The sequence below is a fragment of the Bacillus sp. REN10 genome (assembly GCF_016820555.1).
Taxonomy (GTDB): Bacteria; Bacillota; Bacilli; order Bacillales; family Domibacillaceae; genus Bacillus_CE.
On the sequence record NZ_JADHDW010000004.1, the window covers coordinates 285,667 to 341,517 of the forward strand.

The window sequence follows — 55,851 nt, forward strand, 5'->3', positions numbered from 1 at the left end:
GGGAAATATTTAGCTAGTCTTGTAGAGAAATCGAATTTGGATATCGCTTTTCTGCCATTCATTTTGTTCTTAGTGGCCGGTGCAATGGCCTTTTCAACGGGGACGTCATGGGGGTCTTTCGGGATCTTGCTTCCGATTGCTGGAGATATCGCAGCGGCAACGGATGTGTCCTTAATTTTACCAGCGATGGCTGCTGTATTAGCTGGAGCGGTATTCGGCGACCATTGTTCACCAATTTCTGATACAACGATTTTGTCAGCAACAGGTGCCGGATGTAACCACATCGATCACGTGATTACACAAATTCCATATGCGCTTCTATCAGCGGTTCTTGCTGCTATCGGTTATTTAGTGTTAGGCTTCACTGGAAGCGCTTGGATATCATTAGCGATTTCTATGGGATTACTACTTGTCGTCAGCTTCATTTTAAAAAATAAAACAAAGGCGAGTGCCGACGTTTAAAAATATGTGCTAAAAGGGTTGTGATAGAAAGTCAGTGAGAACTGACTTTCTATCGCAGCCCTTGTTTTTTGTGAACGAGTACTGATATTTATCGGAAGTGCATACAAATATAGCGAAAGCAGGTAGTTAGAAATAGATGTTAGTACCTGGAAATAAGTTATGTTCAGAAAATTTTTAAAAATATATTTACTAAATGAATGTAACTGTATATAATAAAAAATAGTTAAATAAATTATCTGAAAATAAAAATTATTCAAAATGGAAAAATAATTCAAGGAGGGGTTTTTATGGATCAACAACGTCCGATGTGGGGATCAAGAGCAGGATTTATTTTTGCAGCGGTAGGTTCGGCGATTGGTCTAGGAAATATTTGGCGCTTTCCTGCAGTGGCGTATGAAAATGGAGGCGGCGCGTTTTTCCTGCCCTATTTATTTGCCCTATTAACAGCGGGGATTCCATTGCTAATTTTAGAGTTTACCATTGGTCATAAGTATCGTGGCTCGAGTCCATTGTCATTTGCTCGTTTGAACAGGAAGATGGAGTGGCTTGGCTGGTGGCAAGTAGCGATTTCATTTGTTATTGCAACATATTATTCTGTTATTATCGGATGGGCCTTATCTTATGCCGTTTTTTCTTTTAATTTATCTTGGGGAGAAGATCCAAAAACGTTTTTACTAACAGATTATTTACAAGTGGGTGAAGCGGGAGCTTTTGGCGGATTCGTCCCACAAATTCTCATTTCATTAGTCGTTATATGGGTCATTACTCTCGGGGTATTAATAGCCGGGGTGAAGAAAGGGATTGAAAAAGCAACAAAAGTTATGATCCCGTTACTTGTTGTGCTGTTTTTAATGGTTGTTGTTCGAGCGATCACGTTAGATGGAGCAGCTGAAGGGTTAAACGCATTCTTTAAACCGGACTGGGCGAAATTGACAGACGGAAAAGTATGGATTGCCGCTTACGGACAAATCTTCTTCAGTTTGTCGATCGGATTTGCCATTATGGTGACTTACTCCAGTTACCTGCCAAAAAAATCAGATATTACAAACAATGCCTTTATTACGGGGTTCAGTAACTCAGCCTTTGAATTACTTGCGGGCTTTGGAGTATTCTCGGCACTAGGTTTCATGGCTGCTCAGCAAGGGGTTCCGGTTCAAGAAGTGGTAAGCAGCGGAGTGATTCTTGCGTTTGCTGTGTTCCCGCAAATTATTAATCAATTCCCATTTGCTAACGAGTTATTTGGGGTATTATTCTTCGGTTCACTTCTGTTAGCTGGATTCACTTCTTTAATCTCGATTGTTGAGACATTTGTTGCTGGGATACAAGAAAAGTTTAAAGTGTCACGTACAGCTTCCGTATTAATCGGAGGAGGAGCCGCTTCATTAGTTTCCTTAATTTATGCGACAAGAGGAGGATTAAACTTCCTTGATGTGGTCGACTACTTTATTAATAACTTTGGAGTGGCACTAGCCGGATTAGTGGAAGTGGTCTTAGTAGCATGGGTATTTAAACAGCTTGATTCATTGAAAAAGCATGCCGATGAAGTATCTGATATTCAATTAGGCGCTTGGTGGAAAATTTGTTTAAGCATTGTTACACCAGTGGTACTAGGCTATATGATGTTTGATAATCTTCGTCAAAACTTTACCGCTCCTTATGGCGACTATCCGCAAAACTTCATCAACTCTTACGGCTGGACTGTGGCGGTAGGAGCCATTCTGATCGGTGTTGTCTTCATGTATATGAAGCCGTGGAAAAAGGAGCTGCTGCATTCGCCAACTTCTGATAAGGAGGTTTCATGATTATGGATGGAAGCGCAATCGCAATGATGATTATTGGTGTCGTAATTATATGGGGAGGCATGGGAGCAAGCATTGCTCATGCAGTTAAAAAAGCAAAGCAAGCAAAATAAAGTAAAGAAGCTGGCTCTTTTCCTAAGAGCCAGCTTCTTTACTTTGTCTTTCCCAATTTCTCAAATGAGGATATGGATCAAATGACCATTCCGTTCGACCGTTGTCTTTATACATACCGAAATGCAGATGAGGAGGAAACTTTCCAGATGTTCCAGGAGGGCCGTATCCAGTACTGCCAACACCGCCAATGAGCATCCCGGGCTCAACAATTTGGCCAAGCTTCAGCCCTTTAGCAAATCCATTTAAATGAGCATAATAATGATACGTATTGTTGATATCGCGAATGCCAATTCTCCAGCCGCCGTAACGATTCCAGCCTTTCATTTCAATAATGCCGTAGCTAGTCGACCGAACGGGTACGCCATAATCAGCAAAGATGTCCGTTCCTTCATGGATGCGCCGTCCACCCCAGCCGCGAGCCGCTCCCCATGTATTTTTGTACGTGTAGTTGTAGTTTGTCGGAAGAGGGAATTCTTTCTTTTGTAAATCCAGTGTTTTATATTTTTTATACATGCGGGCATTTCCGATAATGACGCTGACCGCTTTATCGCGGCCATAATAGCGCCATAAAGCAATTTTGAGGCTATCGTGATCCGTTCCATACGTTAAAAAATAATTCCCTATCGCAGCGAGAATATCTTCATTGTTCGTTCGGTCTGCATGCCCATCCCCATTGCCGTCTGCCCCCATTCCGGAAAAAGCAGCGATCGAATAAGGGTTGGTATCTTTTTTGTTTGGATTCAGTAGTCCGCTCCATTTCTCCTCAGGGATATAGATTGAAACGCCGTTGGTTGGTTTCGGCAAGTCCTTCCGAGCAAAACGTAAGTTGCGCTCATATTGGTCCATCCCGGCGTAGTAATACCATGGAATGGATGTCACTGCCTCCATTTTTCGAAATAGCTTCATGCGCCGCTCATAATGCAGTTGATCATTATTGGATTTTTCTGCTTGTGCGGACGTAATCGGTAATAGGAACAAGCATAAGCAAACAATGCTAATGATTCGCAAAACAACTCCCTCCTAAGTGAATGATTTACTCATTATTTTGCCGCTTGGAAACCATTTCATCCTTGTTAAAATGAGGGAATCGAACAAGCAAGCAATCGGTTGTCTAAAAGGGTGTACTATGTTAAAGTGACATCAGAAAGGTCTGAATTTATGCATGTTGGCAAGGAAGGCATAATGGATTGGAGATGGAAGAAATGAGCAAAAAAGAGGAACATTTACGTAAACCAGATTGGTTGAAAATAAAGTTAAATACAAACGAAAATTATACCGGCCTAAAGAAAATGATGCGCGAACATAAGCTTCATACTGTATGTGAAGAAGCAAAATGTCCGAACATTCATGAGTGCTGGGCTGTTCGCCGCACAGCTACTTTCATGATTCTTGGGGATGTATGTACACGTGCGTGCCGCTTCTGTGCAGTGAAAACCGGTTTACCGACGGAATTAGATTGGAAAGAGCCAGAGCGTGTGGCTGATTCGGTTCAGCTGATGAACTTAAAGCATGTGGTTGTAACCGCTGTCGCTCGTGATGATCTGAAGGATGGAGGAGCGGCTGTTTTTGCAGAAACAGTCAGAGCCATTCGCCGGAAAAACCCATTTACTTCGATTGAAGTGCTTCCTTCTGATATGGGAGGCATCGAGGAAAACATAAAAACATTGATGGATGCTCGTCCTGATATTTTAAATCATAACATTGAAACTGTGAAGCGATTATCTCCAAGAGTCCGTGCGCGTGCTACATATGAACGCTCGCTGGAATTTCTGCGCCGTGCAAAAGAAATGCAGCCGGATATTCCAACGAAGTCAAGCATCATGATTGGTCTTGGGGAAACGAAAGAAGAGATTATTGAAGCGATGGATGATTTACGTGCTAATCGTGTGGATATTTTGACTATTGGACAATATTTACAACCGTCTAAAAAACACTTAAAAGTGCAAAAATATTATCATCCAGATGAATTTGCTGAACTGCGTGAGATCGCGATGACAAAAGGCTTTAGCCATTGTGAAGCAGGTCCGCTTGTTCGCTCATCTTACCATGCGGATGAGCAAGTGAACTCGGCAGCGAAAGCAAAACAAGAGCTTGGAGAGAAAGAGAAATTAGAAGCATAATCCAAAATGGGTCTGACAAAAAAGTCAGACCCATTTCATTTATTTCATATTTCCTTTGTTCATGCCGTCATTAACTTGACCTTGAGGGGAACTTTTCGTCATTAATTTAATGGTGCGGTTAATTGTATCTTGGGCACCATCGACATTGGCTCCCATTGGGGCAATATTTTCGATGTCTCGGCGAAGGCCGACATCATCGGTTACATATATATTGTACCAGCGAGGAACGACGCTCATAGCTGTTTTTTTCACTTGGTCAGCCGCCTCTTGACGGTCTTTCTTTGTTTTGGCATCAGTATCATAGGCGATTAATACTTCCTCGTCTGTCACGAGCACAGAGCAATCATTGACCGTTGGAAGTCCTACGCTTAATTTACTGATCGCATCCGCTGTCCGTTCGCGGTCAATCGTGTACATATTTTTGTATGAGACGGTTTCACCTTGAATCGGACTTTTTTGTTGGCGAACATAACCGAAATTATCAGAACGATCACGAGTCATTAATTCATTATCGCTCGTTATTCTGCCATTAGAGTTGTAAAGATCTTCTCGGTTGCGCACATTAATGGTGTTGCCATTTTCTTTATAAATCCCACCAGCGGCATTGTCATTATTATCATTCATCGCACATGCTCCGAGAAGCATCATACTCGTCAGTCCTGCCATCATTAAAGGCTTTTTCAAACTTGCCACCCCCTCAACAACTAGCTTGCCCGGAGGAGTGTATTTTTTTGCTTAGTAATTTATGGCTGATCGGCTATAATGAAAGAAGGAAAGAGAGGAATGATAAAGGTGGTTTGTATTCAAAATCATTGCTATGAAGTCATTGATCAGCACAACAACGGCTTTAATGAAGAAGTTTTTCGTGAGCGATACAGCGATATTTTATCGAAGTATGACTATATCGTCGGCGATTGGGGATACGGTCAATTGCGTCTGAAAGGATTTTATGAGGATAAAAATCAAAAGGCGACATTTGATACAAAAATTAGTACATTGAAGGAGTATTTATACGAATACTGTAACTTCGGCTGCGCGTATTTCGTCGCAAAAAAAGTGAAAAAATAAAAAATCGAGCGGTGGGCTCGATTTTTTTACGTATTTGGAGGAATATCTTTATAAATCGCTTCATCTTGTTGTTCAGCCGGTTCATCATGGGGCGGATGAGCGCCTTCCATATGCCGAGGCAAGTGTTGGTGGAGCGATTTATTTTCGTAATTGAAGGCGCTGAAATAGCGCTGTCCTTTTCGCCATGGCGTGGATTTGTTTTCAACAGGCTCATATTTATTGCGCGGTGATCCATATGGACCCTCAGGCATTTGTTCTGGTATTAAGTAATTGCGACTGACTTCCACGTTTGAGAAATCGGTATATTGTTCTTCATCTTCTCTCACTTTGATCACCTCCAGTTTTAACATCCCCGGCGTTCCAATCATTTATACTTAAATCACTTCATAGAGAAACTCACGCAGTTCGGCTCCTTCTTCGTCGGATAGCTTAAATACTTCTTCTAAATAACCAGGCTCGTCTAAATCATCCTGTCCGATAATTGCAAAGCGTCCCCCTTGAATGTCGAGTACTAGTTTTTTTCCGTAATAGCGATCCGTTTGTATGAAAGCGAGATCGTAGCGCTGGTGTTCTCCCATAAAGCTGACGAACCGCGTTTTTGTTTGTTCCACATCATCATATAAAAAGAATCTTTCCGTCAATTTCCTTCACTCCTGTTTGTTTTTCCTGATTGTAACACGTTTGAAGAAGACTGCTGTATGTTTTCTTTTCCGTTTCATGATAAAATAAGAAAGAATCAAAAGAAAGCAATGGAAGGGTGCTGGCCTTGTATTTCGTAGATCGAAAAAAAATAGAAGAAACATTAAAGTTTATGGAAGGGCAATTAACGTTGTTTCAAGAGCAAAAGCACTTTGAAACAGCATTAGAACAAGCGGCTTTAGAGCGCATCGCTCATACGGTTATTGAATCGATGCTTGATGTGGGCAATGCGATGATCGATGGCTTTATTATGAGAGATCCCGGCAGCTATGAAGACATTGTAGACATTTTAGATGATGAAAAAGTCATTTCAAAAGAGATGACTGCTTCGTTAAAGACTATGGTCGCTCTTCGCAAAATGCTCGTTCAGCAATATACAGCTGTCAGTCATCAAGACATTCAGCAAGCGATGGAAGCTCATTTTTCATCCATGCAACAATTTCCTGAAAAAGTGAGACAATACTTAACAAATGAATTAGGGCCTGTGTCAGCCTTTTTACCGTAACAGGTGACGCTTTCAAAAATGAAAGCGTTTTTTACATGCGGATGAAATTAGAGGTGGAAAGAATGAAAGCATATAAAGGGTATTTAATCGACTTAGATGGCACGATCTACCGTGGAACAGAAAAAATTGAAGAAGCGGCACATTTTATCGACCGCTTACATGAAAAGAACATTCCTTATTTATTTGTCACAAACAACTCTTCGCGTACGCCCGAACAAGTGGCTAACAAATTAGTGGACTTTGATATTCGGGCGACAACTGAGCAAGTGTTTACGACTTCGATGGCAACCGCTCAATTTATTGCGGATCGCAAACAAGGAGCAACGGTGTATGTCATCGGCGAAGAAGGTATTCGCCAAGCGCTTCAAGAAAAAGGACTAACGATTGTCGATCATGATCAGGCAGACTTTGTTGTGGTCGGGATTGACCGCAGCATTACCTATGAAAAATTAGCGATCGCTTGTTTAGCGGTTCGTAACGGTGCTACGTTTATTTCCACCAATGGCGATATTGCCATCCCTACTGAAAGAGGATTATTGCCTGGAAATGGATCGCTCACATCGGTCGTGGCGGTATCGACGCAAACAAAGCCGATTTTTATCGGCAAGCCAGAAAGCGTCATTATGGATCAAGCTTTGCGCGTGCTAGGCACGAAGAAAGAAGAGACGCTCATGGTCGGTGATAACTACGACACCGACATATTAGCTGGAATTGGCGCAGGAATGGACACGTTACTTGTTCATACAGGCGTGACGCAAAAAGAGCATCTCGCTCAAATCGAAAAACAACCTACTCACGTAAGAAACACACTAGATGAGTGGGAGATCTTATAGAAAAAAGCGTTCTTTAAGTGGGTAACACTTAAAGAACGCTTTTTTGCTTGTCGTCGCTGAACGACGCCTTTCGCTTTTCTTTGTCCAGCTGCAGGCGCCAGCGACTAGTGTACTTCCGCCATCCTCCTTACGATAAGTCAACATCGATTCACTGTCGTTCATCGTGTTTCCTTTATCTCATACGGCTGGCTCCAGTCCATACGTCGCTGAACGGCGCCTTTCGCTTTTCTATGTCCAGCTGCACCTCCTAGACACTCGAGTCAAATGCCAGCCTGACTGCATGGCTGAAGAGCGCCATTCCGTCATTATGTCATTTGCTTGTCGTGTCTAATCAGTGGGCTTCGCTTTTCTATGTCCAGCTGCAGGCGCCAGCGACTAGTGTACTTCCGCCATCCTCCTTACGATAAGTCAACATCGATTCACTGTCGTTCATCGTGTTTCCTTTATCTCATACGGCTGGCTCCAGTCCATACGTCGCTAAACGGCGCCTTCCGCTTTTCTACTGTCCAGCTGCGCCTCCTAGACACTCGAGTCAAATGCCAGCCTGACTGCATGGCTGAAGAACGCCATTCCGTCATTCTGTCATTTGCTTGTCGTGTCTAAGCAGTCGGCTTCGCTTTTCTATTCGGTATGTGCAGCGCTGTGGGCTAGGCGGCTGGAGGCAGCGGCGGCTATGGCGCCAACGATGTCATCTAGGAAAGTGTGAACTTTACCGTGAGATTTATCGTTTAAATATTGCAGGATGCCGGGTTTTTCTTTATCGATATAGCCGTAATTGGTAAAACCGATGGAGCCGTATACGTTAATGATCGCTAAAGCGAGCGTTTCATCGACACCGTATAAGCTTTCATCTGTGGAAATGATGCTTTGTAGCGGTTCCTCTAGCAATCCTTTTTCTGTGAGTACATCGAGCTGAATACCGGTAATAATCGCATTTTGGACTTCGCGTTTTTTTAAGACGTGTTCAATATTTTCTTTGCATTCTTCTATTGTTAAATTAGGGTGGTATTTCTTTTGCAAAAATAATACGAGCTCAGCGATGTGTTCCATCGTGACGCCGCGTTCTTCTAACCAGCGGCGAGCTGTTTTTTCGGACATGGTCATTACGCGTTTTTCATTGATAGTCATACAATCACCTTTTTCTCTAATATGTTAGTATCATACATTCTCTTTGTATTTATATTTCCAGATTGTGTAGAAATAATCCTGCAAATAAGATAAAAAAGGGGGAGCTAGTATGGACGGCAAAGAATTGTTGCGAAAACATTTCCGGATTACACCAGAGCGAATGGTCAATGGACGGTATTATGAAAGTGAAGGTTTTCTTTATTCTATTGTTGATGTGACCAATATGGAACAAGAATATTTGGTAGAATTACATCAAATGTCTCAACACTTGATGCAACAAGGTGATCAAAAAGTCGCTGTTTTTATTCCATCAGTAAGTGGGGCTTTTTTAGTTACAGAAGATAAAAGAGATGTGGTCGTGCTTGGTAGTTCTAACGTGCGATCTTCATCTCAAGCGACTGGCTCCAAGCTCGCGCGCTTTCATCGCCGAGGCCGCTCCTTCACTCAGGAAGTAAAAGCAATGAGTCAATTAGGAAGGTGGCGTGCGCGTTGGGAGCAGGAGCTTGATCAGCTAGAAACATCCATTAGCAGTGTGATCAAGAAGGGAGTCGATAGTGAATTTGCTGCGATGGTGATCGATAGCTTTCCTTATTATATGGGGCTTGCAGAAAATGCGATTCAGTATGTGATGGATACAGAGATCGACGAAACACCGGGAACAACAGATTACGGAACGATTTGCCATCACTCCTTTCATACGAAGCTTTGGGTGAATCGGGATTTTATTCATCATCCTTTCGATTGGGTCTATGATCACCCAGCACGAGATGTAGCTGAATGGATTCGCTCTTCTTATTGGGAAGGGACCCTTCTTTACCGTTCGAACTTTCAGCAATTTTTACACGAGTATCAGCAAGCAGAACCGCTTTCTCCATTCTCGTGGCGACTGATTTATGCTCGTCTCCTCTTTCCGGCGCATTACTTTGACTGCAGCCGAGCGTATTTCTCCTCCCGTTCTTTGCATGAGAAGAAAGAAAAAGAAGAACGGTTAAAAAAATATATGAAAAATACAACAGAGTATGAGCGTTTTCTTGCTTCTTTTTATGAACGGGCCTCCATCCCGGCAAGTCGAATGAAAATTCCTGATATAACTTGGTTAAAATGACAGAAGCTGTGGTAAAATGGAGGTGCGATAGACACGGAAAGAAGGTGGAGAAATGAAGCCGTTTGTGTATGTCACTCGAAAACTTCCTGATGAGATTAATTCTAGGCTGATGGAGAAATATGAAGTAGAGATGTGGCCGCAAGAAGAAGAGAAAGTACCGCGTGAAGTGTTGCTTGAAAAAATAAAGCAAGCGGATGCCTTATTAACCGTCATCTCAGACCAGCTAGACGAGGAATTATTTTCTCATGCGAACCAATTGAAAGTGGTGGCCAATATGGCAGTGGGCTACGACAATATTGATCTGCAGGCTGCCAGTAAGTATAATGTAGCGATATGTAATACCCCTGATGTGCTCACAGATACAACAGCTGATTTAACCTTTGCTTTATTGCTTGCTACCGCTCGTCGAATGATGGAAGCAGCTGAATTTGTGAAAGAAGGCCAGTGGAAAAGCTGGTCGCCGATGCAGCTAGTGGGAACCGATGTTCATCATAAAACGATTGGCATTGTGGGCATGGGCAAAATTGGCACAGTTGTAGCGAAAAGAGCGGCAGGATTCGATATGGAAATTATTTATCATAACCGAAGCCGCCATGAAGTAGCAGAGGAAATGCTTGGTGCACGTTATTGCTCATTGGATGAGTTATTGCAAGAGGCTGATTTCGTTGTTTGCTTAGCGCCGCTAACCGAACAAACGAAAGGAATGTTTCAGTGGGAACAATTTCAAAAGATGAAAAAAGAAGCGATATTCATCAATGCCAGCCGCGGACCGATCATTAATGAACAAGCGCTGTTTGACGCGCTGCAGACAGGAGAAATTGCGGCAGCAGGGCTAGATGTGTTTGAAAAAGAACCGATCGGTGCCGATCATCCACTGCTGACACTGCCAAATGTTGTGGCACTTCCGCATATCGGAAGCGCTACGAGAGAGACTCGCCTAGCGATGATGGAAACATGCTGTGACAATTTAGACGCCATCTTCGAAGACCGTCCTCCGAAAACATTAGTAAATAAAGAATTACTTACTTTTAGACCATAAATAAAGCCCGAGCTGTGATGCGCTCGGGCTTTCATTCATTAAAATACTTGTTCCACTTCAACTACGCCTGGTACTTCTTCAAGCAATGCGCGCTCGATGCCAGCTTTCAGTGTGATCGTTGAGCTTGGGCAGCTGCCGCATGCGCCAAGAAGACGAAGTTTCACGATGCCGTCCTCTATATCAACGAGTTCACAGTCTCCACCATCACGAAGTAAGAATGGGCGTAATTTATCTAACACTTCTTGTACTTGTGCAACCATTTGTTCATCAGCCATGTCAATCGACTCCTTTCTCATACTGTTCTTATTATAATGATTATAAATAAAAAAATCCATTGATTGATAAACATTTTCATATCGAAGTGCACGGATTTTCGATAAAATAAAGATAATCAGTTGCAAAGTGGGTGAGAACATGGGGAATATGGTGGAAATTGTGGTATATGGAACGGAACAACTTTGTGCTAGCTGCGTCAATTTGCCATCTTCTAAAGAAACGTATGAATGGTTAGAAGCAGCGATTTCGCGAAAATATCCGGAACAGCCGTTTTCAATTAGTTATGTGGATATTTTTTCACCGCCGGAGGATGAAGAGAAACAAGCATTTGCTAAGCGAGTCGTGGAAGAAGATCTGTTTTATCCAGTTGTGCTTGTAGAAGGGAAAATGGTGGGAGAAGGAAATCCAAAATTAAAGGCTGTTTATGCTGAAATGGAGAAATACGGATACCAAAGTAAAGAACAAAAAGGTTGAGCGATTCGTTCAACCTTTGTTTTTGAGTCATTTTTGAGTCGGATAATTCATTTTTGACTTATTTTTAATTTTGTGAATTCGAAAAAAAGTGAGTTTTTTCACTATTTAAAGTTGGCACGCTTTTTGCATATATAAATATGACTCTATAAGCAAAGAAGGAGAAATGAACATGACTAGAAAATTTGCTAAAGTAACTGGTGCTTTACCAGGTCCAAAATCGAAAGCATTATTAGAAAGAAGACAAGCAGCAGTTGTCAAAGGTGTTTCTAACGGTGTGCCTAGCTTCGCAGCGAAAGCAGAAGGCGCTTTAATTACAGATGTAGATGGAAATACATTTATCGATTTCGTTGGTGCAATTGGTACAATGAACGTTGGACATTGTCATCCAAAAGTGAAAGAAGCATTACATAAACAAGTCGATGAATATATCCACCCTGGATTTAACGTAATGATGTATGAGCCATACATCGAGCTTTGTGAAAAATTAATCGCTCTTGCACCTGGCGATCATGAAAAGCAAGCGATTCTTTTCAACAGTGGAGCAGAAGCAGTAGAAAATGCGGTAAAAGTTGCTCGTAAATATACAAAACGTTCAGGTGTTATTTCGTTCTCACGTGCTTACCATGGCCGTACATTGTTAACAATGACAATGACAAGCAAAGTAAAACCTTACAAATATGAGTTTGGTCCATTTGCGCCAGAAGTATACAAAGCGCCATTCCCTTACACATACCGTCGTCCAGAAGGCACAACAGAAGAGCAATACATTGACTCTGTGATTAGCCAATTTGAAGACTTCTTCGTGAACGATGTAGCTCCTGAAAGCGTAGCTGCTGTGATCATGGAACCAGTACAAGGAGAAGGCGGATTCATCCCTGCTCCACAAAAATTCATCCAAGCAGTATACGATATTTGTAAAAAACACGGCATTCTATTCATTGCTGACGAAATTCAAACTGGTTTTGGTCGTACAGGTAAACAATTTGCGATCGAGCATTTCGGCATCGTACCTGATTTAATGACAGTTTCTAAATCAATGGCAGCTGGTGTGCCAATCAGTGGTTTGATCGGCCGTAAAGAAGTAATGGATGCTGCTGCTCCTGGTGAACTTGGCGGAACATATTCTGGTAGCCCGCTTGGATGTGCGGCTGCATTAGCAGTTATCGATATCATGGAAGAAGAAAAAATTAACGAACGTGGCGCGGTTCTAGGTCAATTAGTGATGGATCGCTTAAATAAATTAGGTGAAAAATATGATGCAATCGGTGAAGTTCGTGGCTTAGGTTCAATGGTTGCTGTTGAACTTGTTAAGGATCGTACAACAAAAGAGCCTAACAAAGAGTTAACTAACGCGATTATTGCTGAAGCTAACAACCGCGGCTTACTAGTGATCAGTGCAGGTGCTTACGGAAACGTTCTACGCTTCTTAATGCCACTTGTGATTACAGATGAGCAAGTAGCTGAAGGTTTAGACATTCTTGAAGAAGCTTTTGAAGCAGCTGTTTCTTCATTAACAGTTCAAGCTTAATTTGGTTGATCCTAAGAGCAACTAACTTATCTCCTGGTCATATTTTTGCTATAATGTAAACAAATATGATCGGGAGGAAGTTCTTCATGAATACATCTCATGATTCTGTACGAGAAGAGTTGTTCGATATTTTTGAATCGTCTTTCGATGAAATTCTAGTGACGGATGCCCAAGGGTTCGTCATTCGTGTCAATTCAACTTGTCAAAAAAACTATGAAAAATCAGCTGGTGATTTAGTTGGTAAGCATGTGAAAGAGTTAGAGAAAATGGGACTCTTTTATCCTTCAGCAACCACACAAGTCATCGAAAAAAAACAGCCAATTGAGCTGTTTCAAGTATCTAATTCCGGCCGGTACTATCATGTACGTACAAGGCCGGTTTTTAATCGGGATGGATCTTTAAAAAGTGTCATCAGCTACTCTCGTGACTTGACAGAGATTATTCATTTAAGAAACAAGATTGAAGAAATGGAAGACCAGCTCGCTACATATAAAAGAGAGTTAAATGAGCCGCTCGAAGTTGAGGGGCTCATTTCAAAAAGTGAGCAAATGGCCAAAGTGATGATGCTCGTCCGCAAAATTGCGAAAGTCAATTCAACTGTTTTGCTATTGGGGGAAACAGGGGTCGGCAAAAGCAGAATTGTTCGTTCCATTCACCAATTAAGTGATAGGAAAAATCAAGTGCTCAATGAAATCAATTGTGCGGCCTTGCCTGAACAGCTAATTGAGTCAGAATTGTTCGGGTATGAAGGCGGGACCTTTACTGGGGCTTTTCGTGAAGGAAAAAAAGGGCTGATTGAACTGTCTAATAACGGAACGCTCTTCTTAGATGAGGTGGGTGAACTTCCGTTAACGGCTCAAGGAAAATTGCTTCATGTGCTGCAGGATAAACAAATTCGTCCTGTCGGGGGAAGTCAGCCGATTACCTTGAATTTAAGAATTATTGCGGCTACCAATAAAGATTTGAAAAAGATGGCGGAACAAGGAAGCTTCAGACGTGACTTATACTACCGTTTGAATGTTGTGCCGATTCATATCCCGCCATTACGGGAAAGAAAAGAAGATATTATTCCATTGACCTATCATTTTCTTGACTATTTCAACGACTTGTATAATAGCCATGTTCGTTTTTCGCCAAAGGTATTAAATGCCTTTTTAAATTATGAGTGGAAAGGGAATATTCGTGAGCTAGAAAATATGGTCGAACGGCTCGTCGTGACAAATGATGAAGTGGTGACGTTAAATGACTTGCCGCTCGAATTAGTGCAGCAGGAATTAACGGAGAAAGGAACAACCCTTCCAGAAATGCTTGAGGAAGTGGAACGAAAAATGATCATTGAAGCCTATGGGAAATTTTCCTCCACTTATAAACTTGCGAAAGCACTTGGAATCAGTCAATCCTCGGCCGCTCGGAAAGTCAAGAAATACGTGGAAGGCGAGGAATAACGCTCTTTTATGGACAACAAGAAGGGGGAGAAAGCAAATGAAGAATTGGAAAATGTACATTAATGGCGAGTGGATTGATAACGACAAGAAAATTCAAGTAATCAACCCAGCTACCAATGAAGTCATTGCCACTGTACCAGAAGGTGGAAAAGAAGAAGCGGAACAAGCAGCAACGGCGGCATATGAAGCGTTTAAAACATGGGCGAAGCTAACAGCTGCGGAACGCGCTCATTACTTAAATGAATGGTATCGTTTAATTGATGAAAACAAAGAAGAAATCGGTCAAATTATGACAAAAGAGCAAGGGAAGCCACTTCCGGAAGCGATTGGTGAAGTCGGTTATGCCAACAGCTTTATTTCTTGGTATGCAGAAGAAGGAAAACGCATTTACGGAGAAACGATTCCAGCTTCTCATCCTCGTAAACGTTTATTTGTGCAAAAAGAGCCGGTTGGTGTCATTGCCGCGATCACTCCTTGGAATTTCCCAGCAGCGATGATTACGAGAAAAGTAGCACCAGCGCTTGCGGCTGGATGTACAGCAGTCATCAAACCAGCGGAGCAAACGCCATTAACAGCGATTCGTTTAGTGGAACTAGCGGAAGAAGCAGGTATTCCGAAAGGCGTTATTAACATCGTAACAGGCGATCCAAAAGCGATTGGGGAAGCGTGGATGAAAGATGGCCGCGTCCGCAAAATTTCTTTCACTGGTTCAACAGAAGTAGGGAAATTATTAATGCGCGGCGCTGCAGATACGATGAAAAAAGTATCGTTTGAACTCGGCGGCCATGCACCATTTATCGTGACAGCCAATGCTAATATCGAAAAGGCAGCGCAAAACTTAATCGCTTCTAAATTCCGTAATGCGGGACAAACATGTGTATGTGCGAACCGCGTATATGTTCATGAATCCATCGAAGCGGAGTTTGCTGAAGCGTTTAAACAAGAAGTAGCGAAGTTAAAAATGGGGAACGGTTTAGATGAAGGCGTGACAATTGGTCCGCTAATCGATGAGCAAGCGGTGGCGAAAGTGATTAGCCAGCTAGAAGATGCGAAACAAAAAGGTGCGAACATTATTGCAGGCGGCAATAAACGTGAGGACTTAACAGGTTATTTCATTGAGCCAACAGTGATTACCAATGTAACTGATGATATGCTTTGTATGAACGAAGAGACATTCGGTCCATTAGCGCCTGTGACAACATATAAAACGGTAGAAGAAGTGGTCGAACGCGCCAACAATTCTCCATACGGTTTAGCAGCCTATGTGTTCAGTGAAAACATCACAGAAGCGATCGATATTGCTGAAGGTCTTGAATACGGAATTATTGGCTTAAACGATGGTCTTCCTTCCGTTGCCCAAGCTCCATTCGGCGGCTACAAACAGAGCGGTCTAGGACGTGAAGGCGGTCATTACGGCATCGAAGAATATTTAGAAGTGAAATATATCTCATTAGGACTATAATGAAGAAAAGCATCCGTGACGGATGCTTTTTTCTTGTCTCCTCCTTACGATAAGTCAACATCCATTCACTATCGTTCATCGTGTTTCCTTTATCTCATACGGCTGGCTCCAGTCCATACGTCGCTAAACGGCGCCTTTCGCTTTTCTACTGTCCAGCTCCGCCTCCTAGACACTCGAGTCAAATGCCAGCCTGACTGCATGGCTGAAGAACGCCATTCCGTCATTCTGTCATTTGCTTGTCGTGTCTGAGCAGTCGGCTCCGCTTTTCGATTGTCCAGCTGCAGGCGCTATCGGCTCGAGGTCAAAAGCCAAGCCGGCCAAAAGGTTAAAAAGCAACCTTTCAGCCGACTCGTCTTTTGCTTGTCGCCGATGAACGAGCGCCTTCCACTTTTCTGTGTCCAGCTCCGCCTCCTAGACACTCGAGTCAAATGCCAGCCTGACTGCATGGCTGAAGAACGCCATTCCGTCATTCTGTCATTTGCTTGTCGTGTCTNTCGTCTTTTGCTTGTCGCCGATGAACGAGCGCCTTCCACTTTTCTGTGTCCAGCTCCGCCTCCTAGACACTCGAGTCAAATGCCAGCCTGACTGCATGGCTGAAGAACGCCATTCCGTCATTCTGTCATTTGCTTGTCGTGTCTAAACAGTCGGCTCCGCTTTTCTGTGTCATTCGATGATTCCTGTGTCCATTGTTTTTACTTTGATTTGGACGTTGATGGAGGCGGAGGGGTAGTGGTTTTTCCACTTGTCCATGTCGAAGTTCCGGTATTTGCTTCTTACTTTTTCGCTGATGCCAAGCGGGTCAATGTGCAGGTTTTGGAATTTTTTAATGATTTTTTTCGCTCGTTTGTTTTCTTTTTGCATCCATTGTTTTTCAATGTTTTGCACGGTTTTTGGGTTTTTCAGCGACAATCCGGACGCATCAATAATTTCTCCGAGCATGGACACTTCAATTTTTATATTTGGATTTTCTTTTGGTCCGCTAATGCGGTATTTCACTTTAGAACGGACGTTTTTAATGACGACATAATGCCCGCTATTTAATTTTATATCGTAATTACCGTCACGAGATTTTTCATATAAAATTTTAAATAAATAACTTTCTTTATAAGAGAGGGAACCCACATAGCGAGCATCTTTAAAAAGAGCCAGTCCTTTTAAACGGATATGTTTTTTCTTTAACTGTAACAAGGGTAAAAAAGGGTCTTGTCCTTCTCCATAATATTGGGCCAAAAAAGAATGAAGGTTCGTTTCAGGAATAATATTTTTTATCCCTTGATCGAGCAATTCAGCTAAATAACGAGAAGTGAGCACGGTGCTTGGAAATTTAGATTTCAGCAATTTTTCCGTACTGCCGTCCACTATCGCCAGATGCATGCCCCTTCCGATATTAGGATCACGGCTATAAGGTTTAACAAGGTGGAAAATTCCTTGCTGCGCTAAATCTTTACTATATAGGACATTATTTAAACGCCCCGTACTTAAAGGTTTTTGGGCTTCTCTTTGAAAGAGTTGTTTCATGCTTGCTCGCGCATGTCCTTCAGCGGTGAAAGTCACATCTTTTGGTGTTACATCTTGACCAGGGGGGAAAAAAGGAGCGGCGGCTGTTGCTTTGATCCGGTCCTTGCCTGCTGAGTCATACCCAGCAGCTGAAATATGCTGGGTATCTTCCAAAATGGTCGGTTCTAGTTGGTAATTAGTTAATAATAAGAAGGTTAAAACAATCCAAAATATTTTTTTTCTCATTGTGGTCGCCTCATCTTATTGCGAATGATTTGAAAAAAATAAACAAAAGGTATATATACATAAAACACAAATAACCCGAAATAACCAACGGATGTCAGCCATTTGTTAATGACTTTAAGCTCTGTAATAGATACAACAGTGATAAATAGCGCAACAATAAGCAGAATCACACTATGTTTTTGTTTAATGTTAAATAATTGTTTTATTCCTCGTGTCGCGGCCCATGTATACAAGCAGATATTTGGCAATATAACTAAGAGCCAAAGAGTCAGTCCGGCATACTCGAACCGCTCCACGAAAGGCAAATTGATGACTTTCCATAAAGTTAATGTAGCCCAAATCGTATTGGACAATTGCCAATGACTGAAATACAACAGTGAAACAATAATCGTCAATAAATAAATAAAAGTGGTGTATGCTACTCCTAATTGTGCCCACTTGTGTGAACGTTCGGCTTGTTTGATAAAAGGATAACAGAAAAAAATGGTTTCAAATCCACTGTAACTAAAGGATACTTCTTTAGAACCAGAGATAATGTCAGGGAGTGAGTGATCTAAAATAGGCAATAAATAAGAGATTTTCGCCTCTTGCAGCGGAAACCAGTACATTAATAGTAAAGGGAGAGTAATCACAAATGTCAGAAAACAAAGTCCTACATTGACTCTGAACCCGCTGGTGACATAAAGGTATACTAATGTAAATAGGATGATGGCCATATACCATGTTTCTAATTGAGGAAAAATCCAAATTTGGATGACTTCGATATAGTTGCGGGCGATCGTCAGTCCGATAGACAATAAATACACCATTAACGTAAGGCTGAGCAGCCCGCCAATCCACTTACCGAATAATTCTCTGTGAATGACGGTAATATCATTGTTTCCTTTCTTTAATATTTGATAGGTCATCCACATAATTATGTGCATCGAGAGGCCGACGAGGACGACAGAGATCCATGCATCATGACCAGCTGCTTTTGTCACGTTGCGCTGGAATCCGAGAACACCGACACCGATTTGCACAGAAGAAATAATATAAAAAGCAAAATAAGGAGACACTTTATGTTTTTCGGCCGGTAATGGTAGCATGGGATTCACCTCCACTTCATCATTATTCATCAATATCAGGTTTGTTTTCAGGAGGAGACTGTTTGTCAAAGCGTTCCGCTTGTTCCGTTCTTACTTGTAATGGCCGAAGCCGTTGCTGATCAAAGGGAAGTCGGAATAGAGCGTCCTTTAAATCGGCTCGCCGCAGAGGGAAAATCGGTTCAAGAAACGGCCGGCCGAGCGAAGAAAGCTTCAGCATATGCAACAACACAAAACATCCGCAAATGACAAGGCCTAATAATCCAAGGAATTGCGCGAATAGAAAAAAAGGAAAACGAATGAAACGAATCGCATAGCTTACTTGATAGATCGGTGTCGTAAACGAAGCAAGGGCACTTAAAGCGACAAGAATTAATAACACATTGCTTGTTAAACCCGCTTGTACAGCGGCAGTACCGATGACAATCCCGCCAACGATACCAATCGTTTGTCCTACTTTTGTCGGTAGTCGGGCTCCGGCTTCCCGCAGTAGTTCAATGGTAAGTTCCAAAATAAGCGCTTCTAATATGGGTGGAAAAGGGATTCCACTTCGAGAAGAAACAAGTGTATTTAATAAATCTTGTGGGATCATTTCGTAATGATATGTTAAAATGGCGACATAAGTCGGGGTCGATAGCACAGAAAAAAGAACCGCAAATACACGGATTAACCGAAAGATGGAAGCGATAATCCATGTATAAAAGTAATCTTCAAAAGCAGAAAAAAATTCAACAAGTGTTGTAGGTGCAAGCAATACATGCGGTGAACCATCGGCTAAAATGGCGATTTTTCCTTCCGCAAGCGCACTGGCCACTCGATCGGGGCGTTCAGTATCGATAAGTTGCGGAAAGAGCGAGTTTTTATTGTCTGTAATCATTTGCATAAGAAAGGAACTATCAGGGATTTGATCATATTCAATTTCTTGAATTCTTTGAATCGCTGTATTGATATTTTCTGGATCCGCAATTCCTTGAATATAGGCCACCTTTACTCTCGTTTTAGACAGGGTACCAACGACTAGTTCTTTCATTTGTAGCTCAGGGATCGGCAAGCGTTTTCGCACTAAATTGACATTGGTATCGAGCGATTCAACAAACGCTTCTTTTGGCCCCATTACTGTATATTCTGTTTCCGGCACAGCGACTTGCCTTTTCTCTACAGCTTGAGCGGGAACTAACAGGCAAGCTGTGGTTTTCTCTTTTTCATGAAAAACAACATGACCCGTCATTAATTTATCTTTAATGTCTGCAATATTTGTGGTGATCATTAAGTCTTCAATTGGTAATTTCTCTTTAATGACTTGTAAATCCGTTAGTTTTTTATCCGCAAGCGCGGCTAGAATATTTTGATGCACCGTATCTGGATTAATAAGTGTTTTATAAAAAGAAACAAAAAAGGGAGCGTCGTCATGAAGACGAAATGTAAGAAAATCACTAGATTCTGTGCAAACCGTCAGCAATTGATTAAATTCCGTTTGTCTAAAAGATGATTGGTTTCGTTTAAATAGATTTTTCAAAAACCGTTCATCTCCTTTCACATCATTATTTTCGCCTCATTTTCTCCCGAATGATCTGGAAGAAGTAAACAAATGGAATGTATGCATAAGCAACATATAACCCCAAATTCCCTGTGAAGTTATTTAGTTGCTCAATGTTTTTTGGATCGGTGAATGAAATTACGATGAAAAACAAGGCAATCACGAGCGGGATAATGCTATGTTTTTGTTTTATGCTGAATAATTGTTTCAGCCCTCTTGTGGCTACCCATGTATACACACACATATTAGGTAGGATGACTAATAGCCAAATAGAGAGACCAGCATATTCAAATCGTTCAAGAAAAGGCAAATTGACCACTTTCCATAAAGTTAACGTGCCCCAAATGGTGTTAGATAATTGCCAATGACTGAAATATAACAAGGAAACAACCATGGTCAACAAATAAATGAAAGCGGTATATGCGACTCCGAGCTGTGCCCATTTATGTGAGGTTTCCGCTTTTTTTAAAAAAGGGTAACAGAAAAAAATGATTTCAAACGCTGAATAACTCAAAGCCATTTCTTTAGAAGCAGAGAAAAGGTCAGTCCATGAATGATCGAAAACGGGTAGCAAATAAGATATTTTCGCTTCTTTCAGCGGAAACCAATACATAAAAAGCAAAGGAAACGTAATGACAAACGTAAGAAAGCAAAGGCCGACATTCACTCGAAATCCACTAGACACATAAAGGTACACTAACACAAATAAAATGAGTGCTATATACCATGTTTCTAATTGAGGAAAGAGCCAAATCTGGATAATTTGAATATAGTTACGAGTCATAGTGACGCAAATAGATAGTATATACAGAACTAAAGCGATACTAAATAAACCACCGACCCACTTACCAAACAGGTCTCTATGAATAACCGTAATATCATTTTGGCCTTTATTTAATATTTGGTAAATCATCCATAAAGCGATATGAGTCGATAGCCCGGCCAGAATGACAGCAATCCAAGCATCATGCCCCGCGTCTTTAGCAACATTGCGCTGAAACGAGAAAATTCCGGTACCAATCTGCATAGATGTCACGATGTAAAAAGCGAAATAGGGAGACACTTTATGCCTCTCATCGGGCAACGGCAACATTAGGCTCACCTCCGATTAATCATTATTCATCAATATCACGGTTACTTTCAGATGGAGGCTGTTTCTCGAAACGTTCCGTTTGTTTGTAACGGCCGCAGACGTTGTTGATCTCGCATCCTTTAAATCGCCTCTCCGCATTGGAAAAAGGGGTTCAAGAAACGGTCGGCCAAGTGAGGATAGCTTCAACATATGTAATAAGAGGAGAGCCTAGCAAACAGTGAGGCTTGCAAGCCCAAGAAGCTGAGCAACAATTAAAAAAGGAAAGCGGATGAAATGGAATAATACGTCTAGTATGATCAAAAAGAGGGGAAGATATAACAAAAAAGCGACGAACTCATTGAGAGTTCATCGCTTTTTTGTTTATATTCATCATACGGCTGTCTCCAGTCCATACGTCGCTGAACAGCGCCATCCGCTTTTCGTGTCCAGCTCCGCCTCCTAGAGACTCGAGTCAAATGCCAGCCTGACTGCATGGCTGAAGAGCGCCATTCCTTCATTCTGTCGTTTGCTTGTCGTGTCTGAGCAGTCGGCTCCGCTTTTCTATGTCCAGCTGCAGGCGCTAGCGGCTCGAGGTCAAAAGCCAAGCCCGCCAAAAGGTTAAAGAACAACCTTTCAGCGGGCTCGTCTTTTGCTTGTCGCCGCTAAACAGCGCCATCCGCTTTTCGTGTCCAGCTGCAGGCGCTAGCGACTAGTGGATTTCCATGCTCCTCCTTACGATAAGTCAACATCGATTCACTGTCGTTCATCGTGTTTCCTTTATCTCATGCGGATCATTCCAATCCATACGTCGCTGAACAGCGCCATCCGCTTTTCGTGTTACCCGTTATGATATTTATACAGCCAAAGGACGCCGGATTTGAGGAATCTTGCGACGCGGCCTGTGATGGCGCGATCGGCTACGAAGCCAAATCCTTGTTTTTTACCTAGGGAGCCTAGGACGCCTTTTAATTTCATTTCTGGCAATTTTTCAGGAAGAGGTTCATTTTTCCAGCGTTTTTGTAATACTTGAACAATTTGTTCCGCTTGCTCTTCCGCCAATTGGGCACTAGGTGCGTGAGGGAGGCTCGCGCAATCTCCAACCACATATACATGTTCATCGTTTGGTAAGTTATGATATGGGCTTAGTTTGATGCGGCCAGATGAATCTTTTTCTACATTCATTTTGCGCACAACAATGTTTGGTTGAATGCCTGCTGTCCATACAACAGCATCCATTTCATGAACATCTTCATTATTATAGATCGCTTTTGGTTCTACTTTCACAATGTTTGCATTGTTGACAACAGTAACTCCGTGGTCAACAAACCATTTGTGAATATATTTACTTAAGCGCTCAGGAAAATCCTTTAAAATTCGTGGACCACGATCAAATAAAGTAATTTCCAGGTCCGGGCGGCTTTCGCGCAATTCACTGGCAATTTCAATCCCACTTAATCCAGCACCAATAATTCCTACTTTCGAACGAGCTGGCATGTTGGATAATGTTTGGTATGTATGACGAGCCTTTTCGATAGATTGAATGCTATGCGTATATTGTTCAGCCCCAGGCACATTATGGTATTTATCTTCACAGCCAAGACCAATGACTAGATCATCGTAAGAAATAGATTCTTCTTCTTCTAATAGGACGCGTTTATTTTCCAAATCAATCTCTTTCACTGCTCCGAAAACGATGTTCAGTCGAGAATGCTCTGGAAACGCAACGCGCACTTCATGATCAGAGATTGTTCCTGCAGCAAGTGCATAATATTCTGTCTTTAGGCAATGGTAAGGTACCTTATCGACTAAAGTAATGGTGACATCTTCTGGTAAATTATTCGGCAATAGTCGAAGTAACACGCGCATATTTCCGTAACCGCCACCAAGTAGTACTAAATGTTTCATAGAAATATCCCCTTTTATGCATGATATAATTCTGTGACATCCCCAAAGATTCTTGTCAAAAAAACACGATTTTTTTATTCTGCCATAATGAGTATATCGAAATCTAACTGTTTTCACAACAGACATCAAGCATTTTGACTATAAAGTTTTCTACTTTAATCTCATCGTCAGAGATAGTAAAATAGAAGTAAGAGGTGAGAAAAGGATGAAGCCAATTATTGAGTTTTGCGTGAGCAATTTGGCGAATGGTGCGCAAAAAGCGCTTGAGATATTAGAACGTGATGTGAACCTAGATGTCATTGAGTATGGATGTTTAAGTTATTGTACACGATGCAGTGAAGGGCTATTTGCTCTTGTTAATGGCGAACCGGTGGATGGCAAGACACCCGAAGAGCTAGTTGATAACATTTATGAGTATTTAGAGGAAAACCCGATGTTTTAAAATGGACGAGGACGTGACAGGTGCCTGTCACTCCCCGAAATTTCTCGAATTTTGTCTAGGCAGTGGCTTCTTTTTGCTGTTTCATTTCTTCACGAATTTCATACCAGCGATCTCGGGCCATATCGACAATTTTCTTATCTGACGACATATGTTGTTTTTCAATCACTTTAGAGAAATAGGAGACAGCAACTTCATTATTATCAGCGCGTCGATTTAATTCAGCGATTAAATATAATACTTTTACTTCAGACATTTGTTTGCCTGTCAGATCTTCTGTTTCATAAGCCTCTTTATATTGATTGGCCGCCATCAGCATAAAACGTTTTTCTTCTTTTAAATGCCCTAATTCCCGATATAGCCAAGCAGTGCGAAGGGCTAAGCCAGCTAGGGTTAAATGTTTTTCCTTTTTAAGCAAACCGCTATAAAGAGCAAGTTTATAACTGTTAATCGCCTCAAGAATCGTTCGTTCTTTTCCGTAATCTTGATAGACCCACTGATTTTTTATTTGATCGATGATCTTATCTTTCGCTCCAGGAGCAAAATAGGATGAGAATTCATCTGAGAAAGAGTAGCCGCAATGGCAACAGACAAACACATGGTAGAAGAGTGGATTGCAGCTATCTTGATCATACATAGGCATTAAGTCGGTGTCATGACCATTAACTTTTACGAAGCGATTTCTTAATTTAGTTGTTTGAAACTTTTGTTCACAAACAGGACATTTTAGTTCTTTTTCGTAATAAGGAGAGATGTGATCCATACGATTTGCCTCCTATGACTATTCAGTCTCTAGTATGTCTATATACTTATCTATTTATTTAATTATAGACTATTTGAATCATTATAAATCTAGGTAATAAGAACTATTTTGTCGGTTTGAATGGGGATTGAGCAGTTTGGTTGTGAAGGAGGTTGGGGATGTATATACTAATAATAAAAGAAGAATGGATGGAGGGGTTTCCAGTGAAAGAAGTTGAAGTAGTCACCGTAACGGAAGCAGCGGCTTTTCAAATAAAAGATATGATGAAACAAAATGAAGAAGAGGGAGCTAATTTGCGCGTCACCGTACATGGTGGTGGCTGTAGTGGCTTGTCCTACGGCATGGGGTTTGATCGCGAAATGAAAGAAGGCGACATTGAACTTGATCAGCATGGCATTCACATTGTGGTCGATAAAGACAGCGCCCCTGTATTAAAGGGAACCGTCATTGATTACAAGCAATCTTTAATGGGGGGCGGCTTCACCATCGAAAATCCGAATGCGATCGCTTCCTGCGGCTGCGGTTCTTCCTTTAGAACAGCCACGAATGAAGGAAAACCGGAGAATTGCTAAATCATTTGTCAGGCACTTCCTTGTTAGAGGGAGTGTTTTTTTGTTTGGAAAGTATATGAAAGTCGAAGAAAGCGCAGGCAAGGTCAAAGAAACTTAACTAAAGGCCCCAACTTAAAAGTTGGAGCCGGAACTAAACAGCGGCTTATTTTTTCTGTTCGAATAAAGAGGTGCTGTGCAATGGTTGGACGCGAGCTTTCGGATCGAGATAGGCTTTGGCGTTGTTGACGGCTGTCGGTGCTTCGCCAAAGCCGGTAGCGATTAATTTTACTTTGCCGTCGTATGTGCACACATCGCCAGCGGCGTACACTCCTTCTATATTAGTCTCCATTTTTGAATTGACGATGATGCTGTTTTTTTCAATCGCTAATCTCCACTCTTTCATTGGACCAAGGGAGGAGACAAAGCCGAAATTGACGATCACATCATCGACTGGCAGAATTTCTTTGCGGTCCGTTTCCACTCTTGTTAATTCAAGCGCTCCAATTCGGCCGTCTTCTTCAATGACGTTGCTCGGTACATAAGGAGTCATAATATTGACGTTAGAGGCGCGAAGTTGTTCCACACTATGCTCATGCGCTCTAAACTTTTCGCGGCGATGGATGATAGATACTCGCTTGGCGATCGGTTCAAGCATCAGCGCCCAATCAACGGCTGAATCCCCGCCTCCGCAAATAGCGATATGGCGGTCTTTAAAGTGTTCAATGTCTGTAATGGAATAATGAAGGTTTGTTTTTTCGTAAGCGGCGGCATTGGGAAGTTCTAGTTTCCGTGGCTGAAAGGCGCCATTTCCTGCAGTGATGATAATCGTTTTGGTGAAATGGACTTCTTGGTTGGTTGTTAGCTTGAATGTGCCATCTGTTAATTTTTCAAGTGTTTGCACAGACTGTCCTAAACAGATGGTTGGAGAAAATGGTTCCATTTGTTCCACAAGGCGATCAATCAGTTCTTGGGCGCGAACTTTAGGAAATCCAGCGACATCGTAAATGTACTTTTCAGGATAGAGAGCGGACAGCTGCCCTCCTAGTTGCGGCAAGCTTTCGATAATTTTGACGGATGCTTGGCGCATACCAGCGTAAAAAGCCGTGAATAATCCAACAGGCCCGCCACCGATAATAGTAATGTCAAATAGCTTTTGATCATGATTCATTCGAAATCCCTCCTCAGAAACAAAAAAATGGTATTTTCTTATCTCTATCATACCGAATTTGTATCAGATTCACACGTAAAGATACTTTTTTGACTGAAATTTTTTCACAATAAGGTAAATGGAAAAACAAATAAAATATTTTCCATTAAACATCTTGAAAAAGATTTACAAAAGACATATTATTAAATCATACATGCAAATATTGAGATTTTGTGACGATTTTTATCGTGTTTTTTTGCATTTATTCGTGAAAAATATCACAATCTAAATGTAAGGCTCTACAGCAAATTCGAAAATATGGATAAAGGTGGAAGTGATTATTGTGAGAAAGCCGAAGATCGTAGTGTTAGGTGCAGGGTATGGTGGATTGATGACAGTTACTCGTCTTCAAAAAATGTTAGGACAAGACGAAGCAAACATTGTATTAGTAAACAAAAATGATTACCATTATGAAACAACTTGGCTTCATGAAGCGTCTGCAGGTACATTGCATCACGACCGTGTTCGCTATTCTATTGATAGCGTTATCAATCGCAGCAAAGTAGAGTTTATCCGTGCAGAAGTGCAAGATATTAAAACAGCTGAAAAGAAAGTGATTTTAGATTCTGGCGAAGTGGAATATGATTATCTTGTATTCTCGCTTGGTGGCGAATCCGAAACTTTCGGTATTCAAGGGTTAAAAGAGTATGCGTTTACAATTTCTAATGTCAATGCGGCTCGCCAAATTCGTGAGCATATTGACTATCAATTTGCGACATATGCAACAGAACTAGAAAAGAAAGAAGAGCGCTTAACAATCGTTGTCGGCGGTGCTGGATTTACAGGGATTGAATTCCTTGGCGAATTAACAAACCGTGTACCTGAACTTTGCCGCGAGTATGATATTGATTATTCTAAAGTTCGCATTTATTGCGTAGAAGCAGCGCCAATGGTTCTTCCAGGGTTTGATCCTGAGCTAGTGAAATACGCTGTTTCTCAATTAGAGAAAAAAGGTGTAGAATTCAAGATTGGCACAGCGATTAAGGAAGCGACGCCAGAAGGCATTAAAGTAGCGAAAGGTGAAGAAGAGCTTCAAGAAATTAAAGCGGGAACAGTCGTTTGGGCAGCGGGTGTTCGTGGAAGCTCGATCATTGAAAAAGCAGAGATCGAAAATATGCGTGCTCGCGTAAAAGTAAACCCTGATTTACGTGCGCCAGGTCATGACGACATTTTCGTCATCGGTGATTCTTCACTTATTATCAATGAAGAAATTAATCGTCCATATCCGCCAACAGCTCAAATTGCGATGCAGCAAGGGGAAGTATGTGCGCGCAATTTAGTGAAGCTAATAAAAGGTCAAGCGGATGATCTTGAAACATTTAAACCAGACATTAAAGGTACGGTTTGTTCTTTAGGAGATGACGATGCAATCGGTGTTGCTTTCGGTAAGAAAATGACAGGTACGAAAGCGTCATTCATGAAGAAGATGGTTGATAACCGCGCATTGTACATGATCGGTGGGCCGTCATTAGTGATGAAAAAAGGTAAATTTAATTTCCTATAAGCAAATGGATAGAGGCTGACCTTAATGGTCAGTCTTTTTTTATGGAGAAAGGAGCGGGTTGGTTGAAAAGAGGGAACGTTTGGTTAGGGGCCGCTGGTTTAGTGATGGATTCTTCAGGTCGTTGGCTAGTGGTGAAGAAAAGTTACGGCGGATTAAAGGGGCAATGGTCATTACCAGCTGGATTTGTCGATCAGGGCGAAACGGCGGATGAAGCGGCCGTTAGAGAAGTGAAGGAAGAAACCGGAATCGATTGTGAAGTTTGTGGTGTCGTTGGGATTCGATCAGGAGTGATAAAAGAAGAAATCAGTGATAACTTAATCATTTTTTTATTGACGTTAAAGGAAGACGGACAGCCTATAATAATAGAAGAAAAGGAACTGATTGATGCGGCTTGGCTGTCGACAGAGGAACTGAAAAACGATGCTCATACCTCTATTTTATTGGGCACACTCGTTGATCATATTGAGAGTGCCTCGCTGTTTTGTCAAGAGGGAGTGGACCCTGGAATACAGTTTGGTTATACCTCCTATAAATTATTCTTCTAATTTTGAGATCAATTTCATCGAAAAAGGAGATTGTACGCTCGGATCTCCTTATGGTATATTATCTGAAAATTAAAATAAATAATTCAAGGAGGAATTTAAATGACAATTCAAACAAAAAAACAACCATGCCATACTTGTGAAGGGAAAGGATATCTTCAACTCCTCCTCGGCGGTTCTGAAACTTGCCCGAACTGCGATGGTGAAGGGAAGAATAAAGAATAAGGAATATAGGGGGCATCCTTCATTTGGGAGGATGCCCCATTATCTTGACGTTTTCCTTCTTCCTAAGGTACACTATTCTTTAGTGATTTAGGAGGGGAACGGAATGCATATAGCTATTTTACTTGTTTCAGTGCTGCTATTTTTCGTGTTGTTTTTCGGAATTGGCTTCTTATTAAATATGTTGTTGCGGATGACATGGGTAATGGCGCTTCTTTATCCGCTTGTAACCATTATGATTGTCGATGAAATCAGCACGTTTGATTATATTTTCCATGCAAGTGAAGCGTTTTCAGCTTTAGGAACGAAAATTATTTCGCTTAAAGCACCAGATATTATCATTTTATCAAGCGGTCTGCTTGGTGCGATCACTTCAGGTGTGACCATGCGTGTTCTTCGTCAAAAAGGCTATCAAATGTTTTAATTGACTTTCTTACATAAAGAGCCCTGCAAAAGGTCGCTATTCGCGGATCTTGTGCAGGGCTCTTTCTCTGTCACTTAAACCATTCATCCATTTCAACTGTTTCAAAAATAGACGGATGAAGCATCATCGCTAGCTTATGAAGCCCAGCTAATAGCCGTGGGGAAGGACGGCAATAAAGCTCTTCTTCCATGACGGCGACGTTTTGCTGCTGGATGGCAGGCAGCTCCATCCAGCCCGGTCGTTTTTGGACGATCGCTGGATTAATTTTTTCCGTTTGCACGCCAACCCATGAGAGTAAAATGTAATCCGGGTTTCTTTGTTTGACTTCTTCCCAATCGGTTCGGAAGTTAGCGGTCTCTTCATCGCCAAAGATATTGTAACCGCCGGCCAGCTCGCTTATTTCCGTCAGCCAATTCACTTTTCCAGGAGTGAACACGGGCTTTGGCCACCATTCCCAGTAAAGCGAAGGCCGCTTGTCGACAAGGTTAGATGCCTGTTTAAATGTTTCCACTTGAGAAGTGTAGCGCTCCGCTATCAATCTAGCTTTTTCAGTTACCCCACATGCCGCTCCAACCTCTATCAGTGACTGGCCAATCTCTGCTAACGATTGCGGGTTCGTCACGATATAGGGCAATCCTCGCTTTTTCAGTTCCTCTACATTCTTTTCCATCCCAGGCACACTTAAAGAAGCAATCACAAGATCCGGCTTTAACGTCTCCACTTGATCAATATTAATATCAAGGTCGGGTCCAAGCCTCGGCAAATGGGCAATCGTTTTTGGCCAATCGGAATAGTCATCAACGCCGACAAGCTGATCGGTGAGACCGAGAAATTCAATTAATTCTGTGTTGCTTGGACAGATCGAAATTAATCGCATACGAACCACTCCTTTTCTTTCATTTTATCATAGACATTTGTCCCGCGTTAACGGGCAGTAAGCCTCCCACTGATTGAAGTTTCACTTTATTCGAATTGCGAAATAATTTTCTGTATAATGAAAGTGAGGTGATCAAATGTTTACAGTAAAAAATGAATCGTATTTACAGCAAGAAACTCCTTGTTTAATCGTGGGACTTTATGATCGTCCGTTGAAATTTGAAGGCGAGCTAGCGAGACTAGATGAACTATTCAATGGAGAGTTGACGGCATTAGTGAAAGAAGGCGATATCTCTGCTAAAAGCAAAAAAATTGCGGTTGTGCCTACGTTAGGAAAAATGCCAGCGAAACGTTTACTGTTTGTCGGACTTGGAAAAGAAAAGCAAGCCGATTTCCATGAAATGAAGGAAGCGATTGGTGAAGCGTTCGTCAAAAGCAAGCATTTTGGGCTGACAGCAGCGGCTGTAGCCCTAGATAGCTTTGTTTGTGAGGAAATCAACGCAGAAGATGCCGCGCATGCATTCAGCGAGGCATTTGGGCTAGCAACCTATGAATTTAAAGGCTACAAACAAACATCGAATGAGCCAGAGAAGAAGATTGAGGAGTTATTGATATTAACAAAAGCAGACGAGGAAGCGATACGAACAGCTCTCCAAGTCGGCTATGCGTTAAGCAAAGGAACGAATTCCGCCCGCACGCTAGTGAATACACCGGGAAATCTATTAACGGCATCTGACTTAGCGGCTTATGCGGAACAATTAGCAGAGAAATATGGCTTTGAAGTCGAGATTCTTGAAAAAGCGGACATGGAAAAGCTCGGCATGGGGGCTTTTTTAGCAGTGAATCAAGGATCAACTGAGCCGCCGAAAATGATTACGCTGAAATATCAGCCGAAAGAAGAATGGACGGATGTACTCGGTTTCGTCGGAAAAGGAATCACGTTTGATACGGGTGGCTACTCGTTGAAGCCTAAAGACGGAATTGTCGGCATGAAAACGGATATGGGCGGCGCGGCCGCGGTATTAGGTGCGATGGAAATTATCGGTGAACTAAAACCGAATCAAAATATCGTCGCGGTCATTCCATCTACTGATAATATGGTGAGCGGCCATGCCTTTAAGCCAGACGATGTCATTACGTCGATGAGCGGTAAAACGATTGAAGTGTTAAATACGGATGCAGAAGGCCGTCTCGTGCTCGCCGATGCAATGACATATGCGAAGCACCACGGCGCCGATTACTTAATTGATGTCGCAACATTAACAGGTGGCGTCATTGTTGCACTCGGCACTGATAAAACGGGTGCAATTACAAATAATGAAGAATTGTTTGAAGAAGTGCTAGAAGCGTCTTTTGAAGCAGGTGAGTTCATTTGGCGCCTACCACTAACGGAAAAAGATAAACAGCGCATTCGCAACAGCGCGATTGCTGATTTAAACAACTCACCAGGCCGTGACGGTCACGCGATTATGGGCGGCGGATTTATCGGTGAATTTGCGGAAGGCACGCCGTGGGTTCATTTAGATATCGCCGGGACAGCTGACACGAATAAAGGCGGTTCTCTTGGACCTGCTGGAGCGACAGGCGCGATGGTACGGACATTAGCCTTACTAGCAATGCGTAGAAATGAAGAATAAGAGAGAGGCTGAGAGATCAGCCTCTTTTTTGAGTAGAATTCCTCGACTTTTTTCCACTTCTCCAATTTTTCATCGAACGAAAAAAAGCATTGACAACTTCCATGAATATTGTTATTTTTATTTTAGTTCTCTACCAATTTACCAAACTAAAGTACGAGGGGGCATCTTAGATGAATGCAGTTGTGATTGCTGTTATCGTCATGCTTCTCCTTAGTCTATTACGTGTCAATGTTGTGTTTTCTTTGATTACGGGTGCACTTATTGGAGGAGTAGTTGGCGGTTTAGAAATAGAAGGAACAATTAAGGCGTTTACAGAAGGAGTCGGAGGCGGTGCCAATGTAGCGCTTAGCTATGCGATGCTTGGCGGATTTGCGGTAGCGATCTCCAGCACAGGATTGCCGAATGCATTAGTTGACTTTGCTTTAAAATATGTAGGAAAGAAAGAAGATGCGAGAGCGAAAAAGTTATCAAGAGCTCTTATTTTATTTTTTATCTTATTAATGGCTTGCTTCTCGCAAAACTTAATTCCAATTCATATTGCTTTTATCCCGTTATTAATTCCACCATTATTGAAAATATTAAATGAACTGCAAGTGGATCGTCGTTTAGTGGCCTCTGTTTTAACATTTGGTCTCGTGACGCCATACATGTTGTTACCTGTTGGTTTCGGTCTAACCTTTCACGAAATTATTGCGACGAATATGACGAAAAGCGGCTTGCCTGTGGAGATGAGTCAAATTCCGAAAGCGATGTTATTTCCAGCGGCTGGCATGCTAGTTGGTTTGTTAGTAGCCGTCTTTTTCTCTTATCGCAAGCCTAGAACGTATGAGGATCCACGTATATCTGTGGAAGCTGCAGAAACACAAGGTTATTCCACTAGTGGGATTATGTTTTCTGTTGTGGCCATTATTGCGGCTCTTATTGCCCAACTTTATACGGAGTCGATGGTGTTTGGCGCATTAGCTGGAATTGTCGTTCTGTACGCATTTAAAGTCATTCGCTGGGATCAAGCGGATCATTTGCTGACAGAAGGCATGCGGATGATGGCGTTTATCGGTTTTGTGATGATTTCCGCGTCAGGGTTTGCCAATGTGATGAGTGCAACAGGAGACGTAGAATCATTGGTGGAAGAAGTGGCTAATATGATTGGCGGCAATCAAGTACTTGGTGCACTACTGATGCTTATTGTTGGCTTATTTGTGACAATGGGGATCGGTTCGTCTTTCTCGACGATTCCGATTATCGCGACAATTTTCGTGCCGTTAGCGTTAGAGCTTGGCTTTAGTCCGATGGCGACGATTGTGCTTGTCGGAACAGCGGGTGCTTTAGGAGATGCGGGTTCGCCAGCATCTGACAGCACACTTGGACCGACATCCGGTTTGAATATCGATGGGCAGCATGATCACATTTGGGATACATGTGTACCAACGTTTTTGCATTATAATATTCCAGTGATTATCTTCGGTTGGATTGCGGCGTTAATTTTATAATGGGGAACTTGCCCATGCCAAATGCCTCCTCTTTGCATACACCATTAATAGGCAGTAAAAAAGGAGGCATTTCACTATGTATGCTCGTAACACCCGGTTTCTACCTTTCTTTGGGGGGCCGTTTCTTGGGGGATTATTAGGTGGCTTTTTAGGCGGAGCGATCGCTCGTCCTTTCTATCGTCCGCCCGTGTACCCACCGTATGGCTTTTATCCGCCGTATTACCCGCCATTTGGTTATTTCTAAAACGAAAAAGGACCTTCGACAGGAAGGTCCTTTTCCTATGCGCGTTTCAGTTCTTGTTCTTGTTCTTCTTCTTCTTCTTGTTCCATCGCTTGCTGTTCTTCCGTGTTCATCCGATCGATTTCTTCTTGTGACAGCTTCTCGATTTTAAACCCGGTAAAGCCGTAAAGAATGGAGATTAACGGACTGATCAAGCATAATAGTGCATAAGGAGCATATTGGAATGTCGATACGCCAAGCGTTGCAGTCATAAAGGCGCCACATGTATTCCAAGGAACGAGAGGGGAGGTCATGGTGCCAGCATCCTCTAGTGTGCGCGATAAATTTTTCGGATGTAATCCTCGCTTGCGGTAAGCGGTTACATACATGCGGCCCGGAATAAGAATTGATAAGTACTGATCGCATGCGACCACATTTGCTGTAATACAAGTGGCAACCGTTGTGGCAATTAAGCTTCCCGTCGATTTCGCTAGTTTCAATAAGCTTTTCACGAGTGTTTCTAGCACGCCGCTTACTTCTAAAATTCCGCCGAAGCTCATGGCGATCATCACTAATGAAACCGTATACATCATGGCGGATGTTCCACCGTTATTTAAGAGACTTTCAAGTACTTGATTATCTGTTTCCATCGTAAAACCGTTGACCATAATGCTTAAAATTTCGCCCAATGTGACCCCTTGTACAACAACTGCTACGATTCCCCCTAAGATCGATCCGATCACAAGACCAGGAAGAGCTGGCGTTTTCATCGCAATTAACGCTAAAACAATAGCAGGTACAAGCAAAAGCCAAGGACTGATGATAAACATGTCACCTAGTTCATTTTGAAGCGCTTTCACTTCCTCCAGTCCAGCCCCTTGATTTTTAAAGGAAAGGCCAAGGAAGAAGTAAATAATAATGGAGATCGCTAAAGCAGGTATCGTAGTAAACAACATATGCCGAATATGGTCAAATAGCTGGACGCCCGTAATTCCTGGTGCCATATTCGTTGTCTCGGATAAAGGAGAAATTTTATCACCGAAATAACAGCCGGAAATGACGGCCCCAGCGACCATAGCAGTGTTGACCCCTAGTCCAGCGCCAATTCCCATAATCGCAATCCCGATCGTTCCCGCTGCTGTCCAGGCATTTCCGGAGGCGATGGCCACGATGCTGCAAATAATCGCTGCTGCCGGCAAAAAGTACGTTGGAGATAAAATATCGAGTCCATAATAAATCATTGTCGGCACAATACCAGCCGCTAGCCACGTCCCGATGATCGTTCCAATAACCATTAAAATGAGAAGCGCCTGCATCGCTAAAGAAACAGCGTTGATGATTCCTTTCTCAATCTCCCGCCACGTATGCCCTAAATACATCGCTATTATAGCAGCAACAGTGGCGCTTAATAGCAAGGGAATATGCGGATCCGCTTCAAATTGAAAAATCCCTACAAATAAGAAAATGGCCATCGCTAAGATTGGAATCAAAGCGATGCCGATTGATGGTGTTTTTACTTTCATTTCGTTCCCTCTCTTCACAGAAATTGTTCTTTATCCATATAGTTGCAATTTTTATGCCAATTAAAAATATTCGTAAAATTCTACAAAACTAGCCATTTTATAGAATGATTTATTCTGTATTGAATAAATCATTCTAGATTGCATAAAAAGTGAAAGAGGATTTTTTAGAAGTGTTGTCGAATCAGTAGTGAATAACAATTCATTTTTTGGAGGGAAAACGATGGATATAGCAAACTCGTTAATTGGGACACTTGGTATCGAAACAGTAGAAATTGGAGAGGGAAAAGTGGTGATGACGATGCCCGTTGATGAACGGACGCGTCAGCCATTCGGCTTTTTGCACGGGGGAGCGTCTGTCGCTCTTGCAGAAACGGCCGCTAGTGTCGGGACAGTGGCCTTAATTGACCAACAAAAAGAGGCTTGTTTCGGGCTAGAAATTAATGCGAATCATATTAAAGCGAAAAAGGATGGAACGGTCACAGCCATTGCAACGGTCGCTCACCGCGGCCATACCACGATGGTGTGGGAGATCCGAATTGAAGACGAACAACAGCAGCTCATCTGTCTGTCGCGCTGTACCGTCGCTGTCGTTCCGAAAAGATAAAAGTCGAAAAACCATCGCGAAGTGGCGGTCGCTTAGCCAAACAAAAAGAGGCGTCTATCAACCGAACAATCGACTGATAGACGCCCTTTTTCAGCGCTTATTTTTATCTTTCAAATCATCTCGGATACTGCTGTCGGAAAGTTTGACGCCGGCATTGTAGGCAGCTCGGCTAATCAAATGCCCAGATACGGGGGCAGTAATAAAGATAAAGGCGATCCCGAGAAGAATCCGGGAGCTGAAATGGCCTTCGATTAAGTAAAAGTAGAGAAAGGCAGCCAATAGAGTGGACATTACACCAAGTGTAGCGGCTTTAGACGCCGCGTGATTGCGCGTATACACATCTGGCAGTCTTATGACACCAAAGGCGGCTACAAGGCTTAAAAACGCTCCGATGACTAAAAAGAGAATGATCACTGCATCAATGATTACGGTCACTTTCAATGATCTCTCCTTTCTCTAGGAATTTAGCGAAAGCAATCGTTCCGATAAAGGCTAAAATTCCGATCAATAAAATAACATCTAAAAACTCACTTGTCCGAAGCAGCATCGACAAGATCGCCACAATGGCGACCAGGTTAATTCCGATCGCATCTAAGGCGACTACGCGGTCCGGTACAGTCGGTCCTTTAATGAGCCGGTACACAAGACCAAGCATGGCAAGCGAAAAACAGATTAAGGAAGCTTTCATCACCATCTCTAGCATTAACGGCTCACCTCCATAATCGCTTTTTCAAACGAATTTTTGATGCCATCAATGGCATCTTGCACATCCGGTACATCAATTGCGTGCACATATAGCACTTTATTATCATCGGAAATATCGATCACAAGCGTTCCAGGCGTTAACGTAATTAAATTAGCTAACAACGTGATTTCCCAGTCCGATTTTAATTCCGTCGGCAAGGCGAAAATGCCTGGCTGGATATCAAGCTTTGGCTTTAAAATGACCTTTAGCACATCCACATTGGCCAAAATCAATTCTTTAAAGAACAAAAGAGTTAAATAAATAACTGCCCATACACGGCGCATGTAAAACTCATGTTTAAAGAAGCGGCGCATACCGTACATCAAAATTAAGCCAAGAAGATATCCGACGATAAAAGTGGAACTAGAAAATGAAACTTGCAGAAACATCCAAAGAAACGCTAAAAAGAAATTAAGTAAAATTTGAAAAGCCATATGACATTACTCCTTTAACACGGCATCAATATAGATTGTCGGATCTATGAGTGCTTCAGTGGCTTGAGAAATAATTGGATACATTCCTTCTGCGCCCACTCCATAAACGATAGAGACGAGCACAAGAATCGCTCCTGGCATCCATAAAAAGTGAACCGGCTGTTTTTCTTCCCCAGGATAATCTTGAGGAGATCTCCAAAAGCCGTTCATAAAGATTTTGATCACAGAGTAAAGAACAAACAGACTTGATAATAAGACGATCAGCGCGCCCACATAAGCTCCTTCAGCCAGACCGGCACGAACGATTAAGAACTTACCAACAAATCCGCTGAGCGGCGGAATCCCCGCAAGGCCAAAAGTGGCGACAAGAAACGTCCAACCAAGCAGCGGATATTTTTTGATTAATCCACCCATCTTGCGCAAGTTGCTTGTGCCCGTAATTTTGATCATGACCCCGATTAAGAGAAACAATGCGGCTTTAATGATCATGTCATGGATTAAATAGAAAATTGTTCCTTTAATTGACTCTTCTGTTGCTAATGAGATCCCGAATGTTAGCACACCAACAGCGATAATAATGTTGTAGATGATGATCTTCTTCACATCCCAGTAAGCAATCGCTCCGATCGCTCCGACGATAATCGTCAGAATTGCCAAGATTTGCAACAACTCATGGGTAAAGGCTTGATTGTGATAAAAGAACAGCGAATACGTTCGTAAAATCGAGTATACCCCTACCTTTGTTAACAACGACCCGAATAAGGCAAGCACCGGCACAGGCGGCGCATGATAGGAGCCTGGCAACCAAAAGTATAGCGGGAAAATCGCGCCCTTTAATCCAAAGACAATTAAGAATAAGACAGCGATCACGGTTAAAATAGGCAACTGGCCAACTTCAGCGATTCGCTTGGAAATGTCCGCCATATTTAAGGAACCGATGACGGAGTATAAAAAGGCCACAGCCACCACAAAAATCGCGGATGAAATGACATTGACTAAAATGTATTTAATCGATTCCCGCAGCTGAATTTTCGTGCCGCCGATCACGATCAATACGTATGATGACATCAGCATCACTTCGAAGAAAACGAACAGGTTAAAAATATCTCCTGTTGTAAAAGCCCCATTCACACCGACAAGCATAAATTGAATGATGGAATAGTAGTAAAATTGTTCCCGTTTCTTTCCGATTGAACGGAAGGAATAAATAATGACGCAAAGTGTAATCAATGACGTAGTAGTTACTAATAATACTGACAGCATATCAGATACAAGTGTAATCCCGAAAGGAGCTTGCCAGCTGCTGACATCCACTGTTTGAATGCCCTCTTTTTTCACTGTCAGCAATAAGATGATCGAAGCAACGAGCGTCCCAATCGTCGAAATGACAGAGACAACGCGTTGCACCATCACCCATTTTGCTAAGAAAATCAATACAATTGCGGTCATTAGAGGGATGAGTATAGGTAATATAAGTAAATTAGTCATTTGCTTCTGAACCTCTCATCTCATCTGTATTATCTGTCCCTAATTCCTGATAAGCTCGGTAAGCTAATACAAGGAAAAGGGCGGTGACACCGAAGCTGATGACGATCGCTGTTAAAATGAGCGCTTGCGGCAATGGATCGACATAAGCTTTGGCATGCTGTCCTAAAAGCGGAGCGGCTCCATTTTTTAATCCGCCCATGGTTAGGATCAATAGATGGGCGCCGTGACTTAATAGTCCAGTGCCGATAATGATGCGCAACAAGCTTTTCGACAGCATTAAATAAACGGCACTAGCCAGTAACAGTCCTGAGACAATTGACATTAAAATTTCCATTATTCACTCTCTCCTATCGTTTGAATAATGGTCATCGTGACACCAATGACAACTAAATAGACGCCTGTATCAAACAACATGGCGGTATGAAGCGATGTTTTTCCAAACAGCGGCAAATTAAAATCGCCGAATGCGTGCGTTAACAATGGCACGTTGAACAACAGGGCACCGGCTGCCGTACCCGCTGCAAATAAAAGACCGACCCCAATCAATATTTTATAGTCAATTGGGAAACCTTGAGACACGGTTTTAATATCGTAGGCGAGCAAGAGGAGAACGATGGCTCCTGAAGTCATTAATCCGCCGACGAATCCTCCACCCGGATGGTAATGCCCGGCAAAGAACAAATGGATCGCAAAGAGGATGATGATGAAAAACACAACTTTGCTCGCCGTTTGTAAAATTACATCATTCGTTTTCATCGATCGCTCCTCCTTTCTTTCCTAAACGCAGCTTGATCAATCCGTAAATGCCAAGAGCGGCAATGCCAAGCACGCAAATTTCAAATAACGTATCGAAGCCACGGAAGTCGACGAGAATAACGTTGACCATATTTTCTCCGCCTGCTTTCTCATACGTATTGTCAATATAGTATTTTGAAATCGAGTCAAACCATTTATTGCTGTGAGACGAGATGGCAATTAAAGTGACCGTAACCCCGACTCCAGCTGAGATCAGTAAATTACCTAGTTTAAAACTCATTCGTTCTTCATGGCGGCTCAGCTTCGGCAAGTGATAGAAGCAAAGCAAGAACAAGGCAACCGAAACAGTTTCAATCACTAATTGTGTTAAAGCAAGGTCCGGTGCACGGAAAATAACGAAAAACAGCGAAACGGTATAACCAACCGTTCCCAGTGCTAAAATCGACGTCAATCGTGATCTAGCAATCAATGTTGTAACTGTTCCAAGCAAAATTAATAGAGCAAGCACCACTTCATATATGCCGATCGGTGCGAGCTGACTCGTATCGATTTTAAACGCATCTTCTGTCCACATCGTAAAGCCCAAAATTCCGATGAAAAAGATGAAAATATAGACGAGATAAGTGCGAATAAAGCCTGTCATGACCGACTTAGTTAATGTGTAAGCCCCTCGCTCCGCCGCGTATAGACTCGTATCATATAAAGTGTTTAGAGTGACTTTGTTAGGGAATAAGTTATACACTTTATTCCATTTGTTAACAGTCACATACATGATCGCGCCGAGTGCGACAACACCAATCGTCATCTTCAACTCGGTTGAGAATCCGTGCCAATGGCTAATATGGACAGCGATTTTCTCGCCAGGCTCGATAAGCGAAGGTATGATCGCCGCTACCGCTGGCTGGATCAAGTTGTAAGAAAGCAGATTGGGGAAAATCCCAAATACAACGACAAGAACAGCTAGAATGATAGGCGGAATCAGCATGCCGATCGGTGCTTCATGCGGTGTTTTCTCTAATTGTTCTGGTTGATATTTCCCGGTAAATGTTTTAAACACAATCATCATGCTGTAAATGAAAGTGAACACGCTTCCAACCCAAGCAAGAACAGGGAATAAGATGCCCCACGTTTGCAAGTTAAAGAGATCGAGGTCTAATAGCTGAATCATGCCGGTAAAGAACATTTCTTTACTTAAAAATCCGTTAAATGGAGGCAAGCCAGCCATAGAAAATGCCCCGATTACAGCAATCGTAAACGTAATCGGCATCAAGCTAAGCAATCCGCCCAGCTTGCGAATATCGCGCGTGCCTGTTTCATGATCAACAATCCCGACGACCATAAATAAGCTACCTTTAAATGTCGCATGGTTAATGAGATGGAAGATCGCCGCAATGGTCGCTGCTGTATACACATTGTCATTGATCCCATCAAATTGGAGAGCGGCAGCCCCCACGCCAAGAAGCGACATAATTAAGCCGAGTTGACTCACTGTTGAGAAAGCAAGAATTCCTTTTAAATCCGTTTGTTTGACCGCATTAAATGATCCCCAGAATAAAGTGAAAATTCCGACTCCACCAACAAGCCAGAACCAATACTCGGAAAAAGCAAAAATCGGGCTCAAGCGAGCAACTAAATAAATACCTGCTTTAACCATTGTCGCTGAGTGGAGATAAGCACTAACAGGGGTAGGTGCTTCCATTGCATCAGGCAGCCAGATGTAGAATGGAAATTGCGCCGATTTTGTAAAGGCTCCAGTAAGGACGAGCACTAGAGCTAAAAGGAATAGTGGATGATCATTTAACTCGCTTGCTTGAGCGATCAGCTCTCGAATGCTAAATGTATCTCCCATAATCGAGAGTAATAAAAACCCTCCAAGCATTGCCAGGCCGCCGAATACGGTGATGAGCATCGATTTCAGCGCTCCGTAACGAGAACGATCCCGATCATACCAGTAAGCGATTAGTAAAAACGAAGAAATCGATGTCAACTCCCAAAACATATACAACGTGATGAGATTATCCGACAACACGACACCGAGCATGGCGCCCATAAACATGAGCAAATAGACGTAGAAGTTATGCAATTTTTCTTTTTCCTTAGATAAGTAGAAAATCGAATAGAGCACAACTAAAGCACCGATTCCGGTGATTAATAAGGCAAAAAGCAGCCCTAAACCATCTACATAGGCCGTAAAGCGCACGCCGAGTGATGGAATCCAGTCAAATGACTTTTCAATTGCTTCATTATTTCGCGTGACTGGGAGAAATTGAAGAAAATAGGTGAATAGCACAATAGGCAGAATCAGTACAAACCATCCTGTATGTATGCGTCGAAGTCCCTTATAGAAAAGGGGCACAAGAATAGCCATTAAAAAAGGAGAAAAGATGGCTATATGCAGTAAAGACAAAAGAATCCCTCCTTGCAGATTGTATTAAACATCATGTGAAAAACGATGGAATTTTAATATAGACGAAATATTCATCCACATTCCTTTTTAAATGATCGCATTCAAAGTGTTCTCCCAACGTAAATCAAACCTCATAGTGCATTATATCGCAAAAAATCACTTCCTGCATTCCATTAACGCGAAACTTGTAGAAAAGTCGACTTATGATATTAAATATGAAGAATCATGGATAAAAAAACGAAAAAATTTTTTTGTACTTTACAAAATTCGTGTGTTTTTTTCCAAAAATTATTAAAAACTACTTGTCTTTACTTGCTCGCTCTTGCATAATGAAATGGATTGAAATGAACAGGAGCGGAAATTGGGATATGAAAAATACTTACTTAATTGGCTACTTACCTGTAGTCGCAATGCTATTATTCAGTTTATCTTTGTCGATGTTCACTCAAAAAATCATTATCGGCTTATTTAAAAAAGTTAGCTTATATAACAGTTTGCTAGAAATGTTTACCGAGACAGAAGTGAAGCTAACGATCACGCTAGCATTGATGTTGCTGTTTTTTATGATTTTGGCCACATTCAAGGTGATCGCTGACACAGTGAATCAATTGTCACTTTTGTTTTTCTCCAAGGATACGACAGGGGAACTATTGCTGAAAACAAGAACCAGCTCCATTGTGTTCTTCGTTGGAGGGCTTCTCTCATTAATTAGCTTTTCTTCTCTTACGGGCATTTTAATTATCTTTGTAATAACAGCCATCGGCTATTTTGTATACTTCGTGTATAAAATTGCCCCTGACTTATCGGTAGCTAACTTAGTTGGTATGATTTCTTTTCAAGTCGCTGTTTGGGCGTTCTTTACAACCATGTTCGCCTTAGGAGGATTAAAAGTTTATAACGGTTTACTAGGAAATTTACCTTTGTAAACAGAAAAAAACCGCCACTAGGCGGTTTTTTATTTACTACTTATTGCATAACCCGGCGCCAGATGAGTTGTTGCGGCGCATATCCTTCCATGTGGCTCACATTTCCTTTTTGGTCTTTTCCGACCCAGACACTCGCTGTGTATTGATTGGTTAAGCCAGCAAACCAAATGTCACGCACGTTCTGACTTGTTCCTGTTTTACCTCCAGAGTAAGGGGTACCTGGATTCGCTTTTTTCCCTGTTCCGGATTTAATAACGCCAGATAACATCGTGCGCATTGTATTTGTCGTGGATGGCGACCAAACTCTTGTAGTTTCGTCTTTCCACTCATAGAGCACTTTCCCTTGGCGATCTGTGACCTTTTGAATCGCTCGAGGCTTGACATAATTGCCGTCAATGAAGGAGGTATAGGCACCTGCCATCTCAAGTGGTGACATTCCTCGATCAAAAGCACCTAATGCTTGCCCGTGTCTAGTTGGATCGAAATCCGCTTCTGTTAAGCCAGCAAAATCAAATTTTTTCAAGTATGAAAGTGATGTTTCTGGTCCAGCTTTCATAAATAATCGTAGCGCTGCTGTGTTATAAGAGTTTGCTAGCGCTTTTTGTAATGTAACCATTCCATATTCTTTACCGCTATAGTTTTTTGGACAGTTTCCTGGCCTTGAGCAATATTTATCAGCGCTGACCATGCTGTTTGGACCAGCACCAGTCTTTTCGATATAAGGACCGAAATCAAGCAATGGCTTGATTGTTGAACCTGGATGACGGTAGGCTTGGAAACTGCGATTGAACTCAGTTTTATCAAAATCTTTCCCACCCGATAAGGCGACGATTTCCCTCGTGTCATTTTTAATGACAGCCGCAGCTCCTTCAGCGGAACTTCCAGCTAATACGGAGCTGACTGCCCCCGTTGTTTTATTTTGCATATTCGGGTCGAGTGCCGTATGGACAATCACGCCAGATGACAGCACTTCCTCTACACGAGCATTGAGCTTATGATCGATTTGAATTTTCTTCTCACCATCAGCATTTTTCAGTTGCTCTTCAAATCCTTCTGTATGAGCGATCAATTCCTTTAATTCGGCTTCTACATAAGTAGAGTAGTTCTCGAATTTGTCTAAACGATCCCTTACGTTTAGCTTAATCGGTTCCTTTTTGATCGCTTCGGCTTCTTGCGCGGTTAAAAACTTTTCTCGCGCCATAATATCGATGAGCCGTTCTTGTCGCTTCTTCGCATTATCGAAATGGCGAACGGGATCGTACAGATTCGGATTGTTCGGAATGGTGGCGATCAAGGCCATTTCCGCTTTTGTCAGTTTGTTTACTGGCTTTTGGAAATAAAACTGAGCTGCTGCTTCTACGCCATATACATTGTGGTTAAAGTAGATAGCATTTAAATATAAGTTCAGTATTTCGTCTTTTGACAGCCTTTTTTCCAACTGATAGGCATATAATACTTCTGATAGTTTGCGAGCAAGCGTCCGATCATGTGAAAGGTACACATTACGTGCCAACTGTTGGGTGATCGTACTGGCCCCTTGCTCAATTTCATCGGATTGGGCATTGACGACGACTGCACGCATGACGGCTGACGCATCAATGCCAGCATGCTCATAAAAATGCTTGTCTTCCGATTGAAGGAAAATTTCCTTTAAAAACGGTGGAATGTCTTTTCCATCAACCACGATTCGATATGGCTTTTGAATTTCTAAATAAGGATTGCCATTTCGATCAACCACCTGGCTTGCTTGTGGAAGTTGGACATCATTAATAATGATTTTCTCTTCCACCACTGCGTCAAAACTCCTGACTTGTTGCGCTTCCGCATTAGCAAAGTAAAATAAAAACACAGCTAAAGGGAGGAGCAAAACTACTAATAAATAACCAAAAACCGTTCTCATTCCCTGAACCGCCTTCTTCATTCTAGTTTGTTTTTACTTTTTAAAATTAGTAAAAATAATCCTTTACTCATCATAATCTATAGTGAGACATTAATAAAGAGGAGAAGTAGAGAAAAGAGGATTTTTCTAGTAATAACTGGATGTTTAATGGGGAGAACAAGTCTAAATTTTTTGTTAATTCATGCTATAATAGAAAGTAAGTACTTTAATAGAAAGGAGTGAGCAAGGTGCAGCAACGGCTATTTTTTATTGATTTTGAGTTTTCAATGCCGGATGCTACAGTGAAGCGAAAAGCGTTTTATCCGGAGATTATTGAGGCGGGTATTGTGGTTGTCGAGCAGGGGAAGGTGAGGGAGAAATATTCGTCTTATGTGAGACCGACGGCTTTTCCTAAGTTAACGGCAAGATGCAAACGTTTCCTTGATATTAGCCAGCAGCAAGTAGAGGAAGGGATCGCTTTAGCAGAGTTAGTGAATCTTTTGGCCAAGCTGAATGAAAGTGAGCAGGACAAGATTATTACATGGGGCAATATGGACATGAAAGTGCTGCGGCATAATTGTGAACAAGCCCGCTTGCGATTCCCGCTACAAGGAACATTTATTGATTTATCGATGGAATATAAACAATTTTTCGGTGACCGCAATCAGACCGGTTTATGGAAAGCGGTGGAGGAGTACGGAAAAGAAGGGACAGGCAAGCATCACCGAGCCCTCGATGATGCATTGACCACATACCATATTTACAATCTCGTAGAAAAAGATAAAAAGTATATGAAAAAGTCAGAACCGGCAACGATCGGGGACCTTGTTGACTTTTCCAAGCTGTTTGATCAGATGGCTTAAAGGCTGAATCCTTTCGCAGATTCGGCCTATTCCCATTTAAGGTTATACATCAACTTATATTCTTTTTGAATACCTTGCAATGTTTGTAAGCTTTTTTGCGAAAATGGTGTATCTTCTTGTTCGAGCCGATCTTTCAGGCGGTGAAAGGCTTCTTTTAATGTGACAAAGTAATCAGGAATCTCTCCTTCATACGGTTGAACAGTTTTTTCAGGAATATTCGCTTGCTCGCGAAAAGCAAGCGCCTTGCGTTCGTGGAAAAAAGGAACGTTCGCTTCCTTTGGGTTGTGAAGGTCCCCTTGAGCTGGGTGACGCAAAACAGCCAATACTTTCACCGTATAAACCCCCGGACGAATTGCCGTGATCTCTCCAATATATTTTCCAGTCTTATAAAATGCAGTAACGATATCTCCAACTTTCATCTCTTTTCCTCCTTTTCTTCACTTTATCAAAAAATCAAAGGGAAGGAAATGCAGGTGATTTTTTAACGGAAATCGGGTAAAGTAGGAAAAGCAGGAGGTGTGAGATGAAACGATTATTTTCAGCGTTACTCATCGCTTTGCTCGTTGTGATCGCAGGATGCAGCGGAGAAAAGTCGCAAGAAAAAGAAAAGGAACAAGCAGAACTGCCTGCTCAAAAAGAAAACGTACATAAGGAGAAAGGGGATAAAGATATGAATTATCCACAATTAACCACAGAAGTGGCAGCAAATGAAAAGCTCGTTGAAATGAAAACAACGAAAGGCACCATCAAAATTAAATTGTTCCCAGAGCAAGCGCCTAAAACGGTAGAAAACTTTATTACACATAGTGAAAATGGCTATTACGATGGCCTGATTTTCCATCGTGTGATTAAAGACTTTATGATCCAAGGCGGAGACCCTGAAGGAACTGGAATGGGCGGAGAAAGCATTTACGGCAAGACGTTTGAAGATGAATTCTCACGTGAATTATTCAATTTCCGCGGTGCGTTATCAATGGCAAATGCCGGCCCGAATACGAACGGAAGCCAGTTCTTTATCGTCCAAAACAGCCAAATGGACCCAGGCTTTAAAGAGCAAATGGAAAAAGCGGGCTACCCGAAAGAAGTCACAGACTTTTATATGGAAAACGGCGGTACGCCTTGGCTTGATTTCCGCCATACAGTGTTTGGCCAAGTGATCGAAGGCATGGACGTTGTCGATGCGATTGCCAATGCTAAAACGGTTGCTCAAGATAAGCCCGAAGAAGATATCGTAATTGAGAAAATCACTGTGATTAAATAAGTGAACAAATGATGGAAGCAGCTGCTGTTGAAGCGGCTGTTTTTGCGTTTATGTGGTTGGTTTTAGAAAATGGACAAGGTATAATAGTGAATAAAAGGTAGTTAGGAAAGGAGACACCATGCTACTCAATTCATTTGTATTGAACATGTTGTATTTATATTTTCCAGAAGATAAATCAGAATATATTCCTGCGGCGATTTCGATGACCGTCTTTATGACGGCGGCGGTTTTAGTCTTTCTTTTTATTAAGAAGATTTCCAAAAAAGAAGAAGAAAAAGCGAAGAAACTCGAGGGGAAATATAAGATTGGTGAGTAGTCGTTGAGCAAATGCTCGGTTCGTGCCGGGCATTTTGCTTTTTGACGGGGCGTTATGGTATATTGAACAGGAACTAAAGAAAGAATTCTGCTGATGGGCAGGAGAGGTTCGCGAACTCCCTCTATAAAAAACTATGAGAAAAGCCGATCTATTTGAGATGGTTTTTTTCTATGGCCTTTTGTTCGGTCATTTCTTTAGAGTACTAGTTCTTGAATCTTTTTTTCTTTCAAAAGAAAGGAAGATAACGATTGAAACAGGAAAAAGCAGTTGTTGTATTCAGCGGTGGTCAAGATAGTACCACTTGCTTATTTTGGGCGAAAGAGCGATTTGAAGAAGTGATCGCTGTCACCTTCGATTATGGCCAGCGTCATAAGGTAGAAATTGAGTGTGCGGCTGAGATTGCGAAAGAGCTGCAAGTGCCTCATCATGTTCTGGATATGTCACTTCTCAAGCAGTTAGCGCCTAACGCATTAACGAGAACAGATATCGAGATCACGGAAAAAGAAGGAGACGTGCCATCGACATTTGTTGAAGGCAGAAATTTATTATTTTTATCATTTGCAGCTGTACTGGCGAAGCAGTATGGCGCTCGACATATTATTACGGGCGTCTGCGAAACAGATTTCAGCGGCTATCCGGATTGCCGTGATGTGTTTATTAAATCATTAAATGTCACATTGAATTTATCCATGGATACGTCTTTTGTCATTCATACACCGCTTATGTGGCTAGATAAAGCAGAGACATGGGAGTTAGCTGATGAGCTCGGTGCTTTCGAGTATGTTCGCGAGCACACCTTGACTTGCTATAACGGAATCAAAGGGAGCGGTTGCGGGGAATGTCCGGCTTGTAAGCTCCGCCAACGAGGTCTTGATCAATACTTGGCGAAGAAAGGAGCGGCACAAGCATGATTCAGCAACTATATCCGGCACCTCCTCATTCGTATCGTTATGAGTTAAATAAGGATTTTCAGTTTGCGGCAGCTCACTACATTCCGCATGAAGAGGCGGGCGCGTGTCGCCGACTGCATGGCCACACTTATTTTGTCAATGTCACAGTTGTCGGTAATGAACTGAATGACTTAGGCTTTTTAGTGAATTTCCAAGAGATCAAACATCTCATCCATAAACGATTTGATCATAGATTATTAAATGAGGACGCTTTATTTAATGAGGAAGATCCTAATTATTTTCCCACGACAGAAGTCGTTGCTCGAACGATGTGGGAAGTGATGCAAGAGTCATTGAATAAAATGGCGAACAAGCCGCGCTGCATCCAAATCTTTTTGCGTGAAACACCGACGAGCTATGTTGTGTACCGGCCGCAGGAAGAGGATTTCCAATGAGCCGAAAGATTCCTGTTCTTGAGATATTTGGACCAACCGTACAAGGGGAAGGCATGGTCATCGGCCGCAAGACGATGTTTGTTCGAACAGCCGGCTGTGATTATCGCTGTTCATGGTGCGACTCGGCTTTTACATGGGACGGTTCAGCCAAAGAGGAGATTCGCCAATTGACGGCTGAAGAGATTTGGGCTGAGCTTGTTCAATTAGGAGGTCAGACGTTTGATCATGTGACCATTTCAGGAGGCAACCCGGCGCTGCTATCGCAAATAGCTGATTTAGTGAGTGAACTGCACGAGCAAGGCGTGCAAACCGCTCTAGAGACGCAAGGAAGTCGCTGGCAAGATTGGTTTGATCAGATTGATGAGCTGACGATCTCACCGAAGCCGCCAAGCTCTGGAATGGACACAGACTTTGATCAACTAGCCGCGATCATTCAACGGCTTCAAGAAAAAGAGAGAAACTTCAGTTTAAAAGTGGTCGTATTTGATGAGAGTGATTTAGCTTATGCGAAACAAGTGCATCAGCTCTTTCCGAAAGTGCCGTTCTTTTTACAAACGGGCAACGATCGTTTACAAGAGAGCAACGACGCCGAGCTGTTATCACATCTTGTGAAAAAATACGAATGGCTGATTGAACAAACCATGCCCGATGCCGATTGGAAAAACGTCCGCATTCTCCCCCAGCTTCACACATTCGTCTGGGGCAATAAAAAGGGAGTATAAATGAGAAAAGAGATGCCAAAATGGGCATCTCTTTTCTTCATTATTTGGCCATTTGGCGCATTGATCGGATAATCCGGCCCTCGTGCAGAAAAATCGGCCTTCGCGCAATTAATCCGGCCCTTGTGCAGAAAAATCGACCTTCGCGCAATTAATCCGGCCCTTGTGCAGAAAAATCGGCCTTCGCGCAATTAATTCGGCCCTTGCACAAAAATATCAGCCTTTAATCGCTTTTTTCAATCGTTGGAGTCCGTCTTCGACCATTGTACGCGGGCAAGCGACGTTCATTCGCAGGAAGCCTTCGCCGCCCGCTCGGTATTTGGAGCCTTGGCCGAGAGCCAGTTTGCCCTCGTGGAGCACTTTTTTCATCAGTTCATCGTCAGTGAATCCGAGCTTGCGACAATCGATCCAGACTAAGTAGCTTCCTTGCGGCTCAATGACCGTTAATTCAGGAATTTCACGTTCAATATAGTTTTCTACTAGTTTCACATTCCCGCGAATGTAAGCAATCGCTTCCTCGAGCCATGGGCCTCCTTCGCGATAAGCTGCTTCCATAGCGGCAATTCCCATCATATTCAATGTAAAGAACCCTTGTTTTGCTTGAACTTGTTTCAACTGATTGCGAAGCTTTTCGCTTGACACAATGATCGCAGAAGCTTGTAAGCCGGCGAGATTAAATGTTTTGCTCGGAGCAATCAGCGTGACAACAAACTCTTGATATTCTTCCTTTATCGAGGCGATCGGTGTGTGAACATGGGGAGCGGCTGTTAAATCACCATGAATTTCATCCGCTATGATGATGACATGATGCTTTTGGCAAAGGTCAGCCATTTTCGTTAATTCCTCTTTCGTCCATACGCGACCGCCGGGGTTATGCGGGCTGCAAAGCAAAAACAGTTTCACGTTCTCATCCGCCAACTTTTTCTCCAAATCATCAAAGTCAATATGATAATGATCCCCTTGTAAAATCAGTTGATTATTCACCACTTGTCGTTCATTTCGCTCAATCATTTCAAAAAAAGGATTATAGACGGGGGACTGAACAATAACTCCATCTCCTTTTTCCGTGAACGCTTCAATCGCTAGGCCGATCGAAGGCACGACTCCATGATTAAAGAGCAGCCAATCGGTCTCGATGTCCCAACCGTGGCGAGAAGCTTGCCACTCTTTAATCGCTTCTTTTGTGGAAGCAGGAACCGCTGTGTAGCCGAAGATGCCATGCTCCGCTTGTTTTTTGACCGCTTCAATGACTGGGTCTGGAGCTTGGAAGTCCATATCAGCTACCCACATCGGGAGCGCATCTTCTACACCGAATACTTCTTTCAAACTATCCCATTTTACCGCTCCTGTTCCTGCGCGGTTAATCAGTTGATCTAATTTAGTCAAAATTTTCACCATCCCTGACAAATAGTATATAGTCATGGTAAAGTATTTTTAGCGAGAATGACAATGATTTAGACTTTTTGAAGGAATTTTTTAAAAGGTGGATCGACGAATGGATAAAACAATGAAATTAAATATTGAGCTAGGGACCATTCTGCGCGAATGGGATCCGTTTGCTGTCGGTAGCGATTTTTATGATACGGAGTCTGCTGATGCGATTTATGCCGTTCATCAACTAGATGATGTGGATCAACTAGCAGCTCGGCTGAAAGAAATTTATGAATTCTCTTTTGATAGTGAGCTAGCTTTAGAGTACTGTCGACCAGTAGCGATGCAGTTGCTACAAGTGAAACATCATTCAGTGTGTGAATTGTCATGATCAAACAAAAGTGAGGTTGTCAAATAATTGGCAACCTCACTTTTTTATTATTTATTTGTGAAAAACAACAAATTTTAAAAATATTTTTGTTTAAAAACAAAAATGCTGTTATTTTTTTGTTATAATAGCTGTGTGATTGGAGGAATTTTCATGCATTTAACAGATAAAGAAATAGAAATATTAGAAATTCTCGAACAAAATGCCCGCCTATCCATAGAAGATTTATCTAAAATGATCGGTGAAACGGCAGAAACAACAGCAAAGCTCGTGAAGCGATTAGAAGAGGAAAAAGTCATTGTTCATTACACGACATTGGTCGATTGGGCGAAGATTGATAATTACCAAGGTATTACCGCCATGATTGATGTCAAAGTGACACCAAAGCGCGGAGTGGGATTCAGTGAAGTAGCGGAGAGAATTTACCGCTTTAAAGAAGTCACTTCTGTGTACTTAATGTCCGGTGTGTACGATTTGTCCGTGACGGTCGAAGCGAAGTCGATGAATGAAATTGCCCGTTTCGTTTCTGAAAAATTATCGACTCTTGACTCTGTTGTTTCAACAACAACTCACTTTCAATTGAAAAAATATAAGCATGATGGCATTGTGTATGATCAAAAGAAAAATGATAAAAGAATCGTGGTGTCTCCATAATGAAAACGGCAAAAAGCTATGTAGCTAAATCAGTTGAGAATATGGCTCCGTCAGGAATTAGAAAATTTTTTGATTTAGCAGCGACAATGGAAGGAGTGATTTCTTTAGGCGTGGGCGAGCCGGACTTTGTGACTTCTTGGTCAGCGAGAGAGGCCGCTATTTTATCCCTAGAACAAGGATATACATCTTATACGGCTAATGCCGGCTTATTAGAGTTGCGCGAGGCCATTAGTGATTACATCAGTGAACGATTTTATGTTCCTTACATACCAAATGAAGAAATTATTGTTACAGTCGGGGCGAGTCAAGCGATTGACTTAGCGATGAGAGCGATTCTTGACCCAGGCGATGAAGTCGTTGTTGTGGAGCCTTGTTTCGTATCCTATGTTCCTTTAGTTGAATTGGCCGGCGGAAAGGCAGTGACGGTTGAAACAACGGGGGAGAAAGGGTTTAAACTGCAAGCGGATGATTTAGAAAAAGCGATTACGCCAAACACGAAGGCATTGCTTCTATGTTCGCCGAATAATCCAACAGGAACGCAACTTGACCGGGAAGAGTTGCAAGCGATTGCTGATATTGTGAAGAAGCATGATGTACTAGTGATTGCCGATGAAATTTATGCGGAGCTTGCTTATGATCAGCATCATACATCGATTGCGAGTCTTGACGGAATGCGAGAGCGGACCATTTTAATTAACGGTTTTTCCAAAGGATTTGCGATGACGGGATGGCGTCTTGGGTTTGTTTGTGCACCGCGTGAATTAACAGCGGCCATGTTAAAAATTCATCAATATACAATGATGTGCGCCTCAACTCCTGCTCAATATGCCGCTTTAGAAGCGTTGCGAACGGGAATGAATGATGTAGAAGAGATGAAGAAATCGTATCGCCGTCGCCGAAACTACTTTGTCCAATCCTTAAACGAAATGGGATTGACATGCCATGTGCCGGGAGGGGCTTTTTACGTGTTCCCATCCATTCAAAGCACGGGCTTAACATCGGCCCAATTTGCGGAACAATTGCTAGTAGAAGAAAAAGTCGCTGTCGTCCCAGGTTCCGTCTTTGGCAAAGGCGGAGAAGGGTACATTCGCTGTTCTTACGCTTCATCCATGGAGCAGCTGCAAGAAGCAGTGAAGCGGATGAAACGATTTGTGGAAAAATAAAAAATAGGGGTGCAGCCAAACGTATTTTGGCTGTACCCCTTTTCGTTTTGTCGGATCGGTCGCTCTTTAGAATAATCCTAGTGATTGTAAGAAGATAATAATGATGGCGACTGGCGCGATGTATTTGACGCAGAAGTACCAGATCGCAAATAACTTGGAGCCCATCGATGAGCCGCGCACAATTTCTTCGTATACCTCATTTCGCTTCATTCGGTAGCCGACGAAGATGGAAATGAATAAAGCGCCTAGAGGCATTCCAATGTTGGCGGTAATAAAGTCAGCAAAATCGAAAATCGATTTGTTGAAAATAGTCACATCGCTTAACACCCCGAAGGACAAGGCGCTCGGAATACCTAAAATGAAAATAAGAATGCCTGTGATCCAAGTGAATTTGTGTCGCTTATTCGGATCTCCTTTTGTAAAGGCAGCCACAACAATTTCAAGAATGGAAAAAGCCGATGTCAGTGTGGCGAACAACAATAACAATAGAAAAATAAAGAAAAAGACGTGACCAAAGGCAATTTCATTAAAGACAGCCGGAAGAACGACAAACACCAGTCCTGGTCCCGCATCGGGCTCAAATCCTAAAGCAAATACAGCAGGGAAGATCACAAGCCCCGCTAACAAAGAAATAAAAATATTTAGCCAAGCGACCGAAAAGGCGGAACGCGGCATATTTTCTTCCTTTCCTAAATAAGACGCATATGTAATCATAATCGATACACCAATACTTAACGCAAAAAAGGCTTGGCCTAAAGCGAGCAATGATGTTTCCCCTGTTAAAAGTGACCAGTCTGGTTGTAACAGGAATTTCACACCTTCCATCGCTCCATCTAATGTTAAGGAACGAATAACTAGTGCGATAAACAATAGGAAGAGCGCGGGCATTAAAAAGACACTAGCTCGTTCAATCCCTTTTTGAATCCCTCCGCGTACAACAAGGATCGTCATTAGCATAAAGATCGCCTGAGCGATTAATACCTCAGTAGGGTTGCTAATAATTTGTCCGAATAAAGCATGATAATCTACTTTATCTTCTGCAAATAACTGTCCCGTCCCGTTTCGCAGCAGGTAGGATAAGATCCAACCACCAACGACACTGTAAAACGATAAAATAATAAAAGCAGATCCGACACCTAACATACCAACGAGCGGCCAAGCAGAGTGGGGCACTAATTCTCTGAAGGCACTGACGGCGTCTTTTTGTGTTCGGCGACCAATGAAAAATTCCGCCAATAAAATGGGCGCCCCAATGATTACAGTAAATAAGATAAATAGAAGAAAGAACACTCCTCCTCCGTTCGTTCCCGCCATATAAGGGAATTTCCAAATGGCGCCGAGTCCGATCGCTGAACCTGCCGCAGCAAGAATAAAGCCGATCTTAGAAGACCATTGTTCTTTTGTACTCATTTCATTCTCCTCTTTCAAATGTATGATAACTGTATTACCTTACTATGTTTTCATGGAAAAAAACAGGTCTTTTTCACAATTCACAGAATTTTATTAATTTGTAAAGCCTTTCACCACCTATTATGTAAAAAATTTGATTACATTTGGAATGTTTAGATATTTTTTTACCCTTATGGTATAATTTTGTGATGCGTAGATAAGGAAAACAATTTTTTAGGAGTGTTTGGATGGGAAATCATTACGAGCCAGGGCAGATTGTAACAGGAAAAGTAACGGGAATTCAACCATATGGAGCATTTATTGCACTTGAAAATGGGATGCAAGGATTGGTTCATATTTCAGAAATTACTCATGGTTATGTAAAAAATATTCATGATCACTTACAAGTGGGAGAAGAAGTAACAGTAAAGGTGATTTCCGTCAATGAACAAGAGGGGAAAATTAGTCTATCTATTCGTGCCACAATGGAGTCTAAGTCCGCTTCTATTCATGAAGTGCGTCGCATTAAATTAGGGGAAAACAGCGAAGGGTTTAATACGCTTAAGCACAAACTGAAAGAATGGATTGAACAATCAGAGGAAAAATAATCAATCGATCGATAATAAGAGAAGCATGAGGACTTTCCTCATGCTTCTCTTATTTCGATTAGGCTGATTTCGGGTTAATGATTATTTTTACCGATGTCATATTTGCGAATGCGATACTGCAAGTTTTGCCTGCTCATTCCAAGCGCTTTTGCTGTCTTTGTAATATTATGTTCATGGTGCTGAAGAGCCTTTTTAATATAATACGTCTCGGCTTCTTGAATATACTCTTCAAGAGGGAGAACGGTCTTTGGTTGATACAGAAACCCCTCTATTTTTTCGAGCTCTTTTGACTGTAAGCCAACTCCGGATTTGTTGCGGAATGAGCTTGGTAAATGAGAAAAGGTAATGATATCTTCATCCTCCATTAAGTTCATCGCCCCTTCAATCACATGCTCTAATTCACGAACGTTTCCAGGCCATTCGTACTGATAGAAATATTCTTTTACCTCTTCATCAAGTGAATGAATGTGCATACCGAACAGTTGATTGTATTTGTTGATGAAAAACTGTGAAAGAAGGTGAATGTCTTCCTTTCGTTCACGAAGCGGTGGGATGAAAACGGATACCACACTTAAGCGGTAGTATAAGTCTTTTCGTAGTTTATTGGCGGCGATGGCATCAATCGGGTCTTCGCTAATAGTAGTAATTAAACGCACATCGATCGGGATCTCTTTCTTTCCGTCTTCTCGCCTAATTTTCTTCTCTTGTATTACCCGCAGCAACTTCGCCTGTAGAGTGAAGCTTAAAGCATCGATTTCATCAAGCAATAAAGTGCCGCCATTTGCTTGTTCTAACAATCCGGGCCGCTCATTATTCGAGTCAGAATCGCCACTGCTTCCAAAAAGAATCCCCTCCATTAATGAGTCCGGCAGAGCGGCGCAATTTTGAGAAATAAACGGTTTGTTCGAACGGGGACTGCCATTATGAATACTTTCAGCAAATAACTCTTTGCCTGTTCCGATCTCGCCGACAATCAAGACGGAAGAGGGGGTGCGAGTGGCTCGCTTACTCGTTTCGATTGCCTCCATGACTGCGGGATTTTCGCTAATAATATGATCGAACGTATAATGGGTATCGCCCTTTTTTAAAATGTTTTCTTGAATCATTTTTTCAAGTTTCGTAACATCTTTGGCGATTTCAACGGCGCCGATGATCTGTGCATCTTGGATGATTGGAAACGTGTGGTTAATCGTGGTGATTTCATGTCCTTTAATATTGAAGTACGTTTGTTTCACATTTGGAATCGCCTCTCCTGTTTTTAATACTTGCAGAAGGGTGCTTTCATCCGCTCGGTCAAATTGGAATACTTCGAGAAGGTTTCGGTCGAGCACATCCTCAATCCCCATCCCTTCAATTTCCCTCATTTTTTTATTGTATATAATTGTCTTTTCGTTGGAATCAATAACATGGATACCTAAATCGATTTTCTCTAACACTTCCTCGTATATCGTCAATAATAGTTGTAAATCTTTCAAAGACATAAAATCTTCCCCTTGTTTGTAAAGTTATTAATATTTTATGAAAAAACACTTGAAAAAAGCAATGATATTTTGCATCATTGTATTGTAAGGGTTTTCATAATGCAAAAATAATTTTCACCAAACGTTTGTTTGTGTGACGAAAAATAGGCAGTTTAAAAAAATGATTAGTGAAAAAAGGGAGGAAATATCATGATTCCATATAAACACGAACCATTTACAGACTTTTCACAAGAAGAAAATAAAAAAGCGTATCAAGA

The 55,851-nt window shown here is 42.1% G+C and carries 63 protein-coding genes and 1 riboswitch (1 of these 64 only partly in view); of the genes, 35 read left to right on the forward strand and 28 right to left on the reverse strand.

Translation table 11 applies throughout. The features are described 5' to 3' along the window. From IRB43_RS08980 to IRB43_RS08990, 3 genes are all read left to right on the forward strand, one after another. Window positions 1-462: the 3' portion of a Na+/H+ antiporter NhaC family protein gene (locus IRB43_RS08980; protein ID WP_203363118.1), read on the forward strand. It extends 1,110 nt beyond the left edge of the window; only the last 462 of its 1,572 coding nucleotides appear in the window; the start codon falls outside the window, past its left edge; it ends in the stop codon at window positions 460-462. Between the two features lie 287 nt (window positions 463-749). Next, the gene (locus tag IRB43_RS08985) at window positions 750-2,264 is read left to right on the forward strand and encodes a sodium-dependent transporter (RefSeq protein ID WP_203363119.1); all 1,515 of its coding nucleotides are present in this window, start codon (window positions 750-752) and stop codon (window positions 2,262-2,264) included. Beyond that, the gene (locus IRB43_RS08990; RefSeq protein ID WP_238941907.1) at window positions 2,261-2,374 is read left to right on the forward strand and encodes a MetS family NSS transporter small subunit; all 114 of its coding nucleotides are present in this window, start codon (window positions 2,261-2,263) and stop codon (window positions 2,372-2,374) included. The genes IRB43_RS08985 and IRB43_RS08990 overlap by 4 nt, the downstream gene beginning before the upstream one ends. Before the next feature lie 22 nt (window positions 2,375-2,396). On the opposite strand, the gene IRB43_RS08995 is transcribed toward IRB43_RS08990, so the two are convergent. After that, entirely contained in the window at window positions 2,397-3,383 is a 987-nt protein-coding gene (locus IRB43_RS08995; protein ID WP_238941908.1) for a M23 family metallopeptidase, read from the reverse strand. 185 nt (window positions 3,384-3,568) lie between these two features. On the opposite strand from IRB43_RS08995, the gene lipA reads away from it, so the two are divergent. Continuing rightward, entirely contained in the window at window positions 3,569-4,495 is a 927-nt protein-coding gene (gene lipA / locus IRB43_RS09000) for a lipoyl synthase (protein ID WP_275296764.1), read from the forward strand. Window positions 4,496-4,534: 39 nt separating this feature from the next. Here lipA and IRB43_RS09005 read toward each other — a convergent pair whose 3' ends face one another. Then, window positions 4,535-5,179, reverse strand: coding sequence for a YhcN/YlaJ family sporulation lipoprotein (locus tag IRB43_RS09005; protein ID WP_203363121.1), 645 nt, complete (start codon window positions 5,177-5,179; stop codon window positions 4,535-4,537). 108 nt (window positions 5,180-5,287) lie between these two features. Between IRB43_RS09005 and IRB43_RS09010 the strand changes: the two genes are divergently transcribed. Then, window positions 5,288-5,563, forward strand: a complete 276-nt coding sequence (locus IRB43_RS09010) for a YutD-like domain-containing protein (RefSeq protein WP_203363192.1) — start codon at window positions 5,288-5,290, stop codon at window positions 5,561-5,563. 26 nt (window positions 5,564-5,589) lie between these two features. On the opposite strand, the gene IRB43_RS09015 is transcribed toward IRB43_RS09010, so the two are convergent. Both IRB43_RS09015 and IRB43_RS09020 read right to left on the reverse strand, forming a co-directional pair. Then, entirely contained in the window at window positions 5,590-5,889 is a 300-nt protein-coding gene (locus IRB43_RS09015) for a cytosolic protein (RefSeq protein WP_481748128.1), read from the reverse strand. Between the two features lie 48 nt (window positions 5,890-5,937). Next, window positions 5,938-6,204: a DUF3055 domain-containing protein gene (locus IRB43_RS09020; protein ID WP_203363123.1), complete on the reverse strand. Its 267-nt coding sequence runs from the start codon at window positions 6,202-6,204 to the stop codon at window positions 5,938-5,940. Between the two features lie 125 nt (window positions 6,205-6,329). On the opposite strand from IRB43_RS09020, the gene IRB43_RS09025 reads away from it, so the two are divergent. Both IRB43_RS09025 and IRB43_RS09030 read left to right on the forward strand, forming a co-directional pair. Further along, window positions 6,330-6,767, forward strand: coding sequence for a DUF86 domain-containing protein (locus IRB43_RS09025; RefSeq protein ID WP_203363124.1), 438 nt, complete (start codon window positions 6,330-6,332; stop codon window positions 6,765-6,767). Window positions 6,768-6,829: 62 nt separating this feature from the next. Beyond that, the gene (locus IRB43_RS09030) at window positions 6,830-7,600 is read left to right on the forward strand and encodes a TIGR01457 family HAD-type hydrolase (RefSeq protein ID WP_203363125.1); all 771 of its coding nucleotides are present in this window, start codon (window positions 6,830-6,832) and stop codon (window positions 7,598-7,600) included. On the opposite strand, the gene IRB43_RS09035 is transcribed toward IRB43_RS09030, so the two are convergent. Together IRB43_RS09035 and IRB43_RS09040 are read right to left on the reverse strand one after the other, a co-directional pair. Continuing rightward, complete coding sequence (locus IRB43_RS09035; protein WP_203363126.1) at window positions 7,595-7,762, reverse strand: hypothetical protein; 168 nt, start codon at window positions 7,760-7,762, stop codon at window positions 7,595-7,597. The two genes, IRB43_RS09030 and IRB43_RS09035, sit on opposite strands and share 6 nt — an antisense overlap. Before the next feature lie 459 nt (window positions 7,763-8,221). Next, the gene (locus IRB43_RS09040; protein ID WP_203363127.1) at window positions 8,222-8,728 is read right to left on the reverse strand and encodes a phosphatidylglycerophosphatase A family protein; all 507 of its coding nucleotides are present in this window, start codon (window positions 8,726-8,728) and stop codon (window positions 8,222-8,224) included. 109 nt (window positions 8,729-8,837) lie between these two features. Here IRB43_RS09040 and yutH point away from each other — a divergent pair, with 109 nt between their 5' ends. Together yutH and IRB43_RS09050 are read left to right on the forward strand one after the other, a co-directional pair. Then, window positions 8,838-9,833, forward strand: a complete 996-nt coding sequence (gene yutH / locus IRB43_RS09045) for a spore coat putative kinase YutH (protein ID WP_203363128.1) — start codon at window positions 8,838-8,840, stop codon at window positions 9,831-9,833. Window positions 9,834-9,885: 52 nt separating this feature from the next. Further along, window positions 9,886-10,872: a 2-hydroxyacid dehydrogenase gene (locus IRB43_RS09050; RefSeq protein WP_203363129.1), complete on the forward strand. Its 987-nt coding sequence runs from the start codon at window positions 9,886-9,888 to the stop codon at window positions 10,870-10,872. A gap of 38 nt (window positions 10,873-10,910) precedes the next feature. On the opposite strand, the gene IRB43_RS09055 is transcribed toward IRB43_RS09050, so the two are convergent. Continuing rightward, window positions 10,911-11,207 (reverse strand): NifU family protein, encoded by a 297-nt coding sequence (locus tag IRB43_RS09055; RefSeq protein ID WP_203363130.1) that lies wholly within the window; start codon window positions 11,205-11,207, stop codon window positions 10,911-10,913. 79 nt (window positions 11,208-11,286) lie between these two features. Between IRB43_RS09055 and IRB43_RS09060 the strand changes: the two genes are divergently transcribed. The 4 genes from IRB43_RS09060 (at window position 11,287) to IRB43_RS09075 (ending at window position 16,057) form a co-directional block, all read left to right on the forward strand. Beyond that, window positions 11,287-11,622, forward strand: coding sequence for a YuzD family protein (locus tag IRB43_RS09060; RefSeq protein WP_203363131.1), 336 nt, complete (start codon window positions 11,287-11,289; stop codon window positions 11,620-11,622). 169 nt (window positions 11,623-11,791) lie between these two features. Then, window positions 11,792-13,150: a 4-aminobutyrate--2-oxoglutarate transaminase gene (gene gabT, locus IRB43_RS09065; RefSeq protein WP_481748129.1), complete on the forward strand. Its 1,359-nt coding sequence runs from the start codon at window positions 11,792-11,794 to the stop codon at window positions 13,148-13,150. A gap of 86 nt (window positions 13,151-13,236) precedes the next feature. Next, window positions 13,237-14,595: a sigma-54 interaction domain-containing protein gene (locus tag IRB43_RS09070; RefSeq protein ID WP_203363133.1), complete on the forward strand. Its 1,359-nt coding sequence runs from the start codon at window positions 13,237-13,239 to the stop codon at window positions 14,593-14,595. A gap of 52 nt (window positions 14,596-14,647) precedes the next feature. Next, a complete protein-coding gene (locus tag IRB43_RS09075; protein ID WP_203363193.1) occupies window positions 14,648-16,057 on the forward strand; it encodes an NAD-dependent succinate-semialdehyde dehydrogenase in 1,410 nt (469 codons plus the stop codon). Between the two features lie 663 nt (window positions 16,058-16,720). On the opposite strand, the gene IRB43_RS09080 is transcribed toward IRB43_RS09075, so the two are convergent. From IRB43_RS09080 to IRB43_RS09095, 4 genes are read right to left on the reverse strand one after another with little or no spacing between them, the layout of a single operon-like run. Then, window positions 16,721-17,800 (reverse strand): Ger(x)C family spore germination protein, encoded by a 1,080-nt coding sequence (locus IRB43_RS09080; RefSeq protein ID WP_203363134.1) that lies wholly within the window; start codon window positions 17,798-17,800, stop codon window positions 16,721-16,723. Then, window positions 17,797-18,888, reverse strand: coding sequence for a GerAB/ArcD/ProY family transporter (locus IRB43_RS09085; RefSeq protein WP_203363135.1), 1,092 nt, complete (start codon window positions 18,886-18,888; stop codon window positions 17,797-17,799). The genes IRB43_RS09080 and IRB43_RS09085 overlap by 4 nt, the downstream gene beginning before the upstream one ends. 22 nt (window positions 18,889-18,910) lie before the next feature. Further along, window positions 18,911-20,401: a spore germination protein gene (locus tag IRB43_RS09090; protein ID WP_203363136.1), complete on the reverse strand. Its 1,491-nt coding sequence runs from the start codon at window positions 20,399-20,401 to the stop codon at window positions 18,911-18,913. Window positions 20,402-20,426: 25 nt separating this feature from the next. Then, complete coding sequence (locus IRB43_RS09095) at window positions 20,427-21,515, reverse strand: GerAB/ArcD/ProY family transporter (RefSeq protein WP_203363137.1); 1,089 nt, start codon at window positions 21,513-21,515, stop codon at window positions 20,427-20,429. A gap of 268 nt (window positions 21,516-21,783) precedes the next feature. Between IRB43_RS09095 and IRB43_RS09100 the strand changes: the two genes are divergently transcribed. Further along, entirely contained in the window at window positions 21,784-21,957 is a 174-nt protein-coding gene (locus IRB43_RS09100; RefSeq protein WP_203363138.1) for a hypothetical protein, read from the forward strand. Window positions 21,958-22,331: 374 nt separating this feature from the next. Here the strand turns inward: IRB43_RS09100 and IRB43_RS09105 are convergent, their stop codons facing one another. Continuing rightward, window positions 22,332-23,399, reverse strand: coding sequence for an NAD(P)/FAD-dependent oxidoreductase (locus IRB43_RS09105; protein ID WP_203363139.1), 1,068 nt, complete (start codon window positions 23,397-23,399; stop codon window positions 22,332-22,334). Window positions 23,400-23,604: 205 nt separating this feature from the next. Between IRB43_RS09105 and IRB43_RS09110 the strand changes: the two genes are divergently transcribed. After that, window positions 23,605-23,841 carry a YuzB family protein gene (locus IRB43_RS09110; RefSeq protein WP_095480354.1) on the forward strand — a complete coding sequence of 79 codons (237 nt, stop codon included), beginning with the start codon at window positions 23,605-23,607 and terminating at the stop codon, window positions 23,839-23,841. A gap of 55 nt (window positions 23,842-23,896) precedes the next feature. Here the strand turns inward: IRB43_RS09110 and IRB43_RS09115 are convergent, their stop codons facing one another. Beyond that, complete coding sequence (locus IRB43_RS09115) at window positions 23,897-24,601, reverse strand: DUF2225 domain-containing protein (RefSeq protein ID WP_203363140.1); 705 nt, start codon at window positions 24,599-24,601, stop codon at window positions 23,897-23,899. 188 nt (window positions 24,602-24,789) lie between these two features. Here IRB43_RS09115 and IRB43_RS09120 point away from each other — a divergent pair, with 188 nt between their 5' ends. Beyond that, window positions 24,790-25,173, forward strand: a complete 384-nt coding sequence (locus IRB43_RS09120) for a HesB/IscA family protein (protein ID WP_203363194.1) — start codon at window positions 24,790-24,792, stop codon at window positions 25,171-25,173. 142 nt (window positions 25,174-25,315) lie between these two features. On the opposite strand, the gene IRB43_RS09125 is transcribed toward IRB43_RS09120, so the two are convergent. After that, window positions 25,316-26,320 (reverse strand): NAD(P)/FAD-dependent oxidoreductase, encoded by a 1,005-nt coding sequence (locus IRB43_RS09125; protein WP_203363141.1) that lies wholly within the window; start codon window positions 26,318-26,320, stop codon window positions 25,316-25,318. 322 nt (window positions 26,321-26,642) lie between these two features. On the opposite strand from IRB43_RS09125, the gene IRB43_RS09130 reads away from it, so the two are divergent. The 4 genes from IRB43_RS09130 (at window position 26,643) to IRB43_RS09145 (ending at window position 29,051) form a co-directional block, all read left to right on the forward strand. Continuing rightward, on the forward strand, window positions 26,643-27,863 hold the full coding sequence (locus IRB43_RS09130; protein ID WP_203363142.1) for an FAD-dependent oxidoreductase: 1,221 nt from the start codon (window positions 26,643-26,645) through the stop codon (window positions 27,861-27,863). A gap of 41 nt (window positions 27,864-27,904) precedes the next feature. Beyond that, window positions 27,905-28,408 (forward strand): NUDIX domain-containing protein, encoded by a 504-nt coding sequence (locus IRB43_RS09135; RefSeq protein WP_203363143.1) that lies wholly within the window; start codon window positions 27,905-27,907, stop codon window positions 28,406-28,408. Between the two features lie 99 nt (window positions 28,409-28,507). Then, entirely contained in the window at window positions 28,508-28,630 is a 123-nt protein-coding gene (locus IRB43_RS09140; protein ID WP_203363144.1) for a YuiA family protein, read from the forward strand. Window positions 28,631-28,733: 103 nt separating this feature from the next. Then, entirely contained in the window at window positions 28,734-29,051 is a 318-nt protein-coding gene (locus tag IRB43_RS09145; RefSeq protein ID WP_203363145.1) for a YuiB family protein, read from the forward strand. A 70-nt stretch (window positions 29,052-29,121) separates the two neighbouring features. Here IRB43_RS09145 and IRB43_RS09150 read toward each other — a convergent pair whose 3' ends face one another. Then, on the reverse strand, window positions 29,122-29,928 hold the full coding sequence (locus IRB43_RS09150; protein ID WP_203363146.1) for a cobalamin-binding protein: 807 nt from the start codon (window positions 29,926-29,928) through the stop codon (window positions 29,122-29,124). Between the two features lie 136 nt (window positions 29,929-30,064). Between IRB43_RS09150 and IRB43_RS09155 the strand changes: the two genes are divergently transcribed. The 3 genes from IRB43_RS09155 to IRB43_RS09165 all read left to right on the forward strand — a co-directional run bounded on the left by IRB43_RS09155 (window position 30,065) and on the right by IRB43_RS09165 (window position 33,298). Continuing rightward, window positions 30,065-31,564, forward strand: a complete 1,500-nt coding sequence (locus tag IRB43_RS09155) for a leucyl aminopeptidase (protein ID WP_203363147.1) — start codon at window positions 30,065-30,067, stop codon at window positions 31,562-31,564. Between the two features lie 170 nt (window positions 31,565-31,734). Beyond that, on the forward strand, window positions 31,735-33,054 hold the full coding sequence (locus tag IRB43_RS09160) for a Na+/H+ antiporter family protein (protein ID WP_203363148.1): 1,320 nt from the start codon (window positions 31,735-31,737) through the stop codon (window positions 33,052-33,054). A 76-nt stretch (window positions 33,055-33,130) separates the two neighbouring features. Next, on the forward strand, window positions 33,131-33,298 hold the full coding sequence (locus IRB43_RS09165) for a hypothetical protein (protein WP_203363149.1): 168 nt from the start codon (window positions 33,131-33,133) through the stop codon (window positions 33,296-33,298). A 35-nt stretch (window positions 33,299-33,333) separates the two neighbouring features. Here IRB43_RS09165 and nhaC read toward each other — a convergent pair whose 3' ends face one another. Continuing rightward, window positions 33,334-34,797, reverse strand: coding sequence for a Na+/H+ antiporter NhaC (gene nhaC / locus IRB43_RS09170; RefSeq protein ID WP_203363150.1), 1,464 nt, complete (start codon window positions 34,795-34,797; stop codon window positions 33,334-33,336). A gap of 220 nt (window positions 34,798-35,017) precedes the next feature. Between nhaC and IRB43_RS09175 the strand changes: the two genes are divergently transcribed. Beyond that, a complete protein-coding gene (locus IRB43_RS09175) occupies window positions 35,018-35,401 on the forward strand; it encodes a hotdog fold thioesterase (protein ID WP_203363151.1) in 384 nt (127 codons plus the stop codon). A 90-nt stretch (window positions 35,402-35,491) separates the two neighbouring features. Here the strand turns inward: IRB43_RS09175 and mnhG are convergent, their stop codons facing one another. The 7 genes from mnhG to IRB43_RS09210 are packed head-to-tail and all read right to left on the reverse strand — an operon-like array spanning window position 35,492 to window position 41,231. After that, complete coding sequence (mnhG, locus tag IRB43_RS09180; protein ID WP_203363195.1) at window positions 35,492-35,836, reverse strand: monovalent cation/H(+) antiporter subunit G; 345 nt, start codon at window positions 35,834-35,836, stop codon at window positions 35,492-35,494. Continuing rightward, window positions 35,820-36,104, reverse strand: a complete 285-nt coding sequence (locus tag IRB43_RS09185) for a Na(+)/H(+) antiporter subunit F1 (protein ID WP_203363152.1) — start codon at window positions 36,102-36,104, stop codon at window positions 35,820-35,822. Before IRB43_RS09185 ends, mnhG begins: the two co-directional genes overlap by 17 nt. Then, a complete protein-coding gene (locus tag IRB43_RS09190; RefSeq protein ID WP_203363153.1) occupies window positions 36,104-36,580 on the reverse strand; it encodes a Na+/H+ antiporter subunit E in 477 nt (158 codons plus the stop codon). The genes IRB43_RS09185 and IRB43_RS09190 overlap by 1 nt, the downstream gene beginning before the upstream one ends. 6 nt (window positions 36,581-36,586) lie before the next feature. Further along, window positions 36,587-38,068, reverse strand: coding sequence for a Na+/H+ antiporter subunit D (locus tag IRB43_RS09195; protein WP_203363154.1), 1,482 nt, complete (start codon window positions 38,066-38,068; stop codon window positions 36,587-36,589). Then, window positions 38,061-38,402, reverse strand: coding sequence for a Na(+)/H(+) antiporter subunit C (locus tag IRB43_RS09200; RefSeq protein ID WP_203363155.1), 342 nt, complete (start codon window positions 38,400-38,402; stop codon window positions 38,061-38,063). The genes IRB43_RS09195 and IRB43_RS09200 overlap by 8 nt, the downstream gene beginning before the upstream one ends. Further along, window positions 38,402-38,824: a Na(+)/H(+) antiporter subunit B gene (locus tag IRB43_RS09205; protein ID WP_203363156.1), complete on the reverse strand. Its 423-nt coding sequence runs from the start codon at window positions 38,822-38,824 to the stop codon at window positions 38,402-38,404. Before IRB43_RS09205 ends, IRB43_RS09200 begins: the two co-directional genes overlap by 1 nt. Beyond that, entirely contained in the window at window positions 38,811-41,231 is a 2,421-nt protein-coding gene (locus tag IRB43_RS09210; protein WP_203363157.1) for a Na+/H+ antiporter subunit A, read from the reverse strand. The genes IRB43_RS09205 and IRB43_RS09210 overlap by 14 nt, the downstream gene beginning before the upstream one ends. A gap of 368 nt (window positions 41,232-41,599) precedes the next feature. Between IRB43_RS09210 and IRB43_RS09215 the strand changes: the two genes are divergently transcribed. Beyond that, window positions 41,600-42,157: a DUF5366 family protein gene (locus tag IRB43_RS09215; RefSeq protein WP_203363158.1), complete on the forward strand. Its 558-nt coding sequence runs from the start codon at window positions 41,600-41,602 to the stop codon at window positions 42,155-42,157. 40 nt (window positions 42,158-42,197) lie between these two features. Here the strand turns inward: IRB43_RS09215 and IRB43_RS09220 are convergent, their stop codons facing one another. Continuing rightward, a complete protein-coding gene (locus tag IRB43_RS09220; RefSeq protein ID WP_203363159.1) occupies window positions 42,198-44,057 on the reverse strand; it encodes a transglycosylase domain-containing protein in 1,860 nt (619 codons plus the stop codon). A gap of 227 nt (window positions 44,058-44,284) precedes the next feature. On the opposite strand from IRB43_RS09220, the gene kapD reads away from it, so the two are divergent. Then, the gene (kapD, locus tag IRB43_RS09225) at window positions 44,285-44,899 is read left to right on the forward strand and encodes a 3'-5' exonuclease KapD (RefSeq protein WP_343070836.1); all 615 of its coding nucleotides are present in this window, start codon (window positions 44,285-44,287) and stop codon (window positions 44,897-44,899) included. Between the two features lie 26 nt (window positions 44,900-44,925). Here the strand turns inward: kapD and kapB are convergent, their stop codons facing one another. Then, window positions 44,926-45,318: a kinase-associated lipoprotein KapB gene (gene kapB / locus IRB43_RS09230; RefSeq protein ID WP_203363160.1), complete on the reverse strand. Its 393-nt coding sequence runs from the start codon at window positions 45,316-45,318 to the stop codon at window positions 44,926-44,928. Window positions 45,319-45,569: 251 nt separating this feature from the next. Between kapB and IRB43_RS09235 the strand changes: the two genes are divergently transcribed. The 5 genes from IRB43_RS09235 to queE all read left to right on the forward strand — a co-directional run bounded on the left by IRB43_RS09235 (window position 45,570) and on the right by queE (window position 48,543). Continuing rightward, entirely contained in the window at window positions 45,570-46,160 is a 591-nt protein-coding gene (locus IRB43_RS09235; RefSeq protein WP_203363197.1) for a peptidylprolyl isomerase, read from the forward strand. A gap of 118 nt (window positions 46,161-46,278) precedes the next feature. After that, a complete protein-coding gene (locus IRB43_RS09240; RefSeq protein WP_203363161.1) occupies window positions 46,279-46,476 on the forward strand; it encodes a hypothetical protein in 198 nt (65 codons plus the stop codon). 97 nt (window positions 46,477-46,573) lie between these two features. Then, a riboswitch (PreQ1 riboswitch) is annotated at window positions 46,574-46,617 on the forward strand. 107 nt (window positions 46,618-46,724) lie between these two features. Then, window positions 46,725-47,387, forward strand: a complete 663-nt coding sequence (gene queC, locus IRB43_RS09245) for a 7-cyano-7-deazaguanine synthase QueC (protein WP_203363162.1) — start codon at window positions 46,725-46,727, stop codon at window positions 47,385-47,387. Next, the gene (gene queD / locus IRB43_RS09250) at window positions 47,384-47,821 is read left to right on the forward strand and encodes a 6-carboxytetrahydropterin synthase QueD (RefSeq protein WP_203363163.1); all 438 of its coding nucleotides are present in this window, start codon (window positions 47,384-47,386) and stop codon (window positions 47,819-47,821) included. Before queC ends, queD begins: the two co-directional genes overlap by 4 nt. Beyond that, the gene (queE, locus tag IRB43_RS09255; protein ID WP_203363164.1) at window positions 47,818-48,543 is read left to right on the forward strand and encodes a 7-carboxy-7-deazaguanine synthase QueE; all 726 of its coding nucleotides are present in this window, start codon (window positions 47,818-47,820) and stop codon (window positions 48,541-48,543) included. The genes queD and queE overlap by 4 nt, the downstream gene beginning before the upstream one ends. Before the next feature lie 213 nt (window positions 48,544-48,756). Here the strand turns inward: queE and IRB43_RS09260 are convergent, their stop codons facing one another. Then, complete coding sequence (locus IRB43_RS09260; protein ID WP_238941913.1) at window positions 48,757-49,926, reverse strand: MalY/PatB family protein; 1,170 nt, start codon at window positions 49,924-49,926, stop codon at window positions 48,757-48,759. Between the two features lie 109 nt (window positions 49,927-50,035). Here IRB43_RS09260 and IRB43_RS09265 point away from each other — a divergent pair, with 109 nt between their 5' ends. The 3 genes from IRB43_RS09265 to IRB43_RS09275 all read left to right on the forward strand — a co-directional run bounded on the left by IRB43_RS09265 (window position 50,036) and on the right by IRB43_RS09275 (window position 52,116). Next, complete coding sequence (locus tag IRB43_RS09265) at window positions 50,036-50,302, forward strand: DUF1871 family protein (protein ID WP_203363166.1); 267 nt, start codon at window positions 50,036-50,038, stop codon at window positions 50,300-50,302. A gap of 150 nt (window positions 50,303-50,452) precedes the next feature. After that, entirely contained in the window at window positions 50,453-50,953 is a 501-nt protein-coding gene (locus IRB43_RS09270; RefSeq protein ID WP_203363167.1) for an Lrp/AsnC family transcriptional regulator, read from the forward strand. Then, complete coding sequence (locus IRB43_RS09275; RefSeq protein ID WP_203363168.1) at window positions 50,953-52,116, forward strand: aminotransferase; 1,164 nt, start codon at window positions 50,953-50,955, stop codon at window positions 52,114-52,116. The genes IRB43_RS09270 and IRB43_RS09275 overlap by 1 nt, the downstream gene beginning before the upstream one ends. A 66-nt stretch (window positions 52,117-52,182) precedes the next feature. On the opposite strand, the gene IRB43_RS09280 is transcribed toward IRB43_RS09275, so the two are convergent. Then, window positions 52,183-53,526 (reverse strand): sodium-dependent transporter, encoded by a 1,344-nt coding sequence (locus IRB43_RS09280; RefSeq protein ID WP_203363169.1) that lies wholly within the window; start codon window positions 53,524-53,526, stop codon window positions 52,183-52,185. 227 nt (window positions 53,527-53,753) lie between these two features. Here IRB43_RS09280 and yugI point away from each other — a divergent pair, with 227 nt between their 5' ends. Continuing rightward, complete coding sequence (gene yugI / locus IRB43_RS09285; protein ID WP_203363170.1) at window positions 53,754-54,113, forward strand: S1 domain-containing post-transcriptional regulator GSP13; 360 nt, start codon at window positions 53,754-53,756, stop codon at window positions 54,111-54,113. A 74-nt stretch (window positions 54,114-54,187) separates the two neighbouring features. Here yugI and IRB43_RS09290 read toward each other — a convergent pair whose 3' ends face one another. Beyond that, window positions 54,188-55,594: a sigma-54 interaction domain-containing protein gene (locus tag IRB43_RS09290; protein ID WP_203363171.1), complete on the reverse strand. Its 1,407-nt coding sequence runs from the start codon at window positions 55,592-55,594 to the stop codon at window positions 54,188-54,190. Between the last annotated feature and the right edge of the window lie 257 nt (window positions 55,595-55,851).

Coding starts and splice junctions, on each gene's coding strand:
- IRB43_RS09240 (WP_203363161.1), top strand. CDS start 46,279: ATGCTACTCAATTCATTTGTATTGAACATGTTGTATTTATATTTTCCA.
- IRB43_RS09275 (WP_203363168.1), top strand. CDS start 50,953: ATGAAAACGGCAAAAAGCTATGTAGCTAAATCAGTTGAGAATATGGCT.
- queD (WP_203363163.1), top strand. CDS start 47,384: ATGATTCAGCAACTATATCCGGCACCTCCTCATTCGTATCGTTATGAG.
- IRB43_RS09205 (WP_203363156.1), bottom strand. CDS start 38,824: ATGAAAACGAATGATGTAATTTTACAAACGGCGAGCAAAGTTGTGTTT.
- IRB43_RS09110 (WP_095480354.1), top strand. CDS start 23,605: ATGAAGCCAATTATTGAGTTTTGCGTGAGCAATTTGGCGAATGGTGCG.
- IRB43_RS09055 (WP_203363130.1), bottom strand. CDS start 11,207: ATGGATTTTTTTATTTATAATCATTATAATAAGAACAGTATGAGAAAG.
- queE (WP_203363164.1), top strand. CDS start 47,818: ATGAGCCGAAAGATTCCTGTTCTTGAGATATTTGGACCAACCGTACAA.
- IRB43_RS09220 (WP_203363159.1), bottom strand. CDS start 44,057: ATGAGAACGGTTTTTGGTTATTTATTAGTAGTTTTGCTCCTCCCTTTA.
- IRB43_RS09040 (WP_203363127.1), bottom strand. CDS start 8,728: ATGACTATCAATGAAAAACGCGTAATGACCATGTCCGAAAAAACAGCT.
- IRB43_RS08990 (WP_238941907.1), top strand. CDS start 2,261: ATGATTATGGATGGAAGCGCAATCGCAATGATGATTATTGGTGTCGTA.
- IRB43_RS09185 (WP_203363152.1), bottom strand. CDS start 36,104: ATGCTAGAGATGGTGATGAAAGCTTCCTTAATCTGTTTTTCGCTTGCC.
- IRB43_RS09050 (WP_203363129.1), top strand. CDS start 9,886: ATGAAGCCGTTTGTGTATGTCACTCGAAAACTTCCTGATGAGATTAAT.
- IRB43_RS09030 (WP_203363125.1), top strand. CDS start 6,830: ATGAAAGCATATAAAGGGTATTTAATCGACTTAGATGGCACGATCTAC.
- IRB43_RS09175 (WP_203363151.1), top strand. CDS start 35,018: ATGGATATAGCAAACTCGTTAATTGGGACACTTGGTATCGAAACAGTA.
- IRB43_RS09080 (WP_203363134.1), bottom strand. CDS start 17,800: ATGAGAAAAAAAATATTTTGGATTGTTTTAACCTTCTTATTATTAACT.
- IRB43_RS09155 (WP_203363147.1), top strand. CDS start 30,065: ATGTTTACAGTAAAAAATGAATCGTATTTACAGCAAGAAACTCCTTGT.
- IRB43_RS09120 (WP_203363194.1), top strand. CDS start 24,790: ATGGAGGGGTTTCCAGTGAAAGAAGTTGAAGTAGTCACCGTAACGGAA.
- IRB43_RS09270 (WP_203363167.1), top strand. CDS start 50,453: ATGCATTTAACAGATAAAGAAATAGAAATATTAGAAATTCTCGAACAA.
- IRB43_RS09195 (WP_203363154.1), bottom strand. CDS start 38,068: ATGACTAATTTACTTATATTACCTATACTCATCCCTCTAATGACCGCA.
- IRB43_RS09215 (WP_203363158.1), top strand. CDS start 41,600: ATGAAAAATACTTACTTAATTGGCTACTTACCTGTAGTCGCAATGCTA.
- IRB43_RS09290 (WP_203363171.1), bottom strand. CDS start 55,594: ATGTCTTTGAAAGATTTACAACTATTATTGACGATATACGAGGAAGTG.
- IRB43_RS09190 (WP_203363153.1), bottom strand. CDS start 36,580: ATGGCTTTTCAAATTTTACTTAATTTCTTTTTAGCGTTTCTTTGGATG.
- nhaC (WP_203363150.1), bottom strand. CDS start 34,797: ATGAAAGTAAAAACACCATCAATCGGCATCGCTTTGATTCCAATCTTA.
- IRB43_RS09115 (WP_203363140.1), bottom strand. CDS start 24,601: ATGGATCACATCTCTCCTTATTACGAAAAAGAACTAAAATGTCCTGTT.
- gabT (WP_481748129.1), top strand. CDS start 11,792: ATGACTAGAAAATTTGCTAAAGTAACTGGTGCTTTACCAGGTCCAAAA.
- IRB43_RS09135 (WP_203363143.1), top strand. CDS start 27,905: ATGGAGAAAGGAGCGGGTTGGTTGAAAAGAGGGAACGTTTGGTTAGGG.
- IRB43_RS09165 (WP_203363149.1), top strand. CDS start 33,131: ATGTATGCTCGTAACACCCGGTTTCTACCTTTCTTTGGGGGGCCGTTT.
- IRB43_RS09160 (WP_203363148.1), top strand. CDS start 31,735: ATGAATGCAGTTGTGATTGCTGTTATCGTCATGCTTCTCCTTAGTCTA.
- IRB43_RS09265 (WP_203363166.1), top strand. CDS start 50,036: ATGGATAAAACAATGAAATTAAATATTGAGCTAGGGACCATTCTGCGC.
- IRB43_RS09145 (WP_203363145.1), top strand. CDS start 28,734: ATGCATATAGCTATTTTACTTGTTTCAGTGCTGCTATTTTTCGTGTTG.
- IRB43_RS09105 (WP_203363139.1), bottom strand. CDS start 23,399: ATGAAACATTTAGTACTACTTGGTGGCGGTTACGGAAATATGCGCGTG.
- IRB43_RS09035 (WP_203363126.1), bottom strand. CDS start 7,762: ATGAACGACAGTGAATCGATGTTGACTTATCGTAAGGAGGATGGCGGA.
- yugI (WP_203363170.1), top strand. CDS start 53,754: ATGGGAAATCATTACGAGCCAGGGCAGATTGTAACAGGAAAAGTAACG.
- IRB43_RS09060 (WP_203363131.1), top strand. CDS start 11,287: ATGGGGAATATGGTGGAAATTGTGGTATATGGAACGGAACAACTTTGT.
- IRB43_RS09125 (WP_203363141.1), bottom strand. CDS start 26,320: ATGAATCATGATCAAAAGCTATTTGACATTACTATTATCGGTGGCGGG.
- yutH (WP_203363128.1), top strand. CDS start 8,838: ATGGACGGCAAAGAATTGTTGCGAAAACATTTCCGGATTACACCAGAG.
- IRB43_RS09235 (WP_203363197.1), top strand. CDS start 45,570: ATGAATTATCCACAATTAACCACAGAAGTGGCAGCAAATGAAAAGCTC.
- IRB43_RS09200 (WP_203363155.1), bottom strand. CDS start 38,402: ATGGAAATTTTAATGTCAATTGTCTCAGGACTGTTACTGGCTAGTGCC.
- IRB43_RS09095 (WP_203363137.1), bottom strand. CDS start 21,515: ATGTTGCCGTTGCCCGATGAGAGGCATAAAGTGTCTCCCTATTTCGCT.
- lipA (WP_275296764.1), top strand. CDS start 3,569: ATGGAAGAAATGAGCAAAAAAGAGGAACATTTACGTAAACCAGATTGG.
- IRB43_RS08985 (WP_203363119.1), top strand. CDS start 750: ATGGATCAACAACGTCCGATGTGGGGATCAAGAGCAGGATTTATTTTT.
- IRB43_RS09140 (WP_203363144.1), top strand. CDS start 28,508: ATGACAATTCAAACAAAAAAACAACCATGCCATACTTGTGAAGGGAAA.
- IRB43_RS09070 (WP_203363133.1), top strand. CDS start 13,237: ATGAATACATCTCATGATTCTGTACGAGAAGAGTTGTTCGATATTTTT.
- IRB43_RS09280 (WP_203363169.1), bottom strand. CDS start 53,526: ATGAGTACAAAAGAACAATGGTCTTCTAAGATCGGCTTTATTCTTGCT.
- IRB43_RS09085 (WP_203363135.1), bottom strand. CDS start 18,888: ATGCTACCATTACCGGCCGAAAAACATAAAGTGTCTCCTTATTTTGCT.
- kapB (WP_203363160.1), bottom strand. CDS start 45,318: ATGAAAGTTGGAGATATCGTTACTGCATTTTATAAGACTGGAAAATAT.
- IRB43_RS09075 (WP_203363193.1), top strand. CDS start 14,648: ATGTACATTAATGGCGAGTGGATTGATAACGACAAGAAAATTCAAGTA.
- IRB43_RS09100 (WP_203363138.1), top strand. CDS start 21,784: ATGAAATGGAATAATACGTCTAGTATGATCAAAAAGAGGGGAAGATAT.
- IRB43_RS09150 (WP_203363146.1), bottom strand. CDS start 29,928: ATGCGATTAATTTCGATCTGTCCAAGCAACACAGAATTAATTGAATTT.